Raw genomic sequence first — 57,671 nt, forward strand, 5'->3', positions numbered from 1 at the left:
AATTTTATCAACGAAGCTCCAAGATAAGGCCACTTCATCCCAATGAGTAAAGTTTGTAGCATCTCCGCGAAGGCAATCAAATAACAACTTTTCATATGCCTCAGGCGTATTTAATCCTGCAACATCATTATTTGCAAAGTTAAGTTTGACAGGTGTTGTTTCCATCGTTTGCCCGGATTGTTTCGCATTTAGATGCAATGTAATCCCTTCTTCAGGCTGAATATGGATAACAAGCAAGTTGGGTGCTAGTTTCTTTTCGGATTTGTAATAGAGATTCATTGGAACGTCTTTAAATTGGATAATGATTTTCGTTGATTTCTCTGTCATTCTTTTTCCAGTTCTAATATAGAAAGGCACACCGGCCCAGCGGAAATTATCGATCATTAATTTTCCAGCTACAAAAGTAGCTGTATTGGAGTCAGGATTGACATTCAGCTCTTCACGGTAACCAAGAAGTGGTTGACCATTTTCTTCACCTGGTCCGTATTGGCCACGTACGAAATAATCTTGTATTTCTTCGTTTTCAATCGAACGAAGGGCACTAAGCACTTTTACCTTTTCACTGCGAATTTCTTTTGGTGTTAGTCGAATTGGCGGTTCCATTGCGAGTAATGCGACTATTTGTAGCATATGGTTTTGAAACATATCACGTAATGCACCGCTTGTTTCGTAATATCCTCCGCGTTCTTCTACTCCTAGCATTTCACTTGAAGTAATTTGAATGTTCGAGATGAATCGGCTGTTCCATTGCGGTTCGAAAATCGCATTAGCAAATCGAATAACCTCAATATTTTGCACCATTTCCTTGCCAAGATAATGGTCAATTCGGTAAATATCATTTTCGGAAAAAACGCTACGAATTTGTTTATTTAAATGAATAGCGGAGTCAAGGTCATGTCCAAATGGCTTTTCAATGACTAGACGATGAAAGCCGTCTGTATCGGTCAAACCATCTGTTTTTAAATGTTCCGCGATCGTACCGAAAAATTCCGGAGCCATGGCCAAATAGAAAATACGATTTCCCTCTAGTGAATAAGTTTTGTCTAGTTGGGTTGCTAGGTCTTTTAATTGTATGTAAGATTGTGAATCAGTCACATCATGAGATTGATAATAAAAATGGGAGATAAATTTTTCAATATCTTCTGCATCTTGTATAGATGATAGAACAGAGTCTTTCACATGTTCTCTTAAAATGTCATTGGTCCATGGACGTCTTGCGACACCTACAACTGCAAAATGCTCCGCAAGTTTACCTTTTCTGAAAAGATGGTATAGGGAAGGATATAGCTTTCTTTTAGCTAAATCTCCTGTCGCTCCAAAAATCATGATTAATGATGCAGGTGTTTCTGATTGTATCATAATGAAAACCTCTCTTTTTTTCATAAACTTTTTCTACGTATTAATACTTCTTTCCTATCTTATCAAGTATTCTGAAAAAAGACGACATGTTGTATACAATTTCCTGAAAAAGAATCAATATTATTGTTCCAAGTTTATATGTTAATATATAAAACATAGCCTCGGAGGTGATTGAAAATGGAGCTAATGTTTCTTGGAACAGGTGCCGGAGTACCGGCAAAATTGCGGAATGTTACCGCAATGGCTCTTAAGTTGCTAGAAGAAAGAAATACTATTTGGTTATTTGATTGCGGTGAAGCGACCCAGCATCAAATTATTCATACTTCTATAAAGCCAAGAAAAATCGAGAAAATATTTATAACTCATCTTCATGGTGACCATATATTCGGTTTACCTGGCTTATTAGGAAGCCGATCATTTCAAGGGGGCACATCTGAGCTTACAGTCTATGGACCAAAGGGAATCCGTCAATACATAGAAGTTTCTTTGCAAGTAAGTCAGACCCATGTAAAATACCCTTTAGAGATCATTGAAATAGAAGAAGGTACCATTTTTGAAGATGAACAATTTTGTGTTGAAACCTTACTTCTTGATCATGCTGTTCCAAGTTATGGTTTCCGTATTACGGAAAAAGATAAACAAGGAACACTTGATGCGTCACGTCTTATCGCTGAAGGCATACTGCCAGGCCCTATGTATAAAAAGCTGAAAGATGGTGAAACGATCATTTTAGAAGATGGTAGGGTTTTACATGGCAATGATTACTTAGGTCCAGATCAAGAAGGAAAAGTTATTTGTATCCTTGGTGATACAAGACCTTGTGAAAATGCACTGTTACTTGCGAAAAATGCAGACTTGCTCGTTCATGAAGCAACTTTTGCCGATGGAAACGAAGAAATGGCTTATGATTATTTCCATTCAACAACGACTCAAGCTGCCGAACTTGCTTTGGCAGCAGAGGCGCGTGCGCTTTGTCTTACCCATATCAGTTCCCGATACGGGAAGGATATGTGGAATGAACTTATGGAAGAAGCAAAAAGCTTATTTCCTACAACGACAATCGCCCACGACTTTAAAGAAGTCTCTATTCCATTTAACAGTGAGGAAGACTGAAAATATACTAGGCCCGCATTATGCGGGTCTATTTATTTTACCATCCTCTATTGTATTGTTCAGGCGCCTCGATATCGAAGCCGAGTTCTTTAGCAGCATTTCGTGGCCAATAAGGATCACGTAGAAGGGCACGAGCTAAAAAGATTAAATCGGCACGATCGTTCTGTAATATTTCTTCCGCTTGGATTCCTGTAGTGATTAAACCAACTGCACCAGTTGGGATAACGGCTTCTTTGCGAATTTGGTCAGCGAAAGGAACTTGATATCCAGGGAATGGAGAAATTTTGGCAGGCGCCACAGCACCTGAACTTACATCAATAAGATCGACACCTTGTTCTTTCATCCATGTTGCCATACCGACATAGTCTTGTACATCTAGACCATCTTCCAAATAATCCTTTGCCGAAATTCGAACAAAAAGAGGGCCATTCCAAACAGATTTTACTTGTTCAATTATTTCACGAAGAAACCGATAGCGGTTTTCCCGTGATCCTCCGTATTCATCTACTCGCTTATTTGTTAAGGGTGAGAGAAATTCATTGATTAAATAGCCATGTGCGCCATGAAGTTCAATAATATCAAAACCTGCTTCTTTCGCTCTGCGCACTGCTTGTTTGAATGCCTCAATTGTTTCTTTTATTTCAATAACGCTCATTTCTTTAGGAGTTTTCATAGTCTCATCAAACGGCAGGGGAGAAGGGGCGATGATTTCGCCTTCCAATACTGCTTTACGACCCGCATGGGCAATTTGAATGCCTGCTGCTGCACCATGCTCCTTTACCATTTTCGTAAGCTTAGAGAGCCCGTTAATATGATCATCACTCCAAATACCTAAATCTTGTGGGCTAATTCTTCCTTGCGGAGTCACCGCTGTTGCTTCTACCATAATTAGCCCTGCTTGGCCAACTGCTCTACTTGTATAGTGTGTATAGTGCCAGGATTCGACCATTCCATCTTCATGTTCAGACGAATACATGCACATTGGAGACATCACGATTCGGTTTTTCAGTGTTATATTTTTTATTGTGTAGGGTTCAAATAATTTTACCGACATATTCAACCTCCTATATAGCTTCTACGCTAAAATATATTATACCAATCTTAGGGAGGAGAATGACAGTAGCTTGCTTCACAAAGAATTAATATGCCGGGATTCGTGCAGTTTTCCCAGTTCTTTGGCTTGGTTTGCCGCTGTTTTTATGCACTCAATAACAGCTTCTTTGACAGCTTTTTGTTGAAGAACTTGAATTCCTGCTTCTGTCGTTCCACCTGGGCTTGTGACTTCGAAACGCAGATCTGCTGCTTCTTTTTTCGACGATAATAGCATTTCTGTTGCTCCAGATAGTGTTTGGATGATCAGCTTTTTCGCTAAATCTGCCTCAAGTCCCAATTCTTTAGCTGACTGCTCCATCGCCTCGACCAAGTAATATATATAAGCTGGGCCGCTTCCGGCGAGACCAGTAATAGCATCAAGCTGATTTTCTTCCACTACCGTCGTCATGCCAACTGCTGCTAATATATCTTGGGTAAGTTGCATTTGCTTTACTGTTACGTTTGAGTTAAACGTAATTGCTGTTGCTGATTTTCCGACACTTGCAGATGTATTTGGCATTGCCCTTACAATGGAACTACCCGTATTAAGCCTTTCTTCCAAAAAGTGCAGAGAGATACCAGCCAAAACAGAAACAAAAACAGTGTTGTCATTTATAAAAGGGCGTACCTTTTGTAAAACAGCGTCGGCATCCTTTGGCTTCACAGCAAAAACAATCATATTAGCGTCCTGTAATAGTTCCTCTAAATTATATGTTGTATGAATACCATATCGACGTTCAAGCTCCGCCATCTTTTCCTTATTATTCCGATTCGTTGCGTAAATTTCATCTTGATGACAGATTTTTGTTTCAATCAATCTTGTGATGATGGCTTCAGCCATGGATCCCGCTCCGATGAATGAGATTTTCACTTATTTCCCTCCGTTGCTTTAAAATAAAAACCCCTCTCATCCTATTTAAGAGGACGAAAGGGTTAGCTTTCGTGGTACCACTTTTATTAGCTGAATAGACTGAAAATATAGCTGTCTTCATACCCTTATAACGTAGGGGATACGGTCAGTCTCACTGACGGCTCGCTGGCAGGTTTATCGAAAAGTGGATGTTGAAAACTTGTTCGGGCAAGGACTCAATCACTTAAATCGTTTCCTATTTACTCATCCCGATCAATGCTATTCCGCTTAAAGTTTAATTATGATTATGCTGTGAAGGAAAGAAATTGTCAAGAATATTCACGGGAAAAATAAAGAGCATTATACAAATATAATGACATTATTGTTAGAAATCGCTACACTATAATTACTTGTATGTAAACGGGAGAGTTTAATCGTTAAATAACTATGTAACTATAGTAAAGTTGAGGGATCATGATGGCCAGTTCTTTTAATAAGATAACAAAGCTTATTTTACCTACACCTCTTGTTGTAGGTGATGTGAATGTTTATATTGTAAGAGGTGAAGCTTTAACACTCATTGATGCTGGAGTGAAGACGAAAGCGGCATGGGAAGCTTTTCGGTTTCAACTAGGTCAGCATGGGATCACACCGGAGGACATTGAACAAGTTGTCTTGACTCATCATCACCCAGATCATGTTGGGCTACTTGAATGGCTACCAGAAGATGTGCCCATATACGGACATACATATGTGCGCCCATGGATTGAGATGGACGAGAAATTTTTCTTAAACTACGATATCTTCTATAAAGGATTGCTCACTGAGTTTGGAATTGAAGGTAATTTCGACCAAATGTTAAAGGTGATGAAGGAGCCACTTCGCTATTCTAGCAAACGTCGGCTGACATATGAAATCCAAGAAGGAGATATTATTCCAGGAATGGGAGGTTGGTCTATTATCAATACTCCCGGCCACGCACAAAGCCATATATCTTTATACCAGGAAAAAGATGGTGTGATACTCTCAGGTGATCATCTGCTTGCTACGATATCATCTAATCCATTACTTGAGCCGGCATTAGATCCTTCCGTTGAACGTCCAAAGCCGCAATTACAATATAATGATTCATTAAAAAAATTACTCGATTTGGACATCAGTATTGCATATACTGGACATGGAGTAGAAGTGAATAAGGTTCACGAACTTGTAGAACGCCGATTGAAGCGCCAGCATGAAAGAGCCTTGCAAGTGGGAGAACTCTTGCGAGGTAATGAGCTAACTACATTTACCATTACAAAAAAACTCTTCCCCGCTGTTTATCAAAGGGAGCTTGGATTAACTTTATCGGAAACAACAGCTCAGCTTGATTATCTATTGTCACTTGGGATGATTGAAAAAAGAATTGATACTAATGGAGTTGCTTTGTTTACTATGCGATCAGGAGTTGTGCATTCATGAAAAATCAACGCCTGATGGGTAAAACAATTGTTATTACTGGTGCTTCTGGAGGATTAGGGGAGCAAATAGCTAAACAATGTGCGCAAAACGGGGCACATTTATTTTTACTTGCTCGAAATGAAGAACGGCTGGAACAAGTTGCAATCTCGATTCGTGAACTATATAAGGTCAGATGTACTGCGATAAAGCTAGATGTGACACAGTATGATCAAATCCCACCTGTTTTCCGGCGTATTTATGAAGAGGCTGGACACATAGATGTATTGGTGAACAACTCTGGTTATGGAATTTTTGCGGAGGCAGAAAATATCAGGCTTGCTGATGTGGAAGGAATGTTTGCGGTCAATGTTGTAGGGCTGATAGCCTGTACAAAAGAAGTCATACCATCCATGTGTCAGCGTAAATCTGGTCAGATAATTAATATTGCTTCCCAGGCCGGAAAGCTAGCAACGCCGAAATCTAGTGTGTATTCGGCATCGAAACATGCAGTCTTAGGATTTACGAATAGCCTTCGCATGGAAATGTCAAGATATGGCGTTCAAGTCATGGCGGTAAATCCAGGACCGATCCGAACGACATTTTTTGATAAAGCTGATCCAGAGGGTTCCTATTTAGAGAGCTTAGGCCGTTTTATGCTTGACACTGAGAAGGTGGCTGAAAATATTGTTGCTTCGATGCTTAGTAATCGTCGTGAAATCAACTTGCCCCGTTGGATGGATTTCGCTGGGACACTTCATACCTTGATGCCTAGAGTGGTAGAACGTCTTGGTAGAAAAGCATTTTTTAAAAAATAGGATATCGTGAAATGAAGAAATTATTGTATAGGAAGAAGGGAAATCTGTGATTGTAAAAACAGAACAGGATTTATTAGAGCTAAAAGAGATTGGTAAAGTAGTTGGCAAGATTCGGGATGAAATGATTCAGAAAACGAAGCCAGGCGTGACAACAAAGGAATTAGATGATTTTGCTGGGGAACTTTTCGAAAAGCACGGTGCGATTTCGGGACCTAAAGGTGAATATGATTTTCCAGGATTCACTTGTATAAGTGTGAATGAAGAAGTAGCACATGGGATTCCGGGAGAGCGTGTCATTCAAGAAGGGGACCTGGTAAATATTGATGTTTCAGGTTCTAAAAATGGTTATTTTGCGGATACAGGTCTTTCTTTTGTTGTAGGCGATGGAGATCCAATTTTATTTAAGCTTTGTGAAGTAGCGAAAAAGGCATTTGAAGCAGGGGTTGCTAAACTGAAAGTGGGCTCCAAAAAAAGTGGAATCGGCAAAGCTGTGTATAGCACTGCCAAGCAGCATGATTTAACTGTTATTAAAAACCTTACGGGACATGGAGTTGGCTTATCCTTACACGAATCTCCAGATCATATATTGAACTACTATGATCCGTGGGATAACGAGATTCTACATGAAGGTGTTGTTCTTGCTTTTGAACCATTTATCTCGAATGGAGATGAAGAGGTGGATGAACAGGACGATGGATGGACATTTTCTACTAAAAATAAAAGTTTTGTTGCCCAAATTGAACATACAGTGATCGTTACCAAAGAAGGTCCTGTAATTATTACACTTTAAAAAAACCCTTTATTCTCATTTGAGGATAAAGGGTTTTTTTGTAAAAATAAGAAAGTATATAAATTCATTTGAAACTTGGCCTTTCTATGTCTAGCTCCAGCGCCCAACGACTAGCAAACTTCAGGATTCTTCCTACGATAAGTCAACATCGGTTCGCCTTACGTGTATAGCTCTAGGCGCAAGGGGCTCGAGTCATAAGTCAATCCGTCAAGAATGTAAAGCCCAACCTTCTCCTCGCCGTTTTGTCTTATGCTTGTCACCCCTGAACGAGCGCCTTACGCTTTTCGTGGCTTACCGTGTTTCCTTTATCTCGGGCCCACACAAGTGGGTCACATCGGTGTTGCCACAGGACGTGGCGATCTTAACCGATGATCCATTTTGTTTGTACGTCGCTAAACGAGCGCTTCCGCTTTTCCTAATATCCAGAAAAAAATACCATTGAATAATAAAGCATATTCGGATAGACTGTTGGATATATTAGAACAAACGTTCCTTTTATGGAGGAGAGAAAAATGAGTGTGGATTACAGCAAACTGCCTAGTGATAAAATATTATGCATTGATATGAAAAGTTTCTATGCGAGCTGTTCAGCTGTCATGCTCGGTCTTAATCCACTCAAATGTTATCTAGCTGTTGTCGGAAACTTAAGCCAGCCTGGAAGTGTTGTTTTGGCTGCGTCACCATGTTTGAAAAAAGAGTATGGGATAAAAACTGGTTCTCGTTTGTTTGAAATTCCAAAAGACGCAGGGATTCACCTTGCAGAAGCAAAGATGAGCACATATTTGCGAATTTCGACTGAAATCAATCGTCTTCTCAATCGTTATGTTCCGAAAGAAGCGATTCATGTGTACAGTGTCGATGAAAGCTTTATCAAAATCGATGGAACAAACCAGTTATGGGGTGATGCATACTCGGTCGCCGAGAAAGTGAAGGATGATTTGCTGCGAGAGTTCCAGCTTACATGCTCCATCGGCATTGGACCAAATATGCTTCTTTCAAAGCTATGCCTTGATCTCGAAGCAAAACATTCAGGTATTGCGGAATGGATATACGAGGACATACCTAAAAAACTGTGGCCGGTGTCTCCGTTACGGAAAATGTGGGGAATTGGAAGGCAAGTAGAGAAGAAACTCAATAACATGGGGATTTTTAATGTCGGTCAACTTGCACACTACGATCTCGGTTTACTGGAAAAGAAATTTGGAGTAATGGGAAATCAGTTGTATTACCATGCAAGGGGAGTTGATTTATCAAAATTGGGCGCTCCGATAATGGAAGGACAAATTAGCTTTGGTAAAAGCCAGATTTTACTTCGTGATTACAAAGAAAAATCGGAAATTATATGTGTGATTCTTGAGATGTGCGAAGAAGTAGCAAGAAGAGCCCGCGAGCACGGAAAAGCTGGGAGAACAATCAGTCTTGGTATTGACTACAGCGATCGCGAGTTTGGAGGCGGATTTCTTCGGTCACGCTCAGTCGAAGAGCCGACAAATATAACGATGGATATTTATCGTGTATGCCTAGAATTAATGGCAAATCATTATACTGGAAAAACGGTGCGGAAAATTTCTATCGGTTTGTCCAATATTGCAGACGATCGCGTCTTCCAGATGAATTTATTTGAACCTAAAAAAATACATGAACGGAACCTGGGCTATATCGTTGATAAAATCCGCCGTCGACACGGGGCGGCTTCAATCCTTAGAGCGGTCTCCTATACAGAAGCAGGAACAGCACTAAAGAGGGCAGCTCTAGTCGGTGGGCATAAAGCGTAAGGGAGTGTATAAGCATGATTCACGATCGGATAAAATGGAACTCGCTCATGCTTCCCGAACATGTAGCAATGTTGCGCAACTGGGCAGCTGAGGATATACATGAAGAACCAAAGGAATTAGATGAACAGAAATTGGAACAATTGAACGAAATAGCGATAGAAGCAATGGCATGTGGAAAGAAGTAATGATTCACTACTTCAAAAAAATCATTATGAAGAATTAATTGCTATAATTCATGATTTTGATATGTTGCAAAAGGAATTCTGTCTTGTCGATCAGAGTGGATCAGTATAGGATTTTAATTGAGAGTATCGATCAGATCAAAATAGTAGATGAAGTATGAGAAAAGGGCCCTGACTGAAAGGCCTTTTCAGTCAAGAGTTTCTCCACCCTATAATACTTTTTCGGCTCTGACACAGGATTCAAACGTTCCTTTATGGGCTCCATCGCAAAAAGGCTTTTTGCTTGAAAGACCGCAGCGGCAAAGAGAGAATGCTTTTTTCGTTTCGAATACATTACCATCTGCATCAATAAGCTCTACATCACCAGTTACGCGGTAAGATCCATTATCCAATACTTTAATTTGTACCTTTTCCATATGAAAACCTCCATTTGTAAAATAAGCAATCTCTTAAATAGTAGGAGGAATTCGAGCGAAATGCAACCTCTTTCCATGTTTGACTATGTTATGATAGGAGAAAGAAGTAAAAAGAAAGGTGTGCATCCCTATGGTCAAACTTACAATTACACCAAAAGCGGCAGAACAAATAAATATGAAAATGATCAATAAAGATTTGATGTTAAAGTTGAAATATGAAACCGAAGGCAACGGCTGTGTGATGAATGGTGTACCTATGCTCGAACTGATTGAAAAACGAGAACTCGACGACGATGAGATCCAATTTGAAACAGATATCATGCCCGTCATTATGGAAAAGTCGAAAATTATCTTTTTTGCAGATCAATTGAAAATAGATTATTCAACAGAAGCGCAATCATTCCGGCTCGTGAGCCCGGACCAGATCCTAAATGGACGTATGGCATGCAAAGTGATATCCAACTGAAATACCATTCTTTGTAATCAAAAAAATAATACTACCTGACAGCAATTTGCGAAGGGCACTGAAAAAGTCCTCTTAAAGTAGAGGAACTATTAAACTCAGTTGTTGATTTGCGCTCCAGGCGCTTCGCTTTCCGTTGGGGTATCCCCAGCCCCGTATTCCCGCAGGAGTCTTCGCGCCTTCGTCTCCAATCAACAGTCTTATTCACTAATAATGACTTTTAACACAGTATTGTAATAAAGGTATATTCGCTCATAATTTGAGAGGATTATACCTTTTTTGTTGTATAATTATCGTTTAAATTTTAACGGGTGGGTACTACAAATCAATGCTGGTATGGAGATTGAACCGTAATCGGTGATGCAGCTTATTCGCAAAAAAGAAATATTGAATATGCAAATGAAAATGAAATAAAATTAGTAGCTAAAGCGCGAACTGGGAAAAAAGGAGTTGGAAAGAGCCAGAAAGATACCTATTACTTCGATGTTGAAAAGCAAACACTGTCCTATTAAGGATGGATGTTATACAGAAGGAGCAAAAAGTAAAACGTATTGTGTCACGATTAAATCAAATGTACACAAGGAGCAGGCACAATTTCAAGAGGGCGATTATTTCAAGGAGAAATCTAAAGAGCGCAATAAAATAGAGGCTAAAAATAGTGAATTAAAACACAGACACGGGTACAATGTTGCGAAATCCTCGGGTCTATTTGGCATGGGATTGCAAGGTGCCATGCCAATATTTACGGTAAATCTTAAAAGAATATTGAAACTTGCAGAACAGGATTAGGGGAAAATAGCCCTTAAGATTGAAAAAAGACGAGTTAAAATTCAATTTGTGAATTTTAACTCGTCTTTTTGGGTCGTGTGATATAGCCTCTTTAAAAACTGAAGGTTTTTCAGTGCCCTCCAATTGCGTCAGGTGGATTTATTTTATGTGAGTTTTAACAGTTTTTCTTTTAACTCGTTTTCCATTGCTACGAGTTCTTGCTCAGCATGAGCACGTTTTGTCCGACCTTCTTGTTGAATTTTAATTGTTTCTTCTAATGTTTCAATAAGGTTGGACTGTGTCTTTTTCAACGTTTCGATATCAACAAGGCCACGTTCATTTTCTCTGGCTGTTTCAATCGTATTTGTTTTGAGCATCTCAGCATTTTTAAGTAAAAGATCATTTGTTGTTTGCGAAACTTGTTTCTGCGCTTCAACCGCCTGGCGTTGACGAATAAGTGTTAGAGCAATAGCAATTTGATTTTTCCAAAGCGGTATTGCTGTCATAATCGATGTTTGAATTTTTTCTGCCAGAGCTTGGTTGGTATTTTGGATCATTCGAATTTGTGGAGCGCTCTGGATTGTGATCTGTCTGCTTAATTTTAAGTCATAGAGACGTTTTTCTAACCTGTCCGCAAATTGAACCATATCATTTACTTCTTGATATGCCATTTGATCGCCAGAGGCTTCCGCTTTTTGCTTCGCTTCGGGAATGTCATTTGTTCGTAGATCTTCGATTTTAAGTTCTCCCGCTGCGATATAAATGTTCAGAGCATGGAAGTACTCTTTGTTTTTCTCATATAATTGTTCGAGCGTTTGTAAGTCCTCTAGCAGAACTTGTTTAGATTGATTTAACTTCACACTAATTCGGTCAATTTGTGCACCAGTTTTTTGATATTTAGACATCACTTCTTGAAGCGAGCCAGAAATTTTACCGAACATCTTGGAAAAGAAATTTCTTTTCTCGGGCGCAAGTTCTTCCGGATTAACATCACGGAGTCTGCTCATTAAATCAGCTAAAATGTCACCAATTGGTCCGATATCTTTATTTTGTACATGCTCCAACATGGAACTTGAGAAATTTAATAGTTGAGATTGGGCTTGTGTCCCATAAGCAATAATAGCTTGATGGTTGGCGGGATCAATTTGTTTGGAAAGTTCAAGCGCCCTTTTTTTACTTTCCTCGGGTAAACTATCAACAAGCTTAACCGGTTTTTCAATTATTTGCGGGTCCTCTTGCTTTATGGGGCTTAGTGATTGGTCACCAAATGGATTGGCAAGAAGATCATCTACCCCACTAGAAAAGTCTGTTTTTAATACTGTACCTTTATTTTGTTCACTCATTTTTTTGTGCTCCCTTCATCGTCAAGAGGATGGTACTCAAGCTTTTTTAAAGAGTGCTTGGCGACATCTAATTCAAATTTTAAATCGTCTACATCAGTAGATAAGACATGATAAATATCCTTTTTTATAGACTCGCTTAAATCATCTAATGTGCTTTGGGTTTCTTTAAGCGATATATACATTTTTTCATTTTTCACGGGTTGTGCTGCAAGTTCTGCATAGCGTTCAGCAAGTTCTACAACCGAATCAAGGTGATAAAAAAAGAAACGCTCCGATTGATAAAATCGACGTGGGTCTTTATTGACGATAGTATACATTCTTTTCACCAATTTGCTTAGTTCGTATAATTGTTTAAAAGTACCCATTGTTCGAACGGAGAAAAAGGCCTTTTGTAGGCGACTAATTTTTCTTTTCGCATCCAATAAGTTTTTTTGAATGTAAATATAGTCTTTTCTACTCAAATTGTTTTTCTTTAAAAATTGATATTGGCCAAACCATTTTACTCCGAAGAATGTAATTACTCCGGCTAATACTGCTATCCCAGCTGAGCTAAGAAAAGACAGGTTGAAACCGAAAAATAAAATCACCCATAACAAGAATGTTTCGCCCGCAGTAAACATCCCGAGAAGAAATGATAAAAAAGATTTCAAGATGCATCGACTCCTATCCAGTGCTTTCACTATATTACTACGGATTTCTTTCGAAAAAGTTTCATATATCTCTATTATAAGGAATAAAAATTGCTTTTGAAAGGGAGAAGTAATGACCAAGCAAAATCTTCGAAAAAAAAGAGGTTTTTTTTCGGCTGTATCGAACAGAATTGTAGAGAAGATTGTTAATCAAACTAGAATGTTCAAAAAGGAGTGGGTATGACAGATGAAAAATAAAAGACAAGTGAAAATAAAAGATAAAGACTTAGGTACCACGTTAAAAGATGGGTTAAACAGTGAAATATTGGAAAAGCTGCAACAAACAAAGCAAGAATTACAAGAGCAAGAATTAGAGGTAAAACGCGCGGAAAAAGAACAATTAGCTAAGGAAAAAAAACAGCGTGAAAAAAATAAAACTTTTGAAGAATTATTAAATGAAACATCTTTAGATTGGAAGAAGTATAAGTGAACGCCATTCCGCAACTGAAACACATTGGGGAATCAGGTGGGGTCTTTAAACACTAAAGAGAGAAAATTGCACAATACAAAAAGGCATGATCTCCAATGGGAATCATGCCTTTTTGTATTGTGCAATCTTGATCAAAAGTACTTGCAGAGGATGTGCTTGTACACGACTTGCGACCTCTGTGTTGCTCACAGGACGTGAGCGATCTTAACAGAGGTTCCACTGTCTTAACAGAGGTTCCTTACTTAATAGAAGTACCTAATTGTCAACGAAGAAATTTGCCGTTTATCATTCCGCTTTTATATGATCAAAAAATAAAATTTGTAGGTAGTTGACATTGAGTGTAAGAGATGTTAGTTTAAAGTTATAATCGTTCTTTATATAGAATGGATAGATCCTTTTAAGGAAACTGTTTTTATTAAATGAAGAACTAATTTATATCTAAATTGAATAGAGCTTCTGTGTAAATAAGCAGCGCGAAATTCTATTTATTCAATTCGGCCTTATTGTTCTTTAATGAGAACGATAGATATATATATTGATGAATATCATTTGGAGGAGAACTATGAGTGCAATAGCTGGAATTTATCACCAAGATGGGGAGCCAATGTCTGTTGAGCATATTAGCGGAATCATGAAGGCATTAGAAAAGTTTCCTGCAAATGATGTTCAAACTTGGCATAAGGAAAATGTTTTCTTAGGTTGTCATGCTCAGTGGATTACACCTGAATCTATAGGAGAACAATTACCTTTCTACGACTATGAAAGAAGGTTAGCGATTACCGCTGATGCGATTATTGATAATCGAGATGAGTTGTTTGAGAGATTACAAGTTGATCGTGAAGATAGAAAAAAGATCACAGATAGCCAATTGATATTGCTCGCTTACTACAAGTGGGGGGAACAGTCACCAAAGTTTTTAGTAGGTGATTTTGCTTTTATGATTTGGGATGAACAAGAACGGAAGTTGTTCGGTGCGAGGGACTTTTCAGGCGCAAGAACATTATACTTTTTCCGTAGTCAGCAACGCTTTGCTTTTTGTACCGCAATAAAGCCATTATTTTCATTAGCTTATATAAAGAAAGATTTGAATGAACAGTGGATTGCCGAGTTTGTGGCGAATCCATTAATGTTTGATTCAGTCGATCCGTCTTCAACAGTTTATGAAAATATTGAACATATACCCCCTTCACATTCAATTACAGTTATAGCAAATAAAGTAACTCTAAAAAGATATAATACTTTACCTGAGGGGAATAAATTAATACTAAAATCGGATGATGATTATAAAGAAGCCTTTCAGGATGTATTTCAAAAGGCAGTCAACGAGAGATTACGTACTCATCTTCCTGTTGGTTCTCATTTGAGCGGTGGATTGGATTCTTCATCGGTCGTTAGTTTTGCAGCAAAAACTCTATTGAAGGAAAATAAAAAGTTACATACATTTAGCTATGTTCCTGTAGATGATTTTGTGGATTGGACACATAGAAGTAGAATTGCAAATGAAAGACCCCAAATCGAATCTATCGTCCAACATGTAGGGAATATATTACCGAACTATTTAAGCTTTGAGGATAGAAATCCATATACAGAGATGGACGATTGGATTGAGAAATTAGAGATGCCTTATAAATTCTTCGAAAACACATTCTGGTTAAAGGGAATTTATGAAGAAGCAAGTAAAAAGGGAGTAGGTGTTCTTTTAAATGGGCAAAGGGGTAATTGGTCGATATCTTGGGGTCCTATCTTTGACTACTATGCTTTATTACTAAAAAGAATGAAATGGTTGCGACTTAATCAAGAAATGTATCAATATGCTAAAAATATAGGATCTGGTAGGAAAAGAATATTATCGGTAGTTACTAAAAAGGCATTTCCATTTTTATATCAAAGTGAATATTCAAAAGATGAGGATTTTCCGATTTTCATAAACAAAGACTTCGCTTTAAGAACTAAAGTATTAGAAAAATTATCTGAACATGGTATTGATCCTAGGGGAAGAATTGATTCAAACTCATATAAAATAAGAAACCAGCAGTTTCAACAATTGTATTACTGGAACACAATTGGAACATACGGAACAAAGTTATCCTTACATTATGGAGTTGTAGACCGAGATCCAACAAATGATTTAAGGGTTATTAAATTTTGCTTATCACTTCCAGAAGAACAATATGTGCAAAATGGTATGGGCAGATCCTTGGTAAGAAGATCAACAGAAGGATATCTACCAGACAATATACGTTTGAATTTACGTACAAAAGGTGTGCAAGGTGCTGATGGCGTACATCGTATGAGGTCAAATTGGGATAACTTTATCGTTGAAATAGAACAATTAAAAGGTGAATCATTAATACAAGAGTATTTGGATCTTAGTGTCATAGAAAAGTGCCTTTCTATGATTAAGGGCAATCTAAAATCGGAGTTTGCATTTAGTTTTGAATTTAAGGTTTTAATGAGAAGTTTGATTTTGACTCGTTTTATGAAAACCTTGATTTGAAAGGAGGTGACAAAATGAAAAAAGTATGGAAAAGGCCGGAATTAGAAGTACTTAATGTTAGGATGACTATGGCAGGGCCGGGGTTAACGATTGCTGATGCGGTTCAACCCGATCCGGATGAACCGGACACGGTCCATCATGATAGTTAATTATTAGAAGTACTTAGGTTACTGCCCTTATACAAAACTATTAGTATAAGGGCTTTTTTAAAAGTGTATGGAAATTACATATCGAAACTTTTTGCGTATTAATAGCTTTCTAACGGGGAGGGGATGGAAAATGAGCGCAATAACAGGAATTTACCAGTTAAATAATGCCCCAATCCATCTTGAACATGGCAATAACCTAATGAAGTCCTTGGAACAGTTTCCTTCTGATGATATTCGAACATGGCGAAATGAGGAAGTTTTTTTCGGCTGCCATGCTCAATGGATCACTCCTGAGTCAGTTAATGAACGATTACCCTTTTATAATAATGAACGGAAGTTAGCTATTACATCCGATGCAATAATAGACAATCGAACAGAATTATTTGAAAGATTACAAGTTAAACAATCCCAGAAAAATACGATCACTGATAGTGAATTGATTCTACTCGCATACTTAAAATGGGGCAAGGAATCTCCTAAATATTTGATTGGTGATTTTGCATATATGATTTGGGATGAAAGAAATCAAACTCTTTTTGGCGCAAGAGACTTTTCTGGAGCACGTACCCTTTATTATTACAAAGATCAGTCTCGTTTTGCTTTTTGCACGATTATGGAACCTTTATTCAAACTCCCAAATATAAAAAAAGAACTTAATGAAGAATGGCTCGCGGAATTTATAGTTATTCCAACCATTGTCGAGAGTGCAGATGTACATAATACTGTTTATAAAAATATTTATCAACTTCCTCCTTCACATACAATTATAGTAGTAAACGGTAAATCCTCACTTGAAAGGTATTGGCATTTACCTCCAACTGAGACTTTAAGATTAAAGTCTGATGAAGAGTACCATGAAGCATTTCGCCAAGTTTTCGATTTAGCGGTTACTGAAAAACTGCGTACACATGGGCAAGTTGGTGCACATTTAAGTGGTGGCCTTGATTCAGGATCAGTTGTCAGTTTTGCTACAAAAGCACTTCAGAAAGAGAATAAACAATTACATACCTTTAGCTCCATTCCAGAAGACAATTTTAATGATTGGACGCCTAAATATTATGCTGCAGATGAAAGACTTTTTATAAAAGAGACCGTAAGACATGCAGGGAATATTAGTGATCATTACTTGAGTTTTGAAGGGAAAAGTCCGCTAGCGGATGTGGATGATTTTCTCGCGTTGATGGAAATGCCATATAAATTCTTTGAAAATACATACTGGCTAAAGGGAATTAGTGAAAAAGCTCATAACGAAGGTGTGAAAATAGTATTAAATGGCGCAAGAGGTAACCACTCCATTTCATGGGGATCTGAGAGATTAAATATAGAGTATTATGCTTCATTATTAAAAAAGTTAAAGCTTATCCATTTAAATCAAGAGTTAAATGGATATTGCCGGAACTTTAGGACTGACAAACGAGTAATGTTACCGATTGTGGCAAAGAATGCATTCCCCAATTTCGCCCAACTTTTTACAAAGAGTAAAGGAGTTGACTATCAATTTCCGTCCTTCATCAATCCGGTATTTGCCCAGAAAACCGATGTTTATAATCGTCTCCAACGATATGACATGGATATATCAGGGAGTTTCCGTGGAGATCTTAATGAATATCGAAGAAAGCATTATGACCAACTATATTTTTGGAATAAAAGCGGAACGGCCACAACGAAGTTGTCGTTACGATATTCATTATGGGATCGTGATCCAACAAATGATTTACGTGTCATTCGATTTTGTTTATCTATCCCAGAAGAGCAATATGTCCAAAAAGGAATGGAACGATCATTCTTAAGAAGTGCAACGAGAGACATTCTTCCGGACAGCATCAGGCTAAATCATTATGTGCGTGGAATTCAGGCAGCGGATACGATTCACCGAATGAAAAGTAGTTGGAAAGCTTTTATGGAAGAACTACACCAGTTAAAGAATGATTCTTTAATGTCTGAAATACTGGATGTGAAAGCAATTGAGGCAGCCTTATCACATATAGGGGACCAACCCAGGCCCGAACTCGTATGGAGTAATGAATTCAAAATATTGACTCGTAGTTTAATCGTTTCTAGGTTTATAAAAGGTTTTAGCTGAGAGGGGGTGATTGGATGAAGCGACAATGGAAAGTACCGGTACTGGATATCCTTGATATTAATATGACAATGAATGGCCCTGGAAATGCAAACGCTGATTGTTTCGACGTATCGGAAGGGAAAAATGAAACACATCCGGGTCAATCAAATGCGAGTTGTAAAGACAGACCGGGCTTAGATAGTTAATTTTTAGTTACCCGTTTGGTATGCCCTTATATCACCTCCATGTATAAGGGCTCCATACAAATATAAAATGAAAGCCCGGAGGTTAATATGGTAACTACTTTGAACAAGATCGTGTATAAAGCTTTCGGATTAATAATGATGAGTGATATACGCCTGCCAGAATTACCTGAGATAATTGATAAGCAGCAGGATGTAATCGATATTGTAATAGAATTAGCGGATTTAACAGAGCTATGGAAGGAATTCGCTGAACCTAATCGTCATTTCGTTGTAAAAGAAAATATCGTATTGTTTCAAATTTCAAATACAGCCATTTATTTGATTGAGGAAGGGAAAAGGATTGTTGTTTCACCCCTGCATGACGCAGACGAGGATCATGTACGGCTTTACGTGCTAGGCACGTGCATGGGTGCCCTTTTACAGCAAAGAAAAGTCTTGCCTTTACATGGAAGTGCCATTGCAATCGATGGGAAAGCATATGCGATTGTAGGTGATTCAGGGGCAGGTAAATCGACGCTAGCTTCCGCTTTTTTAAATGAAGGTTATCAATTAATAAGCGATGACGTCATACCTGTATCTCTTTCCAATGATAATATTCCGATCGTAACTCCCGCATATCCACAACAAAAACTTTGGCAGGAAAGTTTAGATGCTTTCGGCATGGAATCTGATAAATATCGGTCAATTTTTGATAGAGAAATGAAATTCGCCGTTCCAGTTACATCAAAGTTTGTATCTACAGCATTACCATTAGCAGGAGTGTTTGAATTAATTAAAACAGATAGGAATGAGGTTCTGATTGAGCCTATTGTAAATCTTGAACGCTTGCATACCCTTTTTTATCATACGTATCGTAATTTTTTTATTGCTCGTCTAGGTTTAATGGATTGGCATTTTAAGATAACAGCAAGTATTGCTAATAAGATTAAGGTTTATCGTGTACAACGGCCAATCAATCGATTTACTGCAAATGACTTAACATCAATGATAATAAATACAATCGAAAAGGAATGAGATAGATGATCATTAATCAACATATTTCAATAGACCATAAGGTGAAACAAGGTGAGGGTAATATTGTTAGCGATATTGGTGACGAGAAAGTGATGCTAAGCATTAACAATGGGAAATACTACAACTTAGGTGAGATGGGTGGAGAAATCTGGGATTTAATGAAGGAACCGATGGAGGTAAAACAAGTGGTTAATAGCTTATTAGCAAGTTTTCAAGTAGAGCGAAAAGAGTGCGAGGAGCAAGTCATCATCTTTTTAAATCACTTATTTGACGAAGGTTTAGTTGAAATTGTTAAAGAGAGTATTTAATAGTTTACTAAGGTGGAAATAGGATGAGATTGATATCAAAGCTAAAGTTTATTTTAACACTACATCCAAAAACGATCTTCCTTTTTATTGAAGCACTTTTATTTCTAGGTTGGGCACGAATACTTAAAAAAATGCCTTTCGCAAAAGTGGCACCTTCATTAGGTGATCATATGCACGAAACATCTCACCGATATATTGAGCAGAACAATGAAAGAGTAAAGAATATCTCGCATGCTATCCATATTATGAGTAAGTATACCATTTGGGAAAGCCAGTGCCTTGTCAAAGCCATTGCTGGAATGAAGATGTTAGAAAGACGCGGGATCGATAGTACTCTTTATTTGGGAACAGCAAGAGATGAAGACGGAAAAATGATTGCACATGCATGGCTTCGGAGCGGTGCTTTCTATATTTCAGGTGCAGAAGGGATGGGGAAATTTACTGTCGTCAGTATGTTTGCTAAGAAGATAAGCAATACACAAATTGAAGGGGAAAGTTATGAATAAACATGTTGATCTGAACGTGACAAACATTTCGAAAGAACTAAAGCTCATTCTCGAAATAGTTAAAAGTGAAAATGACGATGTTTCTAAGGAAAGGTATGTTGATATCGACTGGGACTTATTTCTACAATTAGCACTCCACCATCGTCTATACCCATTATTATATACAAAGATAATGAAAATGGAAGGCAGTCGAATCCCATCACATATTTCCAAGACCTTATACAACTACTATCAAAAAAATACCTTTCGGATGCTACATTTATGTGGTGAAATGGAAAAGCTAAGTAAATTGTTTAATGAAAATGAAATACTTCTCCTTTTTCTAAAAGGACCTGTTCTTGCTGATGATCTTTATGGAGATATATCCAAGCGAACATCGGGAGATCTAGATATTCTTATTTCTATAGAAAATTTGGATAAAGCAAACGCGTTACTCATCGATCTTGGATATGAAAAGGACGAATATATACACTCCGTTTTGAATGATTGGAAATGGAGACATCACCACTTTACTTATTATCATCCAGTTCAAGGTACTAAAATTGAGATCCATTGGAGGCTTAATCCTGCACCTAGCAAAGAGCCAACGTTTAATGAATTATGGGGTAGAAAAAGGAAAAGTTCGATAACAAGCTATCCTACTTATTTTATGGGCAATGAAGACGTATTCTTTTTTCTTGTCACACATGGAGCACGTCACGGATGGTCACGCTTGCGTTGGTTGGTAGATATCCATCAAATCGTAAAAAAAGACCTAAAGTGGAATGACCTTTATCATTTATTAAAAAAATATCAAAGTCGTTACATCGGTGGACAGTCACTAATTCTTTCGGCACAATTGTTAAATACAACAATAACAACGGATATGGTACCTATCATTAAAGGAAATCGCCCGAAAAATCTAGCTGAAGATGTGATGTTTTATTTAGAACGAATGGTAAACTTGCATACGGAACCAGTTCCTACAGAGATAGCAAAATACCATGCAAAGCACTTATTTTCATTAATGTCCTATCAACAAAAATTCCTTTATTTATTAAGTGTGTTACATCCATATTATACTGATGTCGAAACATTATCCTTACCGAAAAAACTCCATTTCCTCTATTTTCCACTACGACCATTTTTATGGATGTGGAGAAAAACGAGGAAACACGCGCTATCTTAGGAGGCTTTTTATAATGAAACCTGTTTTATATTTTTTTAAACAGTTATACGCTTATTCAGGGAAAAAACTATATTTGAACCTTCTCGGAATGGTACTTATTAGTCTACTCGATGGAGTTGCATTATTATTGTTAATTCCGGTAATTAGTTACAGCGGAATTGTAAACTTCGATACGGGCAATTCATTTGCAACAAGGGCTTTTGAGTTTCTTCAACAAATTCCTAGCACATTGGGTCTTACATTTATACTTGCCATGTTTTTAATTGTGAATATCATTCAAAATCTGATATCTCGATACGTAACGATTGAAAACGTAAAGATTCAGCATGGTTTTGCCAGATATTTAAGATTAGAAATATATAGGGATCTACTTTGTGCAAATTGGGACTTTTATATAAAAAGAAGAAAATCTGACCTTATTAATACGATCACAATGGAATTAGCACGAGTGAGCGCTGGGACAAATACATTTTTACAGTTTATAACGGGGATTATTTTTACATTTATCCAGATTGGAATTGCCTTTTTATTATCTCCTAAAATTACTATCTTCGTCTTATTAAGTGGTTTGGTTTTATCTGTTTTTTCTCGTGGGTTTATCAAAAGATCCCGGGAATTAGGCGGAAGAACATCTGAAATAGCGCAAAGCTTTTTGGCGGGTATTACAGATAACTTTAATGGCATAAAGGATATAAAAAGTAATACATTAGAACAATCGCGAATGAATTGGTTTCGGTCTATATCACAACGCATGTATGATGAACAAATGGGGTATATCACATTAAAAACTGCTTCCCAATTCTATTATAAAATTGCATCGGCAGTATTAATCTCTATATTTATATTTTCAGCTGTGAACTTATTTAATTCTCAGGCAGCCCAGTTGATGTTAATCATTATTATTTTCGCTAGATTATGGCCGAGAGTGACAGGAATTCAGGCGAGTTTGGAGCAAATAGCGACTACCATTCCGGCGTTAAAAGCAGTGATAAATTTAAAAATAGAATCTAAGCTAGCCAAAGAAATAGATGATTTAGATGATCAAACAATAAAGCCTATCGATATAAAAGAAGGTATTGAGTGTAATCATGTATTTTTTCGGTATAATCAAAATCAAAATGTATATGCATTGAATGGTATCGATGTATTTTTTCCCTCTAATCGTATGTCAGCTGTAGTTGGTAAATCTGGTGCTGGTAAGAGTACGTTGATTGATCTCTTAATGGGGTTAAATCAGCCTGAAAAAGGAGACATTCTTTTAGATGGCAACCCATTAACAAAAGAAAATCTCTTGTCTCTAAGACGTTCAATAAGCTATGTACCACAGGATCCCTTTCTATTCCATACAACAATAAGGGAAAATCTCATGCTAATTCAGCCTGAAGCCACTGAGCAACAGATGTGGGAGGCGTTACAGTTCGCAGCCGCCGATGATTTTGTAGAAAAGCTTCCTCAGCAATTAGATACGATTATTGGGGATAGGGGAGTCAGATTATCTGGAGGAGAACGGCAACGTCTTGTGCTTGCTCGAGCTATTTTAAGGAAACCGTCCATCCTTGTTTTAGATGAGGCGACAAGTTCACTCGATACAGAGAATGAATCAAAAATTCAAGAAGCATTGGAAAGATTAAAAGGGAAAATGACGATTATTGTGATTGCTCATCGTCTCTCTACCATTAGAAATGCAGATCAAGTCGTCGTGCTAGATAAGGGGGAAATTATTCAGAAGGGTGAGTTCGGACAGTTAGCGAGTGATAAAAATGGCGTGTTTAGAAATCTCCTTAAGAAACAAATGGGAGCTGTTTAATACATTATAAATTGAGATCGGAAAATTTAATGGTAAAAGAGTTGACTTGTTCTTTATAAAGAACTAAAATAGGTAATATAAGAAGAAATTAATTATTAATCACTTGGTTTTTAATGATATATTTAATTTAAGTTTATTTTTTTTAACCTAAACGTTCTTTATTAAGAATAAAAGTCAAATGAATAAGGTGGTTTTATGAATCGTTTATACCGATTGTATGGTGAAGATAAAAGAATAGTAAAAGAAATTAATTTAAAGGATCTATATAGAGTAATAAAGAAGCGATTTTGGCTAGTATTGCTTATAACTATATTGGTGACCACTGCTGGCTGGTTTTATAGTAATCTAAACAAAACTGAACTTCTATATGAATCATCAACAAATATCATTATCAATGCAGATTCGGAATATAGAAAAACACTACAAGTAATAATTAAAGACACGATTGTATTAGAAAATGTAATTAAAGATTTGGGACTGGAAAAATCATCAAAAGCATTAGCTTCGCAGATCAATGTTGAGAGTATTGATTTGTCCCAAGTGGTAGAGATTCGAGTAACCGATACAGATCCGGAAAGAGCAGCACACATAGCTAATACGACTGCAAAAGTATTTAAAGAGGAGATCCCGAATATTCTTGAATTTGAGGACGTTAGCATTCTATCAGAAGCGAAGGTAAACAGCCTTCCAATTAATGAAAGCAACCAAAATAAGATTATTATTGCTGCGTTTCTTTTTGGAATGATGTTGGGACTTGGTTTAGTTTTCTTAATTGATTCCTTGGATGACTCCATTAAATCAGAGCTAGAAATTGAAATGATGTTGGGTGTGCAAGTTTTAGGTAGTATTTCCGTCATGAATAAAAGAAATGTAAAGAAAAGAAAAAGAAAGAGCAGGGAATTAGAGTTAAGAGGTGAGACAATTGGTTATAAGTAAAAGAAAACGATCGGCTACCGAAAAAAGAAATTTAGTCACCTTTACTAATCCAGACTCCATCATTTCAGAGCAATTTCGAACAATACGAACAAATATTCACTTTATAAATGGAGATAGAAAAAACAAAATTTTACTAATAACGTCACCTGGGAAAAAGGAAGGAAAGTCGACGACAGCTGCTAATATAGCTGTGTCAATGGCGCAACAGAAGGAAAAAATACTCCTTATTGACGGAAATTTAAGAAATCCGAGTCTTCATAGTATATTCAAAACTACAAATGAGGTTGGATTAACAGATGTTCTGACGGGAAAGGCAATTTTTGAAGATGCCGTTTATTCTTCAAAAATTGGTAGTTTGGACGTATTAACAAGTGGTGCAATGTCGTTTAATCCAGCTGAATTGCTAGCATCCCATTTGATGACGCAATTATTACAAAAAGTAACTCCTGATTACGATATTGTATTAATTGACTCGCCATCAGTACTGGAAGTGACTGATACAAAAATCATCGCAAACTTATGCGATGGCGTTGTCCTAGTAGTCCGTCAAGATAAAACGAATATCGACAGTGCATTTGAATCGAAAAAAGTGCTAGAGTATGCGAAGGCTCAAATTGTCGGTGTGATATTAAATGAAAAGAATAGTTAATAACAAATATATTTTTTTATCATATCGTTCGCTATTAAGAATATAATATTCTTTTTAATAGTGTATGTAAATATCTTTCTTGAGGGCAGTAGGATGTGATGATTTACTTATGTTCCGTGCATACTCATTACATCAATGAGCCAGGCGCTTTTGCTGTTCAAATGGTGATGTCTCCTTTCCATTATCAATGGAGGCACTCGATCATGCTGTGGGTTGAAAGACCTTAGACGCAAGTCGTCAGTAGTGTGATGTGAGGAGGGGTTAAATGCCCTAATGTATTTTAGAGATCTTAATTATGCTGTTTCTAAGAAAGTTTAGTGACGTACAAACTGCGCCCACAGGATGTCGGTGCGTTTACGTTACCACAGGACGTGGCGTTCTTAGTCGACGAATCTTTTTCGAATAAAGGAAAACATGGTAAGCGCTGGCCATCTTTGTTCGTCACCGAAGGTGCAGTACATCCCGTTAATCGAAACGCAAAGAACAGAACAGCATAATTAAGATCTTTAGTTTGGTCTAATTCATCAATGTATTTTAAGAGGAGTGGATTTTATGTCTTATCGACAAAGATTGAACTTATTTATTTTTTTAGATTCCTGTATTATATTAACGGCTATTTTTTTTGGCTTTTTTCTAGTAAACGCTAATTTTCATATCATTGCTTTACCAGTTATGATCGCTTCTATCTCCATCTTAATAAGTCATCACATATTTTCATTCAGGTTTAAAATCTATAAAAAGGCGTGGGAGTATGCGAGCATAGGAGAATTAATTATTATTTTTAAAGTTGTCACTTTATCGATAATAGTCGCTAGTTTCGCCCAGCTACTAATAATAAATGAAATTTACTTTAGACTGCTTGCAGTAACCTGGTTACTACATATGTTGTTCATCGGAGGGTCAAGATTTTGTTGGCGTATATACCGAGATAACTTTTTGAATAAAACCGATAATAAAAAACGAACGCTCATTATTGGGGCGGGATCTGCCGGCACGATGGTAGCAAGACAATTACTGAAAAATAATGATGCAGACCTTTTGCCGGTGGCATTTATTGATGATGATAGTAGAAAACATCAACTAGATATACTAGGTCTTCCCGTTTATGGAGGAGTGAATCGGATAGAAAACGCCATCCAAGATTATAACATCGAAAATGTAATTATTGCTATTCCATCACTATCTCAAAAAAAATTAAACATCATCTTTCAAGAATGTGCAAAAACCAAAGCCAAGACGCAAATTCTTCCCATGTTAGAGGATCTCGTCACTGGTAAAATCGCCGTTACCCAATTCCGCGATGTGCAAGTAGAAGATCTTTTAGGAAGAAAACCAATTGAATTAGATATTGAAAGTATTTCAGATTCTATAACGAATAAAATTGTATTGGTAACAGGTGCAGGAGGTTCCATAGGTTCGGAAATTTGCCGCCAAATATCCAGCTTTCACCCACAGAAACTAGTGTTATTAGGCCATAGTGAGAATGACATTTATGAGATTGAAATGGAATTACATGAAAAGTTCGGCCATATAGCAATGGAGTTTCCAACTGAAATTGCGGATATCCAAGATGCTAAGAAAATGATGGACGTGATGAATCGGCATCATCCTCATGTTGTGTACCACGCTGCAGCTCATAAGCATGTACCATTGATGGAGTACAATCCGGAAGAAGCAGTTAAAAATAATGTAATTGGAACGAGAAATGTCGCAGAAGCCGCAAGTTGGCATGGGGTAGAAACATTTGTCATGATCTCCACAGATAAAGCGGTGAATCCCACAAGCGTCATGGGGGCAACCAAGAGGCTGGCTGAAATGATTATTCAGCATATGAACAAAAAAAGCAGAACAAAATTTGTCGCAGTTAGGTTCGGTAATGTTTTAGGTAGTCAAGGCAGTGTCATCCCATTATTTAAAAAACAAATAAAAAAAGGCGGACCACTTACAGTTACCCATCCAGACATGCTTCGCTATTTTATGACTATTCCTGAAGCTTCCAGATTAGTCATTCAGGCTGGAGCGCTAGCTAGAGGAGGAGAGATCTTTGTATTAGATATGGGAGATCCGGTAAAAATTGTCGACTTGGCTAGAAATTTAATCAAGTTATCAGGGCATTCTATTGATGACATTGGAATTGAATTTACTGGGATTAGGCAAGGTGAAAAGCTTTTTGAAGAATTACTCAATCAAAATGAAGTTCATAAAAAACATGTATTCCCAAACATTTATATCGGAAAAGCATCGGAGCTTTATTTACACGAAATAGAAGAGCTTTTATTAACATTCTCGATTATAGATAGGAAAGCATTAAGGGAAACACTTCTTCATTTGGCGAATAATAAAGGAAATCTGATACCAGAACGAGCTATGTCAGTTTCGGGATAAAGGAGGCGAAAAAGGGATGAAAGTAAGAAAAGCAATTATTCCAGCTGCTGGTTTAGGAACGAGATTTCTACCAGCAACAAAAGCGATGCCAAAAGAAATGTTACCGATTGTTGATAAACCGACAATTCAATATATTGTGGAAGAAGCGATTGAATCAGGAATCGAAGATATTATTATTGTAACAGGAAAAGGAAAGAGAGCGATTGAAGATCACTTTGATCATTCTTTCGAATTAGAGCAAAGCTTAATGGAAAAAGGAAAGTATGATTTATTAGATAAAGTACAAAAGTCATCAAAGATGGTTGATATCCATTATATTCGTCAAAAAGAACCAAAAGGCTTGGGGCATGCAGTTTGGTGTGCACGTAAATTTATTGGCGATGAACCATTTGCTGTTCTACTTGGTGACGATATTGTTCAAGCCAAAAAGCCTTGTCTAAAGCAAATGATAGAACAGTATGAGAGATACAATGCATCGATACTTGGAGTTCAATCTGTTCCAGAAAGCGATGTGTCAAGATATGGAATTATTGATGGAAATGTAATTGGAGATCGCTTTTATAGCGTGAATCATCTCGTAGAAAAACCAATACAAGCGGAAGCACCTTCCAATCTAGCAATTATGGGCAGATATATTCTTAATCCGAGAATCTTTGGAATATTGAATGAACAGAAGCCAGGGGCTGGAGGAGAAATCCAGTTGACAGATGCAATCGCTCGACTAAATCATTATGAAGCTGTTTACGCTTATGATTTTGAAGGTGTTCGCTATGATGTTGGTGAAAAAATGGGCTTTATTCAAACGACGATCGATTTCGCTTTACAAAGAGATGAGTTAAGAAAAGACTTACTAGATTATCTATCCTCTGTACTTGAGAGAGAACTAATCAGATAGGTGAGAGCGATGAGAAAAAAGGTGTTGTTTTGTGCAACGGTTGATTATCATTTTAATGCTTTTCACTTACCATATTTAAAATGGTTTAAGGAGCAAGGTTGGGAAGTACATGTAGCTGCATCAGGAAAGATGGAATTACCATATGTAGATAGAAAATATGACGTACCTATCCACAGGTCACCCTTTAAAAGAAAAAACTTGGATGCTTATAATGAATTGAAAACAATCATAGAAAAGAATCAATATAATATTATTCATTGTCATACACCAATAGGGGGAGTTTTAACTAGATTAGCAGCCCGAAAGGCAAGGAATGATAGGACGAAAGTAATCTATACTGCACACGGATTTCATTTTTGTAAAAATGCACCATTTCTGAATTGGTTGATTTATTATCCGATCGAAAAATGGCTAGCAAATTATACTGACTGTTTAATTACGATTAATGAAGAGGATTTTGGGTTAGCGATAAATCATCAATTTAAAGCAAATAAAATTGCGCATATCCATGGAGTAGGAGTAAATACGGAGCAATTTACGCCTGTAAATGAAGAAGACAAATTGAAATTAAGGGCTAAGTATCATTATGATAATGATGCTTTTTTACTATTCTATGCAGCTGAATTTAATAAAAATAAAAACCAACAAATGCTCATTGAGGCATTAGCTTTGGTCAAAGAGCAAATACCTAATACGAAGCTTATTTTTGCAGGGGATGGTCCGTTATTGGAAGATAGCAAAAAACTAGCAATAAAGCTAAAAGTCGCAGGAATGATCGATTTTTTAGGCTATCGTAAAGACGTAGAATCCCTATTAAAAATGAGTGATCTTGCTGTTGCATCGAGTGTACGTGAAGGATTGCCGGTAAACATCATGGAAGCAATGGCATGTGGATTACCAATTATAGCTACTGATAATAGAGGTCATAGGGAACTTGTTTCGGACAATAAAAATGGCTGGCTTATTAGCAAGGATTCGATCCAACTTTCTGAAAAGATTGCTATTCTTGCAGTAAATAAAGCTTTAAGAGATCAGTTTGGTTCACACAGTCGACATATCATTGTAAACAAATATAGCTTAGTAAAGATTCTAGAAGAAAAAAGCAATATGTATAAAGAAGTAATGGATGAGATGGAGGAAAATCAGTGGGCAATCCATTAAGAATATTGCATGTTGTCGTCAATATGAATCGTGGTGGAGCCGAGACGCTTATTATGAATTTGTATCGGAATATCGACCGCACGAAGATTCAATTTGATTTCTTGACATGTAAGGCTGGGGCTTTTGATGAAGAAATAATAAATAAGGGCGGGAAGATTCATCGAATTCCTTATGTTTCAGATGTAGGGCATATGAAGTATCTAAAAGCATTAAATCAATTTTTTGATACCCATAAAAGCTATCCAATTATTCACTCCCATTTAGATAAGATGAGTGGAATGGTGCTTCGATCGGCAAGAAAGGTAGGTATTCCAGTGCGTATATCACATAGTCATAATACGCAAAGTGAAGGAGGCTTGGCTGCAAGAACATATAAGTGGTTAGTAGGAAAGTTTATTATTCCCAATTCTACGGCACTATTTGCGTGTTCGAATGATGCAGCTAAATGGCTTTTTCAAAGGAAATCAAGCACCAGTCAGATTTTAAAAAATGGCATTGAATATGATAAGTTTTCCTTTTCCAATGAAGTTAGACAACAGATAAGGGCAGAATTAATGCTAGATGATCAATCCTTCATTCTTGGGCATGTTGGTAGATTTGCACATCAAAAGAACCATACCTATCTCATTGATTTATTCGCGGAATTTAATAAAGTCAGAGAAAATGCTGTTTTATTATTAATAGGTGATGGTCCATTACGCCCAGTAATAGAAGAAAAGGTACGAAAACTTGGCTTAGAAAAGAAGATTAGGTTTCTAGGGATACGCAGTGATATAAATCGAATCCTTCAAGGGCTAGATATCTTTGTATTTCCATCCTTGCATGAGGGGTTACCGGTTGCATTAATAGAGGCACAGGGGGCGGGCTTACCTTGTCTCATATCAGATTGTGTATCGACAGAAGTCGATCTAGGCATGAACCTAGTTGATTATGCGCCTCTTAATAATACACAAGTATGGGTAAATAAGATGGAAAGAATAACAGCCAGTCAAATGGAAAGAAAAAGTGAACAAGTTGCTTTTTCTGACAAAGGGTATGATATTGCAGCTACTGCAAATAAAATTGAAGATTTTTACTTAACTATTTCGGGGTGAAATAATGAAGTTATTAACGATATTTACTCCAACTTTTAATCGAGCCTTTTGCTTGGATAATTGTTACCAAAGCTTATTACGCCAAACGAGTAAAGATTTTGTCTGGCTTATCGTTGATGATGGTTCAACAGATAGCACGAAACAATTAGTGGATGAGTGGCTCCAAGAAAAGAAGATTGAAATCAGATATATTTGGCAAGAAAATGTTGGTATGCATGGTGCGCACAACACTGCGTATGAATTAATTGATACTGAGTTGAACGTTTGTATCGATTCTGATGATTATATGCCAAAGGATGCTGTAGAAAAGATCAATCACTTTTGGAGAAAATACGGTAGTGAAAAAGTGAGTGGCCTAATTGGATTAGATGCAAACACGAATAATGAAGTGATTGGCACAAGATTACCAGAAAAATTGAAAAGTTCAACATTGTTTCATCTCTATAATGACCATGGTATCACAGGTGATAAGAAGCTTGTTTTCCGCTCAGAATTAACGAAACAATTTCGATACCCAATTTTTCAAAACGAAAAATATGTAGGGTTGGCATATAAATATTATATGTTAGATAGGGAATATGAAATGTTACTTTTAAATGAAGTATTATGTTGCGTGGAATATCTTCAAGATGGTTCATCATTAAATATGTTTAATCAATACAGAAAAAACCCGAAAGGTTTTGCATTTTATCGAAAAGAATTGATGAAATTACCATTTGCAGATATAACGTATAAATATAGGCAGGCTATACATTATGTGTCTAGTAGCTTATTAATGAATAACAAAAATTTCTTAAAAGAAACCCCAAGTAAAGGATTAACTATTATAGCTATTCCAATGGGCATACTACTATATTTTTATATTTTATCGAAAACAAGAGTCGCAAAAGATTAAGCAAATTATATAAGTTGTCTCTATTTATAGGAGAGGAAATAATATGACCTTTCTATGGTTAAATCTTTTCATCGTATTTATACTATCCTTTTTTGCTAGATATTTTTCCACTGCAGTATTAGCGGCAGGTTCGATACCTACAATTAAACCCAATAAAACCTTAGTAACCGGTGCACTACTGTCACTAGTAATCATTTCTGGTCTTAGAAATAATATTGGAGATACTTATTTTTATAAACGTATATATGAGATCAATGATTTTACTTGGGAATTTATCACCTCACAGAAAGATATTGGTTTTGGATTGCTACAAATGCTCTTAAAAAATTATTCAGATGATCCCCAAATCATGATTTTTACAACTGCTCTGATCACTAACATTCTGATCATTTCTGTTTTATTTAAATATTCCAGGATGTTTGAGCTAAGTACGTATGTTTATATTACAGGTGGCTTATTTTTAGTTTCAATGAATGGTATTAGGCAAGTGCTTGCCGCAGCCATTATTTTTACCGCGACGAAATACTTAATGAATGGAAGTTGGGCCAAATATTTCGCTGTTGTTATTCTTGCCTCCATGTTCCATCAAAGTGCATTGATTCTGATTCCGATTTTTTTCTTAGTTAGGTATAAAGCGTGGTCTAATGCAACATATATTTTGCTTTTTTTCTCGATCGCGATAGTAATTGGTTTTGATCAGTTTTCAGCGCTTTTATTTTCTGCTATTGGGGACACACAGTATGGGCAATATTCAAATTTTGATGAAGGTGGAGCAAGCATTGTTCGTGTTGCTGTAGATGCTGTACCGCTTGTCATCGCTTATCTTGGCAGGGAGAAATTTAGGGAGATATTTCCAAGCAGTGACTATATCGTTAACATGGCTCTAATCGGCTTTATTTTCATGCTCATTTCCACGCAAAACTGGATATTTGCAAGATTTGCTATTTATTTTAGTTTATATCAATTAATTCTCATATCCTGGATCATCAAACTTTTCTGTAAAAAAGATCAAAGATTCGTTTACTATGTGTTACTTATTTGTTATGGATTATATTATTTTTATGAAAATGTAATCACATTAAATATTCTTTATAAAAGTGACTTTCTCGAGCATTTATTTTAACTTCATTCAGCAGAAGTTCCCCACTTCTATAAGTGGCGGGATGAATGCGATTTACCTAATTCAGTGGGAGTGCAAACTCCGGCTGAATGAAGTGAAAGCCTCCGGCGGATGTCACAGATTTTCAGAGGAGGTTTATCGAGCGAGCTCGATAAAATCTGGACGCAATTCCCGCCAAGGCGTAATTGATCTTAGGGGGCAGGAAATGATGAAAATAGATCCTCCTAAAAGGGTCCTCCATATTGTAAGTTCAATGGGGAGAGGGGGTGCCGAAACATTAATCATGAATATTTATCGAAACATAGACCGTAGAAAAGTCCAATTTGACTTTATTACTCATAATTATGACATAGAAGACTATGATGATGAAATTAAGGAAATGGGTGGAAAAATATATAATATTCCCAGCCTTGGAACTATCGGTCCTTTTCAGTATATGAAAAAGTTGATGGCTATCATGTCTGATAGTACTTATGTTGCAATCCATGCTCATACGGATTACCAAAGTGGTATTCCGGCATTAGCAGCGAAAATGTGCGGAATAGAAAATAGGGTTTGTCATTCACACAGTAATAATTGGCTAAAACAGCATGGTTTTAAAGAAAAGCTCATGTTAAAGGGGTTACAAGCAATAATTAAGTTCTCAGCAACAAAGCTTTGTAGCTGTAGTGAAGAAGCAGCAAGGTTTTTATTCGGAACTAATAAAGTGAGTATTCTAAAAAATGGGATTGATATAAGTGAGTATACCGAAACGGACCCAAACAATAGAAAGAGTGTGTTAAAGGAACTTTATTTATCTGAAGATGCAAAGGTCATTGGTCATGTAGGCCGTTTTTCGGAATCAAAAAATCATCTGTTCATCTTAAGGGTTTTGAAAAAGCTAGTGAAAGAGGACTCAAGATTTGTAGCCATCTTAGTTGGGGAGGGTCCTTTAAGGAAAGAAGTTGAGATAGAAGCTGAACGGATAGGATTATTGGAACATATTAGGTTTTTAGGAGTTAGAACTGATATTCCTAGACTGATGAATGCCTTTGATGTTTTTCTTTTCCCATCTTTATTTGAAGGCTTCGGTATTGTCATGCTAGAAGCGCAAAGTTCTGGGACTCCTTGTATTGCCGCAACGTCAGTGCCTAAAAGTACGGATATGGGGCTAGGGTTAGTAAAATACCTTCACCTTGAGGAACATATTGACCTATGGTGTGATGGCATTAAAGCCTCCCTTTTAATTGATAAGCCAAATAAGTATTTCATAATAAACAATATATCGGAACTTGGATTTAATATTCAAAGGAATTTGAATGATTGGTTAAGATTATACGGAATTAGCAACACTGAAGTTCCTCAAAGATGAATAGCGAGGTAATCCTAGAATGAAGAAAAAAATATTAATCACCTCTTTTGATTTGGCAATTGGCGGTGTGGAGCGTAGTTTAATCGGTTTATTAAATCATTTTGACTATAGCAAATACGATGTAGATTTAATGCTTTTTAAACATGAAGGAGAATTTTTCCCATATTTACCTTCAGAACCACATCTGTTAGCAGAAGTACCGAAGTACACTACCTTTCGGAAATCAATTAGTCAGATCGCAAAGGAAGGATATTATCAGCTAGGGGTTTCAAGGGCATTAGCAAAATCAATTAGTTATTTCCACGGGAAAATAAAAAATATCGATGAGCCAGGATATTTAACCATCCAATATGGATGGGAAATGACAAGTCCCTTTTTACCAAAACTGAATAATGAATATGATGTGGCCATAGGTTTCCTGTGGCCACATCACTTTATAGGTGGGAAAGTGAAAGCGAAGAAAAAAATTGGCTGGATCCATACGGATTACTCAAATATTCATGTCAATAAGAACATCGAAAATCGGATGTGGAATAAATTAGATCATATCGTCGCTGTTTCGGATGAGTGTTCACAAACTTTTTTGAAAGAATATCCAGATTTCAAAGAAAAGACTTTAGTGATTGAAAATATTCTATCTCCTACTTTTATTAAAGAACAAGCAAGCTTAGAGGTGCCGATAGAAATAAAAAAGTCACCAACAAAAACAATTTTAGTAACAGTAGGACGGCTTTCACATGCAAAAGGTTTAGATCAAGCAATAAGGGCTTGTAAGAAATTGGTTGATGAAGGATATGACATTGCATGGTATGTAGTTGGATATGGTCCCCTTGAAGATACATTAAAGAAATTAATTGATCTATTAGCTCTTCAAGATCGCTTTATTCTATTAGGTAAAAAAGTGAACCCTTATCCTTATATAAAAGCATGTGATATTTATGTTCAGCCATCCAGGTATGAAGGGAAGGCAGTAACGATTCGCGAGGCACAGATTTTAGGAAAACCAGTTGTCATTACTAATTTTCCAACTGCAAAAAGCCAAGCATGTGATGAATTTGATGCGCTAATCACACCGCTTAGTATAGATGGTATCGTTACAGGCATTCAGAGATTAATAGAAGATAGGCAGTTAAAAGAAAGTTTAATATCCAATATAAGTAAAGAAGATTATGGAAACGAGCTGGAAGTAGAAAAACTATATCAATTAATGGAAGCATAAGGGGTTGATCATACATGGCTATACTTATTACGGGTGGAGCCGGCTATATCGGCAGTCATACATGTGTGGAATTATTAAATGCAGGTTTTGAAATTATTGTCGTGGATAATTATATCAATAGTAAACCGCAGTCATTAAAGCGTGTGAGCGAGATAACTGGCAAAAGTTTTAAAGCGTACGAAATGGATTTGTTAGATGAGGAGAAGTTGGAAAAAGTATTTACAGATAACACCATTGATGCAGTTATTCATTTAGCGGGATTAAAGGCGGTTGGCGAGTCTGTTCATACCCCACTTTTGTACTATGAGTTTAATATTATTAGTACAGTAAGACTATGTAATGTAATGAAGAAATATAATGTGAAAAATTTAGTTTTTAGCTCATCAGCTACTGTATATGGCGTACCAGAATCCATTCCGATTAACGAAAATGCACATTTAACCGCAATGAGTCCATATGGAAGATCTAAACTAATGATTGAAGAAATCTTACGCGATCTGTATGAATCGGATCACGGTTGGAGTATTGCACTTTTAAGGTATTTTAATCCAGTTGGAGCCCATGAAACCGGCCTTATCGGTGAGGCACCTAACGGCATCCCTAATAATTTAATGCCTTATATTACTCAAGTGGCAGTTGGTAAATTAAAAGAATTAAACGTCTATGGCAATAGTTATCCAACGTTTGATGGTACGGGTGTAAGAGACTATATTCATGTAGTTGATCTGGCTAAGGGACATTTAAAAGCGCTTGAAAAAGCAACTGAAAAACCCGGTATAGAGGCGTATAACCTTGGAACTGGGAAAGGATATAGTGTATTAGAAATGATAGCTGCTTTTGAGAAGGCATCAGAAAGAAATATACCATATAAAATAACTGGTCCGCGCTCTGGTGACATTGCCGTTTGTTACGCGGATCCTTCTAAAGCAATAATAGAACTTGGTTGGACTGCGGAAAAGGGAATTGAAGAAATGTGTACAGATTCCTGGAGATGGCAATTCAATAATCCAAATGGTTACGATGAGAATACAAATATATTAAATTCAGCTAATCCTCGCTTATTTACATTTAGCGGGGATTTTCCTGTTGAACTGGTAAATGAAGATGAGTATGTAAAAGAATTAAACTATTAGCCTAGGAGTGGAAAATGAATGAAAAGACTCTTAGATACTATCTGTTCCATCTTTTTATTAATCCTATTTTCACCACATTTGTTGATCACCGGATTATTAATCAAAGTGATATTAGGTGGTCCAATCTTATTTAAGCAACAACGTCCCGGATTACAGGCAAGACCATTTTATTTATACAAATTTCGTACAATGACGGATAAAAGGGATCAACAAGGAAATCTACTTCCAGACAATTTACGTCTTACTACTTTTGGTGTATTCCTACGAAAGTGTAGTTTAGATGAATTGCCTCAACTAATAAATGTGATCAAGGGAGATCTTAGTTTAGTAGGACCTCGCCCCTTATTAATGGATTATCTACCACTGTACACAGAAGAACAATCCAAACGTCATTTAGTTAGACCAGGAATCACCGGTTGGGCACAGGTGAATGGACGGAATGCGATAAGCTGGGAACGGAAATTTGAATTAGATATTTGGTATGTGCACCATCAATCCCTGTTACTTGATTTAAAGATTTTATTATTAACGACAAAAAAGGTGCTTTTGTCAGTCGGAATAAATCAACCGGGAAATGCTACAATGGAAAGCTTTACTGGAACAAAGTCTACTGTAAAAGAGGGGCATGGATGAAAATAGCTATTATTGGAAAAGGCGGTCATAGTAAAGTCATTCAAGATATTATTTCTTTGCATAGTAGACTTAAAATTGTTGCGTATTTGGATGATAAATATGATGAATTATCAAGAAAAGAAGATATATTTTTTGGTCCCATATTAGCCGCGGAAATAATTAATGACATGTTTAAAGATGTGAAGTTTATTATTGCAATCGGAAATAATAAACTTAGAAGATTGATTGTTAATCAGTTAAAACTTACCAAAGAAAGTTATGTAACACTCATTCATCCAACCGCAACCATCAGTATAAGCGCAAAAATAGGCTGCGGATCAGTTGTTATGGCCCATACAGTAATTAACGCTGATACTCATATTGGTGAACATACGATTATCAATACAGCTTCCGTTATTGAACATGATAACCAATTAGGCGATTTTGTTCATATCTCACCTAATGCAACATTAACTGGCGCGGTTAAAATTGAGGATGGTGCGCAGGTTGGGGCTGGAGCGACAATTATCCCGAAAATAAAAATCGGAAAATGGTCAGTTATCGGGGCAGGTGCAACTGTCATTCATTCTATCCCTCCTTATTGTACTGCTGTTGGTGTGCCAGCTATAGTAAAAAATAATCAACTGATAGAGGGTGTTTAAATGATTGAGATAGCTAAGAAAGATAGAATTTTTCTTTCGCCACCGCATTTATCAGGTAATGAAATGAAATATATGCAAGAAGCGATTGATACGAATTGGATTGCGCCACTTGGTCCGAATGTAGATGCTTTCGAAGCCGAAATAGCTAGTTACGTAGGAGCTAAAGGAGCTGTTGCAGTTAGTTCAGGTACTGCAGCGATTCATTTAGCTCTTTCTTTATTAGAGGTTAAAACGGGAGATATTGTTTTTTGTTCGAGCTTAACGTTTGTAGCAAGTGCTAATCCTATCCTATATCAAGGAGCGGAACCAGTTTTTATCGATTCCGAGCCGGAAACCTGGAATATGTCCCCACAAGCACTTGCAAGAGCTTTCGAAGAAGCGGCACTTGCTGGAACATTGCCGAAAGCAGTAATCGTTGTTCATTTATATGGCCAAAGTGCGAAAATGGATGAAATACTTTCTATATGTAATCAATATGATGTACCAATGATTGAGGATGCGGCTGAGTCACTAGGTTCTATTTATAATGGAAGGAAAAGTGGTACCTTTGGAAAACTTGGTGTGTTTTCATTTAATGGGAATAAAATTATTACTACATCAGGGGGCGGAATGCTCGTATCAAATGATGTAGTCGCTTTACAAAAAGCACGCTTTTTAGCCACGCAATCTAAGGACCCTGCACCACATTATCAGCATAGTAAGGTAGGATTTAATTATCGAATGAGTAATATTTTAGCAGGGATGGGAAGAGCACAGCTTGAAGTATTGGAAAAAAGAATTATATCTAGGAGATTCATATTTTCACAGTATTATCGGGAATTATCTCATATACCAGGCATTCATTTTATGCCAGAATTGAAAAATACGCTGTCTAATCGCTGGCTTACAGCTTTAACAAATGATGAGAGTAAAACAGGAATATCTACTGGCGTTTTATTACGCGCGTTAGTGGAGGCGAATATTGAAGCGCGCCCTGTTTGGAAGCCCCTGCATTTGCAACCACTATTTAAGGGGATGAAATACTTTCCACATCAAGAACATCATAATGTATCGGAACAATTATTCATGACTGGCATATGCCTGCCTTCTGGTAGTAATATGACCGAAGAAAATTTAATGAGGGTGATCGATTGTCTTAAAGATGAATTAAACCAAAGGGTTTAGGAAGTCTATCCTAAATGGATAAAAGAGGTATATAAATGATAGGGAAAAATATATGTAAAATACGAAAAAAAAAGGGACTGACATTAACAGAGCTGGCAAATCGGGCTGGTATAGCCAAATCATATTTAAGCAATATTGAAAGGAATGTGAATAAGAATCCTTCCATAAATGTGATGGAAAAAATAGCCTCTGTTTTAGAAGTAGACCTTAAAACACTACTAGATCCAGAATTGACTAATGAGCCCAAACTACCTCAGCTTGATGCGGAATGGATTGATCTTGTACATGAACTAAAGGAATCAGGGATCAAAAAAGAAGAAATTAAAGAATTTAAAACATTGCTTGAATTTATTAAGTGGCAAAATAAGCATACTAAAGATAGTTAATTTATAGATGTAAATGATAAGTTTTAAAAAAAGTAAAATAGGCGGGTTAAGATGTCACGAAAAGTAAGTATTATTGTTCCCGTATATAAGGTTGAAAAATATATTCATAGATGTGTAGATAGTATTTTAGAACAAACTTACACAAATGTGGAAGTTATTTTAGTGAATGATGGATCACCAGATAACTGCGGTCCGATTATTGATGACTATGCTAGTGAGGACTTCCGGATTGTAGTAGTACACAAAGAAAATGGTGGTTTATCGGACGCTAGAAATGTTGGAATGGAATATGTAACAGGAGAATATACGTTGTTTGTAGATAGTGATGATTGGTTAGAAAAGAATATGATTGAAGAAATGGTGAATATAGGTCTTAATTTTAAAGCTGATATTGTGCAATCGGCTTTTTATTATGCCTATGAAGACCATTTACTTTATGATAATCGATACTATTCAAAGCGAGATTCTCCTACCATTTTAAACAATCAAGTTCTAATGGCTGAATTGGTAAATAACCAAAAGGTTAAAAACTTCGCATGGGGAAAACTATATAAAACAAAAATCATCAAGGATCTACCTTTTAAAAAGGGGGTATTATTCGAAGATGTATTTTGGGCTCATAAAGTGATGCAGCAAGTAAATACTTATGTTATCGTGCATCAACCAATGTGTTACTATTTCCAGCGGAGCGACAGTATTGTTGCTCATTATACATTAAAAAATTTAGACATATTAGAAGGCCTCAAAGAAAGACATCGTTTTATTGAAGAAAATTATCCTGATTTAACAGATGAATCTTATAGAGTGATATTGAAAACCTGTTTGATTCATTACAATCTCTTATTTTTAAATAGAAAAAAGGACAAAGCAGGATTACGAAGAAAAGAAATCCACGCTTATATCAAACGTAATTACAGCGAATTCGGGAATGCTGCCAAAGGAGACACACAATTGGAGCAGCAGTTGCGGTTGTTTAAGCTACATCCATATGTAAATATATTTTTCCTCTTAGTAGGAAAAATTCTAAGGAAGTTAAGATTTATACCTCGGCCTATCGGGTTAGAACGAATCAAGCTTCATTCTAGAGTATGACCAAAAAGGGGAATTACAGAATGAATCAGCTAGTTGGAAAACTGAAAAAGTATATAGCTTTGCTCATGATTCACATTTTTAATTGCTTTCCTATTAAGGGAAATAAAATTTTTATGTTTAGTTATTATGGTAGTCAATATGGATGTAACCCTAAATATATAACGGAGTATATGCTCCAGCATACTCCTAAGGGAAGATTTGATATTGTATGGGCCTTTAATGATATAAAACAAAAGGAGCATATACCTAATATAAGAAAAGTAAAAACCATGACTTTTCAATACTTTTATGAGCTATGTACGTCTAAAGTGGTGATTACGAATTTTAGAACGACAGATTTATTTGTAAAAAGAAAGAAACAGTATTACATCCAAACATGGCATAGTTCATTACGCTTAAAGCAAATCGAAAAAGACGCAGAAGATGCACTTCCACCGAACTATGTCGAGATGGCTAAAAAGGATTCAAATAAATGTGATCTCTTATTATCTGGCTGTAAATATAGTACAGATATCTTTAAGAGGTCTTTTTGGTATGATGGAGAAATTTTTGAACACGGGACACCAAGAAATGATTTACTTTTCAAAAAAGATCCTTTAATAAAAGGGGGAATTTTAAATGAATTAAACATACCTATTGATTATAAGGTCATTTTATATGCCCCAACCTTTAGAAAAGATAATGATCTAGCAGTATATGATTTGAATTATTCTAATATATTAAAAGGTTTAAAAGAGAAATTTGGTGGAAGATGGATATGTTTAGTAAAATTACATCCCCATTTAATGTCAAAATCTAGCCAGTTAGTTTATGGCGATCATGTTGTAGATGTGACTAGCTATAACGACATTCAAGAACTACTAAATATTTCTGATGCCTTAATAACTGACTACTCATCCTTGATGTTCGATTATTCAATTACAGAAAGACCGTGCTTTTTATACGTACCTGATTATAAAGAATATATAAAACAAGACAGAAATTTATATTTTGATTTATTGGAATTGCCCTTCAAAAAAGCAATGAACAACGGGGACCTTCTTGAAAAAATAAAATTATTTGATTCGGAAAAATACAATGGCGACTTAAGTCACTTTTTTGAAGGAATTGGCTCCTTTGAAAATGGAAATGCTAGCGAGGTTTTAGTAAAGCGAATAAATAAAATTTGCTTTTAGCCGAAGATGGAGGAAAACAAATGAAGTCATATAAATTTGGTTATACCACAGGTGTTTTTGATTTATTTCATGTAGGACATCTAAATGTTTTAAAAAGAGCAAAAGAACAATGTGAAATCCTCATCGTTGGTGTAAGTACAGATGAGTTAGTCCAAGAGTATAAAAATAAACTTCCTGTTATTCCTTACCATGAAAGAATCGAAATCGTTGAAGGAATAAAGTTTGTAGATATAGTAGTCCCTCAAATAAATAGAGATAAGTTTTCAGCATGGGAAACCCTAAAATTTGATGTCATGTTTGTTGGGGATGACTGGAAGGGTAATCCTCTTTTTAATGAAGTTGAAAAGAAGTTTAACCAAGTAGGGATAGAAATCGTTTTTTTTCCGTATACAAAAGGGGTATCTTCTACGATCGTAAAGGAAAAAATAAAAAGTTAATTCATATAAAATGAATTTTATGCTATCTTAGCCTCCAAGGATATAAGTTAACTTAAACGAATTATCAAATGGAGACTATTCCCTTTTTTTGAAAGATAAAGGTAGTTAAGGGGGGGCAAATATTTTAAAATTTAAATGTTTTTTATCATTAATTTACTGGAATGTGTTGGTAAATATTTTAGGGAAATCCATGTTATTACCACAAAAACTAAGGTATTTCCTTTATAAACTTGCTGGAATGAGAACAGCATCTTCAAATATTCGTTCAGGTTGCATATTTCGTGGCAAAAATCTTATGATCGAAAAAGGTGTGCTCCTTAATCACAATGTATTTATAGATAGTTGGGAAAAGGTAATAATCAAAGAGAATACAGCAATTGCTTTTGATGTCTTGATCTGTACCTCTAGTCATAAGATAGGAGATAAATTCAAAAGAGCTGGGGAATCTGATCGGAAGCCTATCGTTATTGGTAAAGGGTGCTGGATAGGCGCACGGGCTACTATATTACCTGGCGTTACTATCGGAGATGGATGTTTTATTGCGGCAGGAGCAATAGTAACCAAAGACTGCAAACCAAATACACTTTACGCTGGAGTTCCAGCAAAAGAAATTAGATCGCTTTGAAAAGAAATACTTTTACTTCATCTTATTATGCATTAGAATAAACTGCTGAATTGTGAGTATCTCAATTGAGGTGCTCTTTTCTTTTGTAAAAGAGGTGTGATTCAATAGACGTTGACGTTTGTTTATAAGGTAATAAATCCGTTTATTAATATGTTTTATGATTATTCAGTAGTGAAAATTCGATTGCATTGATAAAAAACATATTTTTAATTAAATAAAGAGTATAGAAGGTTATAGTATGAAAAATCAACTCAAAGCTGGTGCAGTATTATCATATGCAGCACTATTTATTAATAGCGCAATCTCAATTATATATACACCTATTATGTTAAGTCTACTTGGTCAATCAGAATATGGATTATACAGTCTAGCTAGCGCAACTTCTGGATTCATAGGTGTCTTGAACTTTGGATTAGGTAATGCATTAATTCGATATTCGGCAAAATATAAAGCGCTAAATGATGAGCAAGGCTGCTCAAAATTATACGGGTTATTTTTTATCATTTATGGAGTATTAGGTGGAATTGCACTAGTAGCAGGAATAATACTGACTTTAAATGCAGATTTGTTTTTTTCTAACTCATTAAGTATTGCTGAGCTTCACACACTTAAGATAATCATGCGAATAATGATAGTTAACATATCTATTGGTATAGGATTAGGAATGTTTAGTGTTATTATTTTGGCGCATGAAAAGTTTGTTTTCCAAAAGACGGTAGTTATAATCAGTTCCATAATAAGCCCTCTGTTAATATTACCATTTTTAATAATGGGATACGGTGTTATTACCATGGCGTTAATAATCACTTTATTAAATTTCATAACAATTATTATCAATATTTATTTCTGCATTAAAAAAATAAAAATAAAGATCATATTTAAAAAGTTGGAAAAAGGATTGTTTAAAGAAATAATAATATTCTCATTCTATATATTTTTAAATTTAATTATAAGCCAATTATATTGGTCAACTGATCAAGTCATACTTGGAATTTATAGTGGAACCATTGCTGTTTCAATTTATACTATAGGTGTTTCTTTTACAGGTTACTTTTCCGGTTTTTCATCTGCAATATCAAATGTGTTTTTAAGTAAAGTATCAACAATGGTAACCCAGGAGGCAACAGATCAAGAATTATCGGAGTTATTTATAAGAATAGGGAGAGTTCAATATATTATAATTTCATTCGCATTAAGTGGATTTGTTGTTTTTGGTCAGGAGTTTATTTATTTATGGGTAGGCTTGGAATATAGCGAATCATATATAATAGCCGTTATTATACTTGCTCCTATGTTAGTTTCGCTAATACAAAGTATGGGTGGGGTAATACTACAAGCAAAAAATATGCAAAAGTTCAAATCTGTAATTAACATTTTTGTCGCTATAGTTAATGTAATTATGAGTGTGATATTTGTTCAATGGTGGGGAGTTATTGGGTGTGCTATTGCAACAGCTATTTCTTTTACTATAGGGAATATTGTTATTATTAATATATATTATTGGAAGAAAATCAGTATAAACATACCTGAGTTTTGGGTTAACATCTTATCTTTGAGTACACCACTTATAATTAGTTTATTGTACGGTTTTACATTAAACGGAGAAATAATTGCTAATTATTGGACTTTATTATTTATTAAAATTTTTGTATTTTCTCTAGTGTATATTTTTATAATATGGATTACGGGCATGAATAATTATGAAAAGGACTTAATAATTGTTCCTGTTAAAAGAATAACTCGTAGGCTTAGAGGTAATCATGCTTAAATGGGTTGTTAAAACTCCCATGTCTTAGCAGACACATGAGGAATGAAAACTACGTCTAAGTTTTTCTATATAAAAGTTCACTAAATTATATAAGATGTATATACTGAGGAGAGAGGGATAATCTGTGGAGCTATCAAAAAATGATACAAAAATATTAAAAGGAATAGGAATTTTATTAATGGTTTTACTACATCTTTTTGCTAGAAAGGATGTAAACGGACTTTACGAAACATTTCCCTTAATTAACGACGTACCTTTAGTCTATTATATCGGATTAATAGGTGATGCATGTAGACCAATATACTTATTTGTTACAGGTTATGCCTTTTTTATAATGATTAATAACCATAAAGGATCTGTTATAGGTAAAAATATAAAAAGAATATTAAAGTTATTTGTAAACTATTGGATCGTTTTTTTAATTTTTGTGCCCTTGGGGTTTCTAATTGGAAGAGAACAAATATTTACATCTGATTTAACAACATTTTCACTTAATTTTTTTGGATTATCAAATTCTTATAACGGTGCATGGTGGTTTTTACAGGTTTATATAATATTTGTTCTCGTGTCTCCTATTCTTATTAAAATTATAAATAAGTACAGTCCTTTTGTTTTATTTCTTATTTCAGGTGTTATATATTTCTTGGCATATGTGCAAAGATTTAAAAGTATAATAGATTTTGGTGATCATCCGTTAACTGTCGAAATAATTCGTATAATTGTATTACTGGGTACATCTCAGTTCTCTTTTATAGTAGGTTCAATATTTGCAAAAGAAAAGATTTACACGAAACTTTATCTTAGATTTCATAGCTACAAATTTAAAAATACACTTTGTCTTCTTGGATTGCTTTCTATAATAATATTTCATGGATTAATTGAATCAGCAATTATAGCCCCAATCAATGGAATAGGTTTTATTTGTTTATATTTTATGATGGATAAGAATGTATTACTACATAAGATATTGAATTTTATAAGCGATCACTCCACAAATATATGGTTAACGCATATGTTTTTCTATTCTACAGTTTTTCAAGAACTAACTTTTGCACCAAAATATCCACTTTTTATATTCATTTGGCTTATAATTCTCTGTGTTTTTTCGTCGTATATTATAAAGGCATTGGCGAAACCTATATATCAACTGATCGACAAAAAAAATACGTATAAAAATAATGATATGGAAGTAGGTAAACTTTATAAAATTTAATTGTTTAAAATAAGTCTCTCTAGTTTAATTACCGATCACTAATCGGTGTGACACTAACCAATATTACACTTCAATGCATAATAAATGAGATAAATAAATGATTCATTTACAAGAGACTAGGATTGACGATAGTCTCTTTGTAGTTTATTTTAGGAGATTTCTCCAAAGGTAAAGCTAAACATGGGCATCATCAATAATATTATCAAATTTTATATGAGTATCGTGCAACTGAATGTTTGACTTTTTTAGGAAATTGTCCTTAAAGATTAAGGTAATAGAGGGCGACTTATCGGCTTTTACTGCTGTCATTTTTGCATTTGAGATGAAGTTATTTCCAGTAATTTGAATTGAATCTGCAACAGCAGTATTTCGTATTTCTATCATGGAGTTACTGTTTCCGTCCGGATAATAGAATATATTATCCGCGAGTTGAATAATTCCCCAGTTTCCCGTCAAATAGAAAGCGGAATCTGAACTCACAGTATTTAGAAAAGTACTGTTGCTCAGCTTGAAAATATCTATTTTAGTCTCTTGGCTCATATAAAAAAGAGTATATGAGTCCCATTCAAAATGACAATTATTAAATTCGTAGTTGCTTTTTGTTCCTATAAACTTTACTCCCAGACGGCCACTGTTAATGAATTTACATCCATTATAGACACCAGGAGGTAAACGTGTGATTCTATTTTCCTTATGTCTAATGTTTATAAAAGAGACATTGTTTAAGATCCAATCATATGCCCCATTTGGTACTATCGTAAATGCCTCTCCTCCACTTCCCTCAAATATACAGTCTGAGATATTTTGAGGTTCAGCGCTAAATATTAGAGGTGCACCTGGGTTTGTTGATGCAACAGTAAAGTCATTATCGAAAAGGAATTTACAATTGTTGATTTGTGCGACATATGCTTTTTCTTTACCAACATTTAATGGACTATTATGGAAGAAGCAAGTTTCTATTGTAGCAAGGCCACTGCCATTTATACGCATTCTACAATTATATAGCTGGTTATTTGAGAACAGTGTCTCCCCCGTTAGGCGAGGATTGCAATTATGAAAGTAGTTTTTTTCCACAATTGCTTTATCGACACCTGCATTTATTGTAAAGATCCCATCCTGAATTCGGTTATTTGTGATGGTTATATACTTTCCTGCAACAGCTATAATATTATAGCTGTTGTTGTCGTAAATATTATTACCATCAATGAAAATATATTGGTTTAAATCATAACCATCTTCTATATCAATAGCTCCCTGAGGTGCGGTTCCGCTAATATGATGGATTTCACACCCACTTATATAACAGTGTTTCATTCCGCAAATGGCTATGCCTAATCTCCGACAGTGGTGGAGATTACATTTTTCAATATACACATGTTTTGGGAATTCCGGAGTTCGGATCAAAATGGTATTTCCTGAAACGGAAGGAATAAATGCTTGATGTAATATGACCTTGGCATAGCTGGCACCAATTGGAACCTCTATCTCATCAAAGAAATGAAGATCTGTTTTTGATGATAAAAAGGTATTATCAGTTTTATAGAAGACTACATCGTATGTGTTCGTTGTAATTTCTTTACCTATCCCTCCGTAACTATCACCGTAAAGCCCGAAGTAACCGAGATTTGTTATTTGCGAGATCATTGGTATGTTTACTTTTGAACGAATGCGATTCGTGTCAGAGGTTAAAGTTCCGTTGGATGTATTCACTCCACCTGCTTCCATATTCCCCGCGAGCTCTGGAAAACTTCCACCGATGGCGCCGAATGAAGTAATACCAATAATAGCATCACCCGTAGTATTGTAGATTTCAAGATTGTCAATCGTGATATATTCCACTCCATTTCTTAATTCAACACCTACACCGAATTCATGGGTACCTCCGCTAGAGTAATTATGAGTATATCGGTCGCCTTCAATTTTACCATTAGTAATTTTTGCATATTGCTGATCGTTTTGAAATAAGACAATGGCATATTTAGGTAAGCTATTATCCCTTATTTTTAAAGTAGCACCACCCAAATTGAATGTCATATAACTTTGCGGTTGGATCGGATTATTTTCATCGATTAAATAGATACCATCGGGCAATACAACCTCCGAACAGCCTTCCTGAGATGCCCATACTAAGGCGTCGTTTAAACCTTTAGATGTATTAACAGCATCAGTTGCGTTGTTTTTAATATTCCACCGTATTAATTCAATTAAATAGGTACCTACGGCCATAATTGGTCACTTCTTGCATAATCTTGGCGAATTAATTTTTCCCTTTTCATTATTTTATCCTCCAATTAATTAGTTTAAAGATCATGGTCGGACTGATTGGCCACCCCTTATTAAATAGTATTCAATAATTTACTTATAGTAAGGGCTGATCCTCTGCGTTGTGATCATCAATTTCAACATCTATAAGTTAATTTGCAGAAAGTTTCAATTAATAAAATAGCTATTGACTCTAATCTAAATAGCCTATATATTAGTAATAGTTATTCTTTATTAAGAACGATATCGCAGGTTGTTTTTTATTTTTAAATGTGTTGATAATAGATAAGGAGACTTAAAGTAAATTGTCAGTGTTAGGTGTTTTATGACCTTTTTGTTCTTTATAAAGAATAAAATTAAAGGGACGTATGTACATAGAATTAGATAGGAAAGTCCTAATTTAGTAGCTTTTGATGTGAAATGGACGAGCGACTAATCGTAACTCTATCCTTTAATGCTAGGGTGTTGATAATTGATATTCAAAGAACTTTCTCGTCATCCAGTTTAACCATGCTTTGAATGACTAGAAAAACAGCATTATCTAGGAGGATATGATCTTGAAAGATCTTTTATATTTTTTAAAACAAATTCATTTATTCGCGGGAAAGATTCTTTACATAAACCTAATGGCGATGACTGTCATTGGATTATTAGATGGAATTGGACTTTTATTACTAATTCCTATGATAAGTATGATTGGAATTGTCGACTTAGGAATAGAAGCATCGTCTATTGCGAATATGTTTGGTTTTTTGCAAAATATTTCTGGTGCTGTGGGGTTGCCGCTTATATTGGGAATTTACGTATTGATTGTCATCTTACATAATTTTGTGGAAAAACAAATAATGGTTCGAAATACGATTATTAAGAATGGCTTCTTAAGGCATATTCGTGTAGTGACTTACGGGGCAGTGATTCATTCTAATTGGGATTTCTTTATCAAAAAGAGAAAATCTGACCTTATTAACTTACTTTTAACAGAGGTAACTCGTACAAGCGGAGGAACGAGTGCAATTTTACAATTTATGGCTTCGCTTATTTTTACTCTCATTCAAATTGGTCTCGCTTTGTGGTTATCAGCAAAAATCACAATTTTTGTTTTGCTTTCCGGAGTTTTGATTGTCTTTATAAATCGAAAATTTCTTAAAAAATCACTAGCGTTGGGACAAAGAAATTATGAATTAGGCAAAACCTATCTTGCGGGGATAACCGATCAAATAAATGGAATTAAAGATATTAAAAGTAATACGTTAGAGGAATCGAGAATGGAGTGGTTCCATTCGGTGACGAAGAAAATGGAACAGGAGCAAATAGAATATATGAAATTGAAGATGAGCTCGCAATTATATTATAAAATCGCTTCCGCTTTATTTATGGCTCTTTTCATATTGGTTTCTGTGAAATTGTTCCATGCTCAGGCAGGTCAATTGATGTTAATTATTATCATATTTTCCCGTTTATGGCCGAGAGTAGCTGGAATTCAAGCTTCATTGGAACAACTAGCCACAACGTTGCCTTCATTTAAAGCAGTAAAATCACTTCAAATGGAATGTCTAAATTCGACGGAATATGAAAAAAAAATTGATCGAAATGCTAGACCAATTGAAATGGTGAAGGCGCTTGAATGTAGAAACATACATTTTCGCTATAACAAAAACAGGGAAACTTTTACTTTGAAAAATATTAATATGGTCATTCCGGCGAATAAGATGACCGCCTTTGTCGGGAAATCTGGTGCTGGGAAAAGTACTTTGATTGACTTACTGATGGGGCTGAATCAAGCAGAGATTGGCGAGGTTTTAATTGATGGAGCTCCATTAACAAAGGAAAATTTATTGTCTTTAAGAAGAGCGATCGGTTATGTTCCACAAGATCCATTTTTGTTTAATGCCAGTATACGTGAAAATTTACTGTTGGTTATGCCTAATGCAGGTGAGGAACAGATTATGGAAGCGTTAGAGTTTGCATCGGCTGCTGAATTTGTAGTGAGGCTTCCGAATGGTTTGGATTCATTAATAGGTGATAGAGGAATAAAGCTTTCCGGCGGCGAGAGACAACGGATCGTATTAGCTAGGGCGATCTTGCGAAATCCGTCTATCCTTGTGTTAGATGAGGCAACAAGTGCGCTTGATACTGAAAGTGAAGGCAAAATTCAGGAAGCATTAGAGCGATTAAAAGGGAAAATGACGATTATTGTCATTGCCCACCGCTTGTCGACCATTCGGAATGCAGACAAGGTTATTGTTTTGGAACAAGGCGAAATTATCCAGCAAGGAGGATTCATTCAACTGTCACAAGAAAAAGGAAATGTATTCAGTAAGTTGTTAGGAAGACAGATGGAGGTTGTTCGTTAAGAATTTTAAGAATAAGCTACATATTTATTTTAATAATTGAAGGAGGTGAGCTGATTTTAAAGTACGAAAAGTTAGCTATTCTGTTAATAATGTTTGGCTAACTGACGTACATAATATTAGTTTTTACAGTAAGATTATAAAACTTGAAAGGATGATATGAATGAAACAAGCATGGAAAAAACCAGAATTAGAGACACTCGATATCAATAAGACGATGAAGTTTTGGCCTCCAAAAGATCCAAAGCCAGATCCTGATCCGACTGATCCAACTGATCCAACTGATCCACCAGGTCCAGGCCTTGACAGCTAATCTTAAAATATTGTAATGATATAACTCCATGCCCTTATAAACTAAAAAGTATAGGGGCTTTTTTACAGATGTGGTTGTCAGTCCAAATGTAATATATAAATCAAGGGGGTTATAAAGTATGTATCAAAAAGTAAAATCATCGCAACAACAAAAGCAATTTGAGCATACATGGGAATACTTTTGCGAAATGTATGGATGGTATAATGACCCGTATGCGAAAAATGGTATCAGATACAATCTGCTCTTGCCTGATAAGCCAAATATTGTTATCGGAACGATTGAATTCATCCCGTACGATCCAAAAAATCCAGATAGTACTGTAGAAGGTCGATGTCGCTTTTTTGAATTCGAAGAGATAAAGGCACACCAAAAGCGAGTTTGGGAGATTGATAAACTTTGTCTTCATAAAGACTATCATCGGCAAGGCTATTTTGAAAACTTTATGGATGTATTTTATGATCACGCAAGCAGAAATAATCCTAAATATTATATTGGATTAATGGAAAAGCGCTTTTTTAGAATGCTACGAATCTCGTTTGGTTTAGGCGTTGAGCAGAAAGGTGAAGCTCTTGTCGGACCAACTACCGCTCTAATACCAGTTGTTTTCGATGTGGAGAAGCTAATGCGCGATGAAAGAACAGTAAGAGTATTGTTTGAAAATAAGTTATCCCCGTATAAATATCAAACGCATCCTCATACTAAACTCCTCCTTCTAAAATTGAGACGACTAAATAGCATCTATAGAATGCTGTTTAGTCGCTAGATCATAAAACAACTCTTAGAAGTGGATTTATTGAGCAACGTCTGCAAAATAAAGCAAGATTGATACGAGAAAACCGATCAACAAGAATATAATTAAATAGTAATCTTGACAAAGGTTAAGGTGAGAATAAATAGTCTAGTTTTTTAGATAAATGAATACTTCAGTGTAGTACTCTCCAAATTCACAAAAGTTTATCTTTTTTTAAATAAAAAAAGATTAAATATTACTGATGATAGAAATCCTTTATTCAGGGAGTGATAAGATGAAAAAGTGGATTATTATATCGGCAGTGTTGGCATTTATGATCGGAGCAGTATTTCTGGTCAATTCTGCTTTTAAAACGACAGCTATAACAAAGACGGATACAAAAAGTACTGTAAAAACCCCGGTCTATGAGCTTGAGCTAAGTAGATGGGGTGTGCATAACGATGGAACCCATCCGCTAGAAACGACTAAAGGGATCAACTCTGCGCTTGTATGGGCGAAGGAAAACGGGTATAAAACATTTAACATTCCGAATGGAACATATCTCATTGCCAAAGGAACAAAACAAAGGGATTCTGAATCAAGAATCAATATGGTTAGTGACATGGATTTGCATTTGAATGAAAAGACGATCCTGCAAAAGGAAGCTAATGAATTTGAAATTTATTCCGTTCTTTACATTGGTCCAGACGTAGAGAATGTTACGATCAAAGGGGGAACTTTTCTAGGGGATCGTGATCATCATGATTACTCAAAAAAGGGTCCTGATACTGGAGGAACGCATGAATGGGGGAATGGTATTGAAATCGTTGGAGCCGAGAATGTAGTAATTGACGGGGTGAAAACGAAAGAGTTCACAGGGGATGGGATTATTGTGAGCGGAACCAATGTTACGGGATCCACTATTGCAGAAAGTTCCTTAGAGTTAGGGGGTATTGATGAAAAGGGACAACCTGTGAAAGCCGAAGGAAAGATTCGTACTAATAACCGAGAAGTCAGCCATTTTGACAATCCTGCATACGAAACATTTAAGAATATTCATTTCTGGCTTCCAGAAGGAATTACAGATGGAAGTAAGGTAGATGTATATTATTATCGAAAAGATGGAAGTTTTATCAAAGCAGATAAACAAATAAAATTCTTTTCGGGTGAATCAATAATCCCAAGTGAAGCCGATTATTTTCAAGCTGTTTTTGAAGCTCCTTCAATTAAAAAGGTTAAAGTGAATCGGATGACTGTTGACATTTCGAAAAATGTTACAATTATGAACTCTGATATTGGATACAATCGAAGGCAAGGTATTAGCTTGGTTGGTTCGGATGGGGTGCAAATCATCAACAACCATATTCATCACACAAATGGAACCGCCCCACAAAGTGGTATTGATATTGAACCAGGGTTTTTTCCTGGGAAAAACACGACCATTAAAGGAAATACTTTTACTGACAATAAAATTCAAATTGTTCTTGCTTATGGAGAAAATGTAACTATAGAAGATAACCATTTTGAACAAAATATTGAAGGAGGCATCGGTGTACACGCCCATAAAGGTTTTAGGGGAGAAGTAGTTGTAAACGATAACAACTTTATTGGCTCGGGACTAACCTTATATGCGGGGAATGCAAAAGCAGAAGGTAACCAATTCAAGAATGGTAGTGTAAAACTCCTTGGAAAAAATATCATTTTTAGCAATTCCACATTAGTGGATGCAAGCCTAAGTGTAGGAAATGAAGACGGCCAAAAGATATCTAATATAAGCATTGAGCATAACGGCGTTCGTCCTGGAATCCTATATATTGAGGATCAAGCAGTATATTTAAAGGATGTAGCGATTAAAGCGAATACGAAAGGCAAGGATCTCATTTTAGGAATGGGGAACAGCCAAAGTGTCTACGAGCGACTTACAGTAAAAGATAGTGATCGGCAAGGGACCGTTCTACCTGCAGGTACGTATAATCAATGTTCTTTCGAGGCGGGGGGTCTGGCGATTAATCGTGTTGGTTCATACGTATTAGACGATTGTGTTGTAAAGGACAAGGAAAACCTGCTGACGATTAATAGTTTGTATGGGAAGCCGGAAGTCACCCTTAAAAACTCTAAACTGGAAATTACAGAAAACATCGGGTACGGGGCTGCAATCTACGTTTCAGGTGCCGAGAATTTTGAACTATTGGATAGCATGGTATCAGCAAAAAGTAGTATTAGCAAATCTCCACTAATTAAAATTGGTCCTTACGGGAAACCGAAAGCTACTGATGTGTTTGGCGTGATGATTAAGGGAAATGAACTCCATACTAAAAGTTCTGTTATAGGCGTGGACACTTTTAATGCAGGCACAAATGCACCAGCTTATCTAGTGCAAGATAATAAATTATATAACGCCACATTAAAATTGACATCAAAAGACATTAAAAATAATAATAAAACTATGCAAAAATGATAAGGATGCTTCTTCCTAAAGGAGAAAATAATGGAGGGATTTTAGTTTTTTTAAAGAATTTAACCTATAGATAGGGAGTTAACCAATTTGATTCACGTGAAAGAATATAATGAAAAATGAAATGGGGATTTTTTATGAAACTTGCTTTTATCTCAGATATCCATGGCAATGCTATTGCTTTAGATGCAGTCTTACAGGATATAAGAGAAAAAAAGGTTGATGCCATTTTTGTTCTAGGTGATATTAGTTTCCGCGGGCCTGAGCCGCAGCGTTCACTTGATTTGGTTAGATCTCTAAACTGTAAAGTTATTAAAGGAAACGCGGACGAATGGGTGGTACGTGGATTAAAAGAAGGTGAGGTACCAGATCAGGCTTTAGGAATAATGACGAAAGAACGTGAGTGGACTTTTTCACAATTAAATGAGGATAGTATCGAATATTTAAGAAACCTTCCAATGGAATTAACGTTTGAAGTTGGAGGAGTTAATTTTCATATCTTCCATGCGACTCCAAATAATTTATTTGAAGTCGTTCAGCCATTCGAAAGTGACGATAGTTTGAGCAAGAAATTGATGATCAATGAAGCTGATGTATACATATACGCTCATATTCATAAACCTTATATTAGGTATATAAATGGCAAGTGCCTAATCAATATTGGGAGTGTTGGGTTGCCGTTTGATGGGCTGAATATGTCTTCCTATTCTATCGTTGATATTAACGATGGTAAGGTGCAAACGTCTATTGTGAGAGTCGATTATGATGTGGATCAAGTGATCAACCAGTTTCGAGAATCTGACTATCCTAATGTTGAAATCATGACTAATGTATTACAAAATGCAAAACTATAATTATTTTATAAAATAAAAATATACGGTAATCTTTAAAATTAGCATTTTTAGAGAAAACGGTGCCAAACTACCAATAAATATATAATTTTGTCAGGTTTACTCTGAAAAGCTTGCGTAAATAATTTTTTTAAGCGACAAAATATAACAAGAAAATAAAAATTTAACTGTAAGATACATGTATGGGAATGATTAATTAGTTCGCTAGACATAGAAAAAGGCAAACTCATTGAAAATTGGGGACGCAAAGTCACAGGTCTAAGGTATGATCGCACACTAAGATGGCTGGATTGCCTTTAATACGTAACGTATTTTGGGGGGAAGAATGTGGTTGAGGTAAAAGGGGTGCTTGAAGGACTAGATAGAGAGTGGATGTGGCTAATGCTTGAGGCTAAATATTTAGGAATAGATAAAGAAGAAGTGAAGAAATTTTTGAAGAAATACGGCGATAAAAACTAAGAATCGTGAAAAACTTTACTTTAATCTTCACTCTTTATTAGAAAAGTTAATAATTTGAACGAAAGTGCTATAAATAAAAAACGTTCTATGACCTTAATAAGTCATTAAACGTTTTATTTTTATTTTTATTTATTTTTAATTTTCCATTTGTTAAATTCGAGAAATTCACGGAATTCTTGTTTCGATACCCCGGAATCCATTGCTTCACGGACAAGCGATTCCCAATCCTGATCTAAATGTCCAAAATGAGCACTATCAGTGTCACCATGTAGCAAGTTATTTACAGGAATGTCCAATACTGCTGAAATTTTTTCAAGGAATTGTATGGAGGGATTTGTTTGGATGTTTCGTTCTATAGAACTCAAATAAGATTTCGCCACTCCAGCTTTTTCAGCTAATTCTGATAATGACATATTTTTTTGCTTTCGATATTTTTGTATTCGTTCGCCAATCATGTGAAATTTCACCATCCTTACAGCGAATTATAACATATAACGAAGAATTGTTTCATATTTAGAACAAAACTTATTATTTATACTGTACTGGTAGTAAAAATAATCAGAATTTGAACATGATTCACAGGTGTTCTGTATATGTTTTCGATTTTGTAATCATCTTTAAAAAGGCCAATTCCTCATTTGTAAGTGGTGACGCACACACGGCTCGTGCATTATCCTGTAATTGTTCTACAGAACTAGCCCCAGTCACAACAGCTGCAACAGCTTCGTTCGCCAAATTAAATTGTAATGCAATCTCATTTAATGTTCGTGGGCCCATGCGCATTTTTTCTTTAATACTTTTTAATAAATCTTTAATATCTAAACTTGAATAATCAAGATACTTTTGTTCAGGAAAATTGTCAGTATCAATCATTTCGAGCATTTTGTCACTTAATATGCCTCTTGCAACAGAACCTCTTGTGACAGCACTAATATTATTTTCTTTCAATAAACCCAATATTTTTTCGGGTCTGCGGTCAAGCAAGCTATATTGTATCATAACACTAATAATTGAAGAATCTTTAACGAACTTATGAATGACGTTAGGACGGATAGAAGAAATACCATAATGTTTAATTAGTCCTTCTGTGCGCAGTTCTTCAAACGCCTCTATTGTATCCTCAAACGGATCGTCAATTGTTCCTCCGTGAAGTTGATATAGATCAATATAATCAGTGTTAAGGCGATGGAGACTATCCTTGACGGCTTTTTTTATGTAAGCTTTGGAAGGGTCCCATTCCCAGCCATTCTTCTCTTTCCCCCAGCGGTTGCCTACCTTCGTAGCGATTATTACTTGATCCCGTTTTTGCGAAAGTGTATGCCCAATTATTTTTTCGTTCACGCCATAATCATATAAATCGGCTGTATCAAAATAATTAACGCCTTCATCTATTGCAGCCTCGATTATTTTAACCGCTTTTTTTTCGTCCGTACCAAGTGACATGCAGCCAAGTCCCAATGTTGAAACTTCTAAATCCGAGTGACCAAGTTTTCTCTTTTCCACACCATCACACCTTTCCATACTTTGTCTCTATATTAACGGAAAACAAGAATTAATCCAAAGTTAATGTTTAAATGCGTGTTGAAAAAGGTGCCAAAATTGAAACCAGAAGTTCGAGGTGAGAAGGTTTTGAGGGTCGGGTTTGCACACGATTTGCTGACCTCTGTGTTGCTCACAGGACGTGAGCGATCTTAACAGAGGTTCCTTTTCTTAGTAAAAGAACCTAATTGCCAACGTAGTAATTCTATTCTCCGTTTATCATTTGGTGACTCTTTGAACATCCTATTTAAACATCTGTATGATAAAATATATGATTATTGGGAATACATTCAATAAGGGAGCGGAAGATGAATGAAAAAATTTGAAGAAAAAACAATAAGTACAAAAGAAATTTTCAAAGGTAAAATCATCAGTTTACAAGTAGATGAAGTGGAACTTCCAGACGGAAATATTGCTAAACGTGAAATTGTAAAACATCCTGGAGCAGTTGCAGTTATTGCATTAACAGCAGAAAATAAGATCGTCATGGTAGAGCAATATCGCAAACCACTAGAACGTTCACTACTTGAAATCCCTGCGGGAAAGCTTGAGCCTGGAGAAAATCCTGAGTTATCAGCGGTACGTGAACTAGAAGAAGAGACAGGCTATGGAGCGGGAAAACTCGATCATCTCATTTCCTTTTATACTTCTCCAGGTTTTGCAGATGAATTGATTCATCTATATATTGCTACTGATTTACATAAGGTAGAAAATCCACTGAGTGGGGATGAAGATGAGTTTGTTGATCTACAAGAAATTACATTAGAACAGGCGGTAAAATTTGTGAATGAAAAGTATATTTATGATGCTAAAACAGCGTATGCTGTTCTTTATTTACAACTAAAAATGGGTATGCATGTGTAATGACAGCTTATTTCGCGGATCTCCATGTTCACATTGGAAGGACATTTAATAATAAACCGGTAAAAATTACAGCTGCCCGCAATCTTACATTAACGAATATTTTAAAAACAGCCAAGTTTCCAAAGGGGTTAGATCTAATCGGTGTTATTGATTGTCATTCGCCAGAAGTGATTATGGAGATGGTAGGGCTTTTAGAAAGCGGAGAACTTGTGGAGATGGAGGGCGGTGGTTTTCGATTTGAAAATGAAGTGACCCTCATACCTGGATGCGAAATAGAAGTATATGATCACCGTTGTAACGGGCCGATCCATGTTTTAGCATATTTTCCGGGCCTGACATCTCTAAAAGCCTTTTCTGAATGGCTGTCCAAGCGTGTGACGAATAATCAACTAAGTACACAAAGAATGTATGAAGATGCCAAAGTATTGCAAGAAAAGGTGAAAATGCTTGGTGGTTTATTTATACCTGCTCATATATTTACACCCTTTAAGAGCTTATTTGGGAAAGGTGTTATCCAATCTCTTACTGAAGTTTTGAACCCTAAACTAATAGATGCAGTAGAGCTTGGTCTCAGCTCTAATACAGATATGGCGGATAAGATACCAGAATTACATCAGTATACATTTGTTTCTA

Annotated in this window: 55 protein-coding genes, 1 pseudogene and 1 riboswitch (1 of these 57 running past the window's edge); of the genes and pseudogenes, 47 read left to right on the top strand and 9 right to left on the bottom strand. The window is 35.8% G+C overall.

Going from position 1 to position 57,671, the window contains the following annotated elements; all coding sequences use genetic code 11:
- On the bottom strand, positions 1 to 1,359 hold a 1,359-nt coding region (gene zwf, locus MHB53_RS00005), incomplete at its 3' end, for a glucose-6-phosphate dehydrogenase (protein WP_340914776.1).
- 177 nt (positions 1,360 to 1,536) lie between these two features.
- On the opposite strand from zwf, the gene rnz reads away from it, so the two are divergent.
- Positions 1,537 to 2,472 carry a ribonuclease Z gene (gene rnz / locus MHB53_RS00010; protein ID WP_340914779.1) on the top strand — a complete coding sequence of 312 codons (936 nt, stop codon included), beginning with the start codon at positions 1,537 to 1,539 and terminating at the stop codon, positions 2,470 to 2,472.
- Positions 2,473 to 2,509: 37 nt separating this feature from the next.
- Here the strand turns inward: rnz and namA are convergent, their stop codons facing one another.
- Both namA and proC read right to left on the bottom strand, forming a co-directional pair.
- The gene (gene namA, locus MHB53_RS00015; protein WP_340914781.1) at positions 2,510 to 3,526 is read right to left on the bottom strand and encodes an NADPH dehydrogenase NamA; all 1,017 of its coding nucleotides are present in this window, start codon (positions 3,524 to 3,526) and stop codon (positions 2,510 to 2,512) included.
- Positions 3,527 to 3,601: 75 nt separating this feature from the next.
- Positions 3,602 to 4,435 (bottom strand): pyrroline-5-carboxylate reductase, encoded by an 834-nt coding sequence (proC, locus tag MHB53_RS00020; RefSeq protein WP_340914782.1) that lies wholly within the window; start codon positions 4,433 to 4,435, stop codon positions 3,602 to 3,604.
- A 456-nt stretch (positions 4,436 to 4,891) separates the two neighbouring features.
- Between proC and MHB53_RS00025 the strand changes: the two genes are divergently transcribed.
- From MHB53_RS00025 to MHB53_RS00045, 5 genes are all read left to right on the top strand, one after another.
- The gene (locus MHB53_RS00025; RefSeq protein WP_340914784.1) at positions 4,892 to 5,875 is read left to right on the top strand and encodes an MBL fold metallo-hydrolase; all 984 of its coding nucleotides are present in this window, start codon (positions 4,892 to 4,894) and stop codon (positions 5,873 to 5,875) included.
- Positions 5,872 to 6,669 (top strand): SDR family NAD(P)-dependent oxidoreductase, encoded by a 798-nt coding sequence (locus MHB53_RS00030; protein ID WP_340914786.1) that lies wholly within the window; start codon positions 5,872 to 5,874, stop codon positions 6,667 to 6,669. The genes MHB53_RS00025 and MHB53_RS00030 overlap by 4 nt, the downstream gene beginning before the upstream one ends.
- Before the next feature lie 46 nt (positions 6,670 to 6,715).
- Complete coding sequence (map, locus tag MHB53_RS00035; protein WP_340914788.1) at positions 6,716 to 7,459, top strand: type I methionyl aminopeptidase; 744 nt, start codon at positions 6,716 to 6,718, stop codon at positions 7,457 to 7,459.
- A 512-nt stretch (positions 7,460 to 7,971) separates the two neighbouring features.
- Positions 7,972 to 9,234, top strand: a complete 1,263-nt coding sequence (locus MHB53_RS00040; protein ID WP_340914790.1) for a Y-family DNA polymerase — start codon at positions 7,972 to 7,974, stop codon at positions 9,232 to 9,234.
- A gap of 14 nt (positions 9,235 to 9,248) precedes the next feature.
- Positions 9,249 to 9,419: a YolD-like family protein gene (locus MHB53_RS00045; RefSeq protein ID WP_340914792.1), complete on the top strand. Its 171-nt coding sequence runs from the start codon at positions 9,249 to 9,251 to the stop codon at positions 9,417 to 9,419.
- Positions 9,420 to 9,625: 206 nt separating this feature from the next.
- Here MHB53_RS00045 and MHB53_RS00050 read toward each other — a convergent pair whose 3' ends face one another.
- On the bottom strand, positions 9,626 to 9,832 hold the full coding sequence (locus MHB53_RS00050; RefSeq protein ID WP_340914795.1) for a CDGSH iron-sulfur domain-containing protein: 207 nt from the start codon (positions 9,830 to 9,832) through the stop codon (positions 9,626 to 9,628).
- 130 nt (positions 9,833 to 9,962) lie between these two features.
- Here MHB53_RS00050 and MHB53_RS00055 point away from each other — a divergent pair, with 130 nt between their 5' ends.
- Both MHB53_RS00055 and MHB53_RS00060 read left to right on the top strand, forming a co-directional pair.
- The gene (locus MHB53_RS00055; RefSeq protein WP_340914797.1) at positions 9,963 to 10,298 is read left to right on the top strand and encodes an iron-sulfur cluster biosynthesis family protein; all 336 of its coding nucleotides are present in this window, start codon (positions 9,963 to 9,965) and stop codon (positions 10,296 to 10,298) included.
- A 344-nt stretch (positions 10,299 to 10,642) separates the two neighbouring features.
- Positions 10,643 to 11,084: pseudogene (locus MHB53_RS00060) on the top strand (transposase); the annotation flags it as partial.
- A gap of 143 nt (positions 11,085 to 11,227) precedes the next feature.
- Here MHB53_RS00060 and MHB53_RS00065 read toward each other — a convergent pair.
- Together MHB53_RS00065 and MHB53_RS00070 are read right to left on the bottom strand one after the other, a co-directional pair.
- The gene (locus tag MHB53_RS00065) at positions 11,228 to 12,406 is read right to left on the bottom strand and encodes a toxic anion resistance protein (RefSeq protein ID WP_340914798.1); all 1,179 of its coding nucleotides are present in this window, start codon (positions 12,404 to 12,406) and stop codon (positions 11,228 to 11,230) included.
- Positions 12,403 to 13,056, bottom strand: a complete 654-nt coding sequence (locus MHB53_RS00070; protein ID WP_340914800.1) for a 5-bromo-4-chloroindolyl phosphate hydrolysis family protein — start codon at positions 13,054 to 13,056, stop codon at positions 12,403 to 12,405. The genes MHB53_RS00065 and MHB53_RS00070 overlap by 4 nt, the downstream gene beginning before the upstream one ends.
- A gap of 226 nt (positions 13,057 to 13,282) precedes the next feature.
- Here MHB53_RS00070 and MHB53_RS00075 point away from each other — a divergent pair, with 226 nt between their 5' ends.
- The 31 genes from MHB53_RS00075 to MHB53_RS00225 all read left to right on the top strand — a co-directional run bounded on the left by MHB53_RS00075 (position 13,283) and on the right by MHB53_RS00225 (position 45,214).
- Positions 13,283 to 13,525 carry a YqkE family protein gene (locus tag MHB53_RS00075; protein ID WP_340914801.1) on the top strand — a complete coding sequence of 81 codons (243 nt, stop codon included), beginning with the start codon at positions 13,283 to 13,285 and terminating at the stop codon, positions 13,523 to 13,525.
- 562 nt (positions 13,526 to 14,087) lie between these two features.
- Positions 14,088 to 16,022 (top strand): asparagine synthase-related protein, encoded by a 1,935-nt coding sequence (locus MHB53_RS00080; RefSeq protein ID WP_340914804.1) that lies wholly within the window; start codon positions 14,088 to 14,090, stop codon positions 16,020 to 16,022.
- Positions 16,023 to 16,036: 14 nt separating this feature from the next.
- Positions 16,037 to 16,171, top strand: a complete 135-nt coding sequence (locus MHB53_RS00085; protein ID WP_111703442.1) for a paeninodin family lasso peptide — start codon at positions 16,037 to 16,039, stop codon at positions 16,169 to 16,171.
- 130 nt (positions 16,172 to 16,301) lie between these two features.
- Positions 16,302 to 18,254: an asparagine synthase-related protein gene (locus MHB53_RS00090; protein WP_340914808.1), complete on the top strand. Its 1,953-nt coding sequence runs from the start codon at positions 16,302 to 16,304 to the stop codon at positions 18,252 to 18,254.
- A 14-nt stretch (positions 18,255 to 18,268) separates the two neighbouring features.
- Complete coding sequence (locus MHB53_RS00095; RefSeq protein ID WP_340914810.1) at positions 18,269 to 18,439, top strand: paeninodin family lasso peptide; 171 nt, start codon at positions 18,269 to 18,271, stop codon at positions 18,437 to 18,439.
- An 87-nt stretch (positions 18,440 to 18,526) separates the two neighbouring features.
- Entirely contained in the window at positions 18,527 to 19,453 is a 927-nt protein-coding gene (locus tag MHB53_RS00100; RefSeq protein WP_340914812.1) for an aldolase, read from the top strand.
- Between the two features lie 5 nt (positions 19,454 to 19,458).
- The gene (locus tag MHB53_RS00105) at positions 19,459 to 19,761 is read left to right on the top strand and encodes a lasso peptide biosynthesis PqqD family chaperone (RefSeq protein ID WP_340914814.1); all 303 of its coding nucleotides are present in this window, start codon (positions 19,459 to 19,461) and stop codon (positions 19,759 to 19,761) included.
- Between the two features lie 23 nt (positions 19,762 to 19,784).
- Positions 19,785 to 20,267 carry a lasso peptide biosynthesis B2 protein gene (locus MHB53_RS00110; protein WP_340914816.1) on the top strand — a complete coding sequence of 161 codons (483 nt, stop codon included), beginning with the start codon at positions 19,785 to 19,787 and terminating at the stop codon, positions 20,265 to 20,267.
- Positions 20,260 to 21,435: a nucleotidyltransferase domain-containing protein gene (locus tag MHB53_RS00115; RefSeq protein ID WP_340914818.1), complete on the top strand. Its 1,176-nt coding sequence runs from the start codon at positions 20,260 to 20,262 to the stop codon at positions 21,433 to 21,435. Before MHB53_RS00110 ends, MHB53_RS00115 begins: the two co-directional genes overlap by 8 nt.
- A gap of 13 nt (positions 21,436 to 21,448) precedes the next feature.
- Positions 21,449 to 23,242 (top strand): ABC transporter ATP-binding protein, encoded by a 1,794-nt coding sequence (locus MHB53_RS00120; RefSeq protein WP_340914820.1) that lies wholly within the window; start codon positions 21,449 to 21,451, stop codon positions 23,240 to 23,242.
- 195 nt (positions 23,243 to 23,437) lie between these two features.
- Positions 23,438 to 24,178: a YveK family protein gene (locus tag MHB53_RS00125; protein WP_340914822.1), complete on the top strand. Its 741-nt coding sequence runs from the start codon at positions 23,438 to 23,440 to the stop codon at positions 24,176 to 24,178.
- On the top strand, positions 24,165 to 24,827 hold the full coding sequence (locus MHB53_RS00130; RefSeq protein WP_340914823.1) for a CpsD/CapB family tyrosine-protein kinase: 663 nt from the start codon (positions 24,165 to 24,167) through the stop codon (positions 24,825 to 24,827). Before MHB53_RS00125 ends, MHB53_RS00130 begins: the two co-directional genes overlap by 14 nt.
- 552 nt (positions 24,828 to 25,379) lie before the next feature.
- Entirely contained in the window at positions 25,380 to 27,212 is a 1,833-nt protein-coding gene (locus MHB53_RS00135; protein ID WP_340914824.1) for a polysaccharide biosynthesis protein, read from the top strand.
- Between the two features lie 16 nt (positions 27,213 to 27,228).
- On the top strand, positions 27,229 to 28,107 hold the full coding sequence (galU, locus tag MHB53_RS00140) for a UTP--glucose-1-phosphate uridylyltransferase GalU (protein ID WP_340914826.1): 879 nt from the start codon (positions 27,229 to 27,231) through the stop codon (positions 28,105 to 28,107).
- 9 nt (positions 28,108 to 28,116) lie between these two features.
- Entirely contained in the window at positions 28,117 to 29,268 is a 1,152-nt protein-coding gene (locus MHB53_RS00145) for a glycosyltransferase family 4 protein (protein ID WP_340914828.1), read from the top strand.
- Positions 29,253 to 30,362, top strand: a complete 1,110-nt coding sequence (locus MHB53_RS00150) for a glycosyltransferase family 1 protein (RefSeq protein ID WP_340914829.1) — start codon at positions 29,253 to 29,255, stop codon at positions 30,360 to 30,362. Before MHB53_RS00145 ends, MHB53_RS00150 begins: the two co-directional genes overlap by 16 nt.
- A 4-nt stretch (positions 30,363 to 30,366) precedes the next feature.
- Positions 30,367 to 31,257 (top strand): glycosyltransferase family 2 protein, encoded by an 891-nt coding sequence (locus tag MHB53_RS00155; RefSeq protein WP_340914832.1) that lies wholly within the window; start codon positions 30,367 to 30,369, stop codon positions 31,255 to 31,257.
- A 43-nt stretch (positions 31,258 to 31,300) separates the two neighbouring features.
- Complete coding sequence (locus MHB53_RS00160; protein ID WP_340914833.1) at positions 31,301 to 32,380, top strand: EpsG family protein; 1,080 nt, start codon at positions 31,301 to 31,303, stop codon at positions 32,378 to 32,380.
- Between the two features lie 202 nt (positions 32,381 to 32,582).
- A complete protein-coding gene (locus MHB53_RS00165) occupies positions 32,583 to 33,728 on the top strand; it encodes a glycosyltransferase family 1 protein (RefSeq protein ID WP_340914836.1) in 1,146 nt (381 codons plus the stop codon).
- Positions 33,729 to 33,747: 19 nt separating this feature from the next.
- Complete coding sequence (locus tag MHB53_RS00170) at positions 33,748 to 34,947, top strand: glycosyltransferase (protein ID WP_340914837.1); 1,200 nt, start codon at positions 33,748 to 33,750, stop codon at positions 34,945 to 34,947.
- A 14-nt stretch (positions 34,948 to 34,961) separates the two neighbouring features.
- Complete coding sequence (gene galE / locus MHB53_RS00175) at positions 34,962 to 36,080, top strand: UDP-glucose 4-epimerase GalE (protein ID WP_340914839.1); 1,119 nt, start codon at positions 34,962 to 34,964, stop codon at positions 36,078 to 36,080.
- An 18-nt stretch (positions 36,081 to 36,098) separates the two neighbouring features.
- Positions 36,099 to 36,713 (top strand): sugar transferase, encoded by a 615-nt coding sequence (locus tag MHB53_RS00180; protein WP_340914841.1) that lies wholly within the window; start codon positions 36,099 to 36,101, stop codon positions 36,711 to 36,713.
- On the top strand, positions 36,710 to 37,354 hold the full coding sequence (locus tag MHB53_RS00185; RefSeq protein WP_340914843.1) for an acetyltransferase: 645 nt from the start codon (positions 36,710 to 36,712) through the stop codon (positions 37,352 to 37,354). The genes MHB53_RS00180 and MHB53_RS00185 overlap by 4 nt, the downstream gene beginning before the upstream one ends.
- Positions 37,355 to 38,518, top strand: coding sequence for an aminotransferase class I/II-fold pyridoxal phosphate-dependent enzyme (locus MHB53_RS00190; protein WP_340914845.1), 1,164 nt, complete (start codon positions 37,355 to 37,357; stop codon positions 38,516 to 38,518).
- Positions 38,519 to 38,553: 35 nt separating this feature from the next.
- The gene (locus MHB53_RS00195) at positions 38,554 to 38,904 is read left to right on the top strand and encodes a helix-turn-helix domain-containing protein (protein ID WP_340914846.1); all 351 of its coding nucleotides are present in this window, start codon (positions 38,554 to 38,556) and stop codon (positions 38,902 to 38,904) included.
- A 51-nt stretch (positions 38,905 to 38,955) separates the two neighbouring features.
- A complete protein-coding gene (locus MHB53_RS00200) occupies positions 38,956 to 39,996 on the top strand; it encodes a glycosyltransferase family 2 protein (protein ID WP_340914848.1) in 1,041 nt (346 codons plus the stop codon).
- Positions 39,997 to 40,016: 20 nt separating this feature from the next.
- Complete coding sequence (locus MHB53_RS00205; RefSeq protein WP_340914850.1) at positions 40,017 to 41,171, top strand: CDP-glycerol glycerophosphotransferase family protein; 1,155 nt, start codon at positions 40,017 to 40,019, stop codon at positions 41,169 to 41,171.
- Positions 41,172 to 41,191: 20 nt separating this feature from the next.
- A complete protein-coding gene (locus MHB53_RS00210) occupies positions 41,192 to 41,608 on the top strand; it encodes an adenylyltransferase/cytidyltransferase family protein (protein ID WP_340914852.1) in 417 nt (138 codons plus the stop codon).
- A 190-nt stretch (positions 41,609 to 41,798) separates the two neighbouring features.
- A complete protein-coding gene (locus MHB53_RS00215; RefSeq protein ID WP_340914854.1) occupies positions 41,799 to 42,233 on the top strand; it encodes an acyltransferase in 435 nt (144 codons plus the stop codon).
- Positions 42,234 to 42,471: 238 nt separating this feature from the next.
- Positions 42,472 to 44,001, top strand: a complete 1,530-nt coding sequence (locus tag MHB53_RS00220) for an oligosaccharide flippase family protein (RefSeq protein ID WP_340914856.1) — start codon at positions 42,472 to 42,474, stop codon at positions 43,999 to 44,001.
- A gap of 124 nt (positions 44,002 to 44,125) precedes the next feature.
- Entirely contained in the window at positions 44,126 to 45,214 is a 1,089-nt protein-coding gene (locus tag MHB53_RS00225) for an acyltransferase family protein (protein ID WP_340914858.1), read from the top strand.
- 174 nt (positions 45,215 to 45,388) lie between these two features.
- Here the strand turns inward: MHB53_RS00225 and MHB53_RS00230 are convergent, their stop codons facing one another.
- On the bottom strand, positions 45,389 to 47,440 hold the full coding sequence (locus MHB53_RS00230; RefSeq protein WP_340914860.1) for a right-handed parallel beta-helix repeat-containing protein: 2,052 nt from the start codon (positions 47,438 to 47,440) through the stop codon (positions 45,389 to 45,391).
- Positions 47,441 to 48,033: 593 nt separating this feature from the next.
- Between MHB53_RS00230 and MHB53_RS00235 the strand changes: the two genes are divergently transcribed.
- From MHB53_RS00235 to MHB53_RS00260, 6 genes are all read left to right on the top strand, one after another.
- A complete protein-coding gene (locus MHB53_RS00235) occupies positions 48,034 to 49,830 on the top strand; it encodes an ABC transporter ATP-binding protein (RefSeq protein ID WP_340914862.1) in 1,797 nt (598 codons plus the stop codon).
- A gap of 160 nt (positions 49,831 to 49,990) precedes the next feature.
- Positions 49,991 to 50,140: a paeninodin family lasso peptide gene (locus MHB53_RS00240; protein WP_340914864.1), complete on the top strand. Its 150-nt coding sequence runs from the start codon at positions 49,991 to 49,993 to the stop codon at positions 50,138 to 50,140.
- 118 nt (positions 50,141 to 50,258) lie between these two features.
- Positions 50,259 to 50,903 (top strand): hypothetical protein, encoded by a 645-nt coding sequence (locus tag MHB53_RS00245; RefSeq protein ID WP_340914866.1) that lies wholly within the window; start codon positions 50,259 to 50,261, stop codon positions 50,901 to 50,903.
- A gap of 262 nt (positions 50,904 to 51,165) precedes the next feature.
- Positions 51,166 to 53,328, top strand: a complete 2,163-nt coding sequence (locus tag MHB53_RS00250; protein WP_340914867.1) for a right-handed parallel beta-helix repeat-containing protein — start codon at positions 51,166 to 51,168, stop codon at positions 53,326 to 53,328.
- Positions 53,329 to 53,462: 134 nt separating this feature from the next.
- Positions 53,463 to 54,179, top strand: a complete 717-nt coding sequence (locus MHB53_RS00255; protein WP_340914869.1) for a metallophosphoesterase family protein — start codon at positions 53,463 to 53,465, stop codon at positions 54,177 to 54,179.
- A gap of 206 nt (positions 54,180 to 54,385) precedes the next feature.
- Positions 54,386 to 54,474, top strand: a riboswitch (cyclic di-GMP riboswitch).
- Between the two features lie 29 nt (positions 54,475 to 54,503).
- On the top strand, positions 54,504 to 54,635 hold the full coding sequence (locus MHB53_RS00260; protein WP_340914871.1) for an anti-repressor SinI family protein: 132 nt from the start codon (positions 54,504 to 54,506) through the stop codon (positions 54,633 to 54,635).
- Between the two features lie 125 nt (positions 54,636 to 54,760).
- Here MHB53_RS00260 and MHB53_RS00265 read toward each other — a convergent pair whose 3' ends face one another.
- Positions 54,761 to 55,090, bottom strand: a complete 330-nt coding sequence (locus MHB53_RS00265; protein WP_340914873.1) for a helix-turn-helix domain-containing protein — start codon at positions 55,088 to 55,090, stop codon at positions 54,761 to 54,763.
- 121 nt (positions 55,091 to 55,211) lie between these two features.
- A complete protein-coding gene (locus tag MHB53_RS00270; RefSeq protein ID WP_340914875.1) occupies positions 55,212 to 56,138 on the bottom strand; it encodes an aldo/keto reductase in 927 nt (308 codons plus the stop codon).
- 348 nt (positions 56,139 to 56,486) lie between these two features.
- Here MHB53_RS00270 and MHB53_RS00275 point away from each other — a divergent pair, with 348 nt between their 5' ends.
- Complete coding sequence (locus MHB53_RS00275) at positions 56,487 to 57,038, top strand: NUDIX hydrolase (RefSeq protein ID WP_340914877.1); 552 nt, start codon at positions 56,487 to 56,489, stop codon at positions 57,036 to 57,038.
- A protein-coding gene (locus tag MHB53_RS00280; RefSeq protein WP_340914878.1) for an endonuclease Q family protein crosses the window boundary here: on the top strand, positions 57,038 to 57,671 show its 5' portion. Its footprint extends 530 nt past the window's final position; 634 of the gene's 1,164 nt are visible here — the first part of the coding sequence; the start codon lies at positions 57,038 to 57,040; its stop codon lies beyond the right edge, outside the window. Before MHB53_RS00275 ends, MHB53_RS00280 begins: the two co-directional genes overlap by 1 nt.

The sequence above is a fragment of the Bacillus sp. FSL K6-3431 genome, from assembly GCF_038002605.1.
Lineage (GTDB): Bacteria > Bacillota > Bacilli > Bacillales > Bacillaceae_C > Lederbergia.

What these genes read in the sequence shown, in the direction of transcription:
- MHB53_RS00145 (WP_340914828.1), top strand. Translation starts at nt 28,117, where the DNA reads ATGAGAAAAAAGGTGTTGTTTTGTGCAACGGTTGATTATCATTTTAAT.
- MHB53_RS00255 (WP_340914869.1), top strand. Translation starts at nt 53,463, where the DNA reads ATGAAACTTGCTTTTATCTCAGATATCCATGGCAATGCTATTGCTTTA.
- MHB53_RS00245 (WP_340914866.1), top strand. Translation starts at nt 50,259, where the DNA reads ATGTATCAAAAAGTAAAATCATCGCAACAACAAAAGCAATTTGAGCAT.
- MHB53_RS00210 (WP_340914852.1), top strand. Translation starts at nt 41,192, where the DNA reads ATGAAGTCATATAAATTTGGTTATACCACAGGTGTTTTTGATTTATTT.
- MHB53_RS00115 (WP_340914818.1), top strand. Translation starts at nt 20,260, where the DNA reads ATGAATAAACATGTTGATCTGAACGTGACAAACATTTCGAAAGAACTA.
- MHB53_RS00055 (WP_340914797.1), top strand. Translation starts at nt 9,963, where the DNA reads ATGGTCAAACTTACAATTACACCAAAAGCGGCAGAACAAATAAATATG.
- MHB53_RS00125 (WP_340914822.1), top strand. Translation starts at nt 23,438, where the DNA reads ATGAATCGTTTATACCGATTGTATGGTGAAGATAAAAGAATAGTAAAA.
- MHB53_RS00075 (WP_340914801.1), top strand. Translation starts at nt 13,283, where the DNA reads ATGAAAAATAAAAGACAAGTGAAAATAAAAGATAAAGACTTAGGTACC.
- MHB53_RS00120 (WP_340914820.1), top strand. Translation starts at nt 21,449, where the DNA reads ATGAAACCTGTTTTATATTTTTTTAAACAGTTATACGCTTATTCAGGG.
- MHB53_RS00165 (WP_340914836.1), top strand. Translation starts at nt 32,583, where the DNA reads ATGATGAAAATAGATCCTCCTAAAAGGGTCCTCCATATTGTAAGTTCA.
- rnz (WP_340914779.1), top strand. Translation starts at nt 1,537, where the DNA reads ATGGAGCTAATGTTTCTTGGAACAGGTGCCGGAGTACCGGCAAAATTG.
- MHB53_RS00105 (WP_340914814.1), top strand. Translation starts at nt 19,459, where the DNA reads ATGATCATTAATCAACATATTTCAATAGACCATAAGGTGAAACAAGGT.
- MHB53_RS00085 (WP_111703442.1), top strand. Translation starts at nt 16,037, where the DNA reads ATGAAAAAAGTATGGAAAAGGCCGGAATTAGAAGTACTTAATGTTAGG.
- MHB53_RS00275 (WP_340914877.1), top strand. Translation starts at nt 56,487, where the DNA reads ATGAAAAAATTTGAAGAAAAAACAATAAGTACAAAAGAAATTTTCAAA.
- MHB53_RS00215 (WP_340914854.1), top strand. Translation starts at nt 41,799, where the DNA reads ATGTTATTACCACAAAAACTAAGGTATTTCCTTTATAAACTTGCTGGA.
- MHB53_RS00205 (WP_340914850.1), top strand. Translation starts at nt 40,017, where the DNA reads ATGAATCAGCTAGTTGGAAAACTGAAAAAGTATATAGCTTTGCTCATG.
- galE (WP_340914839.1), top strand. Translation starts at nt 34,962, where the DNA reads ATGGCTATACTTATTACGGGTGGAGCCGGCTATATCGGCAGTCATACA.
- MHB53_RS00050 (WP_340914795.1), bottom strand. Translation starts at nt 9,832, where the DNA reads ATGGAAAAGGTACAAATTAAAGTATTGGATAATGGATCTTACCGCGTA.
- MHB53_RS00200 (WP_340914848.1), top strand. Translation starts at nt 38,956, where the DNA reads ATGTCACGAAAAGTAAGTATTATTGTTCCCGTATATAAGGTTGAAAAA.
- MHB53_RS00185 (WP_340914843.1), top strand. Translation starts at nt 36,710, where the DNA reads ATGAAAATAGCTATTATTGGAAAAGGCGGTCATAGTAAAGTCATTCAA.
- MHB53_RS00170 (WP_340914837.1), top strand. Translation starts at nt 33,748, where the DNA reads ATGAAGAAAAAAATATTAATCACCTCTTTTGATTTGGCAATTGGCGGT.
- MHB53_RS00030 (WP_340914786.1), top strand. Translation starts at nt 5,872, where the DNA reads ATGAAAAATCAACGCCTGATGGGTAAAACAATTGTTATTACTGGTGCT.
- MHB53_RS00080 (WP_340914804.1), top strand. Translation starts at nt 14,088, where the DNA reads ATGAGTGCAATAGCTGGAATTTATCACCAAGATGGGGAGCCAATGTCT.
- MHB53_RS00065 (WP_340914798.1), bottom strand. Translation starts at nt 12,406, where the DNA reads ATGAGTGAACAAAATAAAGGTACAGTATTAAAAACAGACTTTTCTAGT.
- MHB53_RS00180 (WP_340914841.1), top strand. Translation starts at nt 36,099, where the DNA reads ATGAAAAGACTCTTAGATACTATCTGTTCCATCTTTTTATTAATCCTA.
- MHB53_RS00110 (WP_340914816.1), top strand. Translation starts at nt 19,785, where the DNA reads ATGAGATTGATATCAAAGCTAAAGTTTATTTTAACACTACATCCAAAA.
- MHB53_RS00100 (WP_340914812.1), top strand. Translation starts at nt 18,527, where the DNA reads ATGGTAACTACTTTGAACAAGATCGTGTATAAAGCTTTCGGATTAATA.
- MHB53_RS00160 (WP_340914833.1), top strand. Translation starts at nt 31,301, where the DNA reads ATGACCTTTCTATGGTTAAATCTTTTCATCGTATTTATACTATCCTTT.
- MHB53_RS00040 (WP_340914790.1), top strand. Translation starts at nt 7,972, where the DNA reads ATGAGTGTGGATTACAGCAAACTGCCTAGTGATAAAATATTATGCATT.
- namA (WP_340914781.1), bottom strand. Translation starts at nt 3,526, where the DNA reads ATGTCGGTAAAATTATTTGAACCCTACACAATAAAAAATATAACACTG.
- MHB53_RS00195 (WP_340914846.1), top strand. Translation starts at nt 38,554, where the DNA reads ATGATAGGGAAAAATATATGTAAAATACGAAAAAAAAAGGGACTGACA.
- MHB53_RS00265 (WP_340914873.1), bottom strand. Translation starts at nt 55,090, where the DNA reads ATGATTGGCGAACGAATACAAAAATATCGAAAGCAAAAAAATATGTCA.
- MHB53_RS00135 (WP_340914824.1), top strand. Translation starts at nt 25,380, where the DNA reads ATGTCTTATCGACAAAGATTGAACTTATTTATTTTTTTAGATTCCTGT.
- MHB53_RS00230 (WP_340914860.1), bottom strand. Translation starts at nt 47,440, where the DNA reads ATGGCCGTAGGTACCTATTTAATTGAATTAATACGGTGGAATATTAAA.
- MHB53_RS00155 (WP_340914832.1), top strand. Translation starts at nt 30,367, where the DNA reads ATGAAGTTATTAACGATATTTACTCCAACTTTTAATCGAGCCTTTTGC.
- MHB53_RS00250 (WP_340914867.1), top strand. Translation starts at nt 51,166, where the DNA reads ATGAAAAAGTGGATTATTATATCGGCAGTGTTGGCATTTATGATCGGA.
- galU (WP_340914826.1), top strand. Translation starts at nt 27,229, where the DNA reads ATGAAAGTAAGAAAAGCAATTATTCCAGCTGCTGGTTTAGGAACGAGA.
- MHB53_RS00090 (WP_340914808.1), top strand. Translation starts at nt 16,302, where the DNA reads ATGAGCGCAATAACAGGAATTTACCAGTTAAATAATGCCCCAATCCAT.
- MHB53_RS00220 (WP_340914856.1), top strand. Translation starts at nt 42,472, where the DNA reads ATGAAAAATCAACTCAAAGCTGGTGCAGTATTATCATATGCAGCACTA.
- MHB53_RS00045 (WP_340914792.1), top strand. Translation starts at nt 9,249, where the DNA reads ATGATTCACGATCGGATAAAATGGAACTCGCTCATGCTTCCCGAACAT.
- MHB53_RS00095 (WP_340914810.1), top strand. Translation starts at nt 18,269, where the DNA reads ATGAAGCGACAATGGAAAGTACCGGTACTGGATATCCTTGATATTAAT.
- MHB53_RS00025 (WP_340914784.1), top strand. Translation starts at nt 4,892, where the DNA reads ATGGCCAGTTCTTTTAATAAGATAACAAAGCTTATTTTACCTACACCT.
- MHB53_RS00190 (WP_340914845.1), top strand. Translation starts at nt 37,355, where the DNA reads ATGATTGAGATAGCTAAGAAAGATAGAATTTTTCTTTCGCCACCGCAT.
- MHB53_RS00240 (WP_340914864.1), top strand. Translation starts at nt 49,991, where the DNA reads ATGAAACAAGCATGGAAAAAACCAGAATTAGAGACACTCGATATCAAT.